Origin of the sequence: Pseudoalteromonas qingdaonensis (assembly GCF_038739665.1) — a bacterium.
GTDB classification, from domain to species: domain Bacteria; phylum Pseudomonadota; class Gammaproteobacteria; order Enterobacterales; family Alteromonadaceae; genus Pseudoalteromonas; species Pseudoalteromonas qingdaonensis.
The window spans coordinates 1-41,609 of record NZ_JBCGCU010000022.1 but is presented as its reverse complement, the minus strand read 5'-3'; the positions used below and the strand labels follow the sequence as shown (position 1 = coordinate 41,609).

The window sequence follows — 41,609 nt, the reverse complement described above, 5'->3', positions numbered from 1 at the left end:
CTGTGACCACGAACAGGTTGCAAAGAAACTGAAAACGGATATCTATTTCGCTAATCCATACTCTTCATGGGAACGTGGATTAAATGAAAACTTTAACGGCTTGCTGCGCCAATACATACGCAAAGGCACTGACTTACGCACGGTAACAGACAAGCAAATTGCAGAGATTGAACGCGCGTTAAATGCCAGACCGAGAAAATGTCTGGGGTATAAACAGCCAGCAGTCGTATTCGAAGAATTACGCAAGGCGGCTTAATTTAGCGAGTGGTGCACTTCGGAGTTGAATTCGCGAGCCGTTTGCTAAAGGTTTTATTCAAATTAATGAATTGGGTGGAAATTTTAACAATGTGATTGAAAAAGGACGCTATCGTTTTGGTGATACAATTACGTTAATAGGTGATAATTTCAGTGCGTTAAACGATCCCGTTGTTGTTGTGTATCAACACAATAATGTATTTAACTTTAAACCTAACTCCGTAAGCGCTAATCAATTAACCTTTAATTTTGATGTGCCAAAAGGCAAGTACGCCTTGTTTATTTACGACGCTGATAGCAAAACAGCCGCCCCGCGTGTATGCGTCCCAGCGAACGAAGTGAGTGCGTTAATTGGCTTGTTAGTTGCTACGCTGATACATCCTAGAGTAACAGCTGAGCTATGCGCACAATGCTCACTCACTTTTGACGAATAACTTTTTGAATAGCTCTTCTGATTTGGCGAGCCCTTCTTCAGTTAGAACAACAGACTTTGATTTGCCAACAGGGTCGTGAATATAACCTTTTTCATAAAGTCGGTCGGTGATACTCCAATCTATTTGCTTCCAAGCCCTACCAAACTTGTCGTGCAGAGTAAGGTAAAACAGAGCAAGTGCCGCTTCATCGATTTTATCTTCATCTATTTCCACTGCTGTCTCCATTTTCATATGGCTACTAACGCCTCAATAACCGGCAGCCGAACCGTAGGTTTGGCTGTCCGGCGCCGACAGGCGCGTAGTTGATTGACTTGTTAAATCTATTTTCAGTAAGAACTTAGATTCTGCTTTGCCTATGCAATTTATAGTTACATCACCGGCCTTCCATTGAGGATCATAGGGAAAACAATAGCTCTCAAACTTTACCGCCTTTTCACTCTTTGATGCGAGCTCAAGTAAATAGAGCTTGCCTTCTTTTGCTTTGTTGTAGAGGGCATAGTCTTTTGCTGGCGAAATATATAGCCCGTCCAACATGCCTAATTCTAAATCTTTGTAAAAGGTAGTTGAATAGTGTGCAATTGCCTCCCAGTGATCCGGTGGGTTTTGCATAGTATATTTTTGCTTGGTAAAACCATCTCCAAGCTCTACTTTAGTGCTATACTCTCTTTCTTCTGCATTTGCGGACAAAGAAAAAATGATTATTAAGAAAGCTATACGCATAGTTCCACTTGAGATTTAACAATTTAATATCGAGCGATTGGGTCGTTTTTCTACCGCAATCTGTCTCGTTTTTGTCCTCTGACCATTGATAGCAAATTTAGGAAGTACTTACCAGCATTGAAGTTACGAGACATTGCCATTAACGTGGACACGACAAAAACGACCCATTGGGTCGTTTTCCTGACTATGGGAGAATCTCAACGATGATGGATGTATACACAGTAATTTCGGTGGAAGGATGAACGTCAGCTTCGCTCTTAGCTGCCTATCAGATTGCGATAACTTAAATTGGAAAGCAGGTGTATCAGCTTAATCCCCTTACATTGCATCCGAAGCGCGATACGAGAAGAGTAATCGCCAGCAGGACGCTGGCGAAAACATGCTCAGGCCAGGGAAGGCCTGTGCATGTTGGTTACGTTCATTTCTCGTAGCGGGGTGAGGAAACAATGCAATGTTGGGGCGCCTTGGGGTTCTTAGGGGGGGTTGGCGTAAACCACCCCTAAGGTGTCGTCGCCACCGCGACAAGATCTCAATAGTTAGAGCAAACAAACCGGCGCGCCCACAACTTACCAAAAACCGGGGCTCCAAGGGGGCTAGTCCCCCTTGGGTGTGATGGTAATCACACCATCCGTCATAAAGAGTTGCTCTTCTCCAACCCTGCATCCGTCAGTAAGTTTCTTAGTTCATCCAGTAATTCCAACAACTCGGGCTCGATATCATTGATGCTGGCCTGCTCCTTCATGGCCGTTTCAATCAGCTCGGCGAGTTTTTTCAGTTTTGGCACGCCGGTGTAGCAGCAGGCGCCGTGGAACTTGTGGATGATAGAAAGTAAGCGTGGATGATCCTTGGCGGTCATGGCTTCTTCTATCAGGCTGGCGGTTTCCGGAATGCTCAGCAACAGCATGTTAAGCATCTCATGAGCCAGGTCTTCCTTGCCTCCGGCGCGTTGCAGCGCAAGTTCCCAGTTAAGGCCATTGCTGGCAAAAGGAGGTGTGCTTGGGGCGCTCTTGTTGGCGTGGCGCTCGCGCAGGCGTTTATGATCGGCGCCGTGCTCCATAAGTACTTCGTGGAGCATGTCCTCGTCCAAAGGCTTGGTGAGGTAGCTGGCGAAGCCAACATCCTTAAGCTGTTCTTTCTCGCCGCTTAAGGCATGTGCGGTCACGGCTATGATCGGTGTGTCTTCGTTGAGAGAGGACTCGCAAATAAGCTTACAGGCGGTAATGCCGTCCATAATCGGCATTTGTATGTCCATAAAGATCAAATCGTATTTATGGCTCTTACAAACCTCTACCGCCTGGGCGCCATTATGGGCTGTGTCCAGTTCTTCGACCTGCTCTTCAAGCAGGGCACAGATCAGTTTTAGGTTGGCGTCGTTGTCGTCCACCACCAAAGCTTTAAGCGGTAAGCGGTTGGCCTTGCGGTCCTGGGTGTGAATAGTGGGATGGTCGAGGCGATAGGGCGCTGCCAGCATTTCACAGAATTTACGGTGATTAATGGGTTTGCTAAGGCAGCCGTCGGCACCACTGCCAACTAAGGCCTCGCGCATATTGTGCGACACAGTATTAAGCAGCAAATAGATATAGTCGCTGTGTGGGCGTACCATGGCAATAAGCTGCTTCATCAGCGCCATGGACTCAACGCCACCGGCATCGCCAAGCACGCAGATATCGAATTTAAAGGAGCCGGTTAAGACTTGCTCTAGCTCTTCCAGGCTGCGACAGCCGCTCACATGCACACCCCAAGCGTGTAAGATGCTGGTGGTGGCCATATAGCTGTGTTCGTTTTGTTCGAAATACAGCACCCGCTTTGTGGCTAGGGAGCTGCAGGGCAGCTCGGTTTGGAAATGATGATCCGGCAGCTTAAACACGGCATTAAAAGTAAAGCAGGTGCCCTTGCCCGGGGCGCTGTTCAAGGTGATACGTCCGCCCATGGCTTCCACCAAATGCTTGGTGATCATAAGCCCCAGGCCGGTGCCGCCAAACTTGCGGGTAATGCTGGAGTCGGCCTGGCAAAAGGGGGTAAACAAGGTGTCTTGCTTATCCATGGCAATACCAACGCCTGTGTCTTTTACCGAGATCAACAAGGAGGTGCGTTCATCGGCCAGCAGGCGACTGCTGATATCTATATTGATCTCCCCCTGCTCGGTAAACTTAATGGCGTTACTCACCAGGTTGGTAAGAATTTGTCGAAAGCGGGTTGGGTCGCCAAACAGTTGCTCGGGCACATTGGGGTTAACATGAATCGACAGCTCCAGGTTTTTCTCGTGAGCGCCGGGGGCGAGCAGGGTCAATACCTCGTTTACCGAATCGCGTAACTGGAATTGAATGCTTTCGAGCTCCATGGCGCCGGCTTCAAGCTTGGAGAAATCGAGAATATCGCTGATGATGCTAAGCAGGCTGTTGGCCGAGGCCTCTATGGTATCCAGGTAATCTTTTTGGTTCTTATTAAGCGGCGTTTTATAAAGCTGGCGGGCAAAGCCAATAACTCCATTGAGCGGGGTGCGCAGCTCGTGACTCATCTTCGCCAGGAAGTCTGACTTAACCTTGTTTGCAGCCAAAGCCTCGCGTTTGGCCATAATTAGCTGAATATTCTGGGTCTCATACTGTTCCAGGGTTTCCTGATAGTCGGCAGTAGCCTGGTCGATATGGCGCTGCATCTCGTCTTTTTCATCGGCCATATATTCGGTAATGCTCACCAGGCCTAAGCGCAATTGCTCCAATTCGCCCTGCATGGCCTGGGTGATATTCTGTGGCTCTTCGCCTCGGGCTACTTCGCCGGTGGCGCGCACGAGACGCGATAAGGGCTGGGTGATCATACGGCTTAGGCGAATGGAAATAATCACGGCAAAGCAGATGGCTAATAAGATCACCGCGGCGCTGATTAAAATGGCTTTTTGTTGCTCTATCACCGCGGCCTGACGGTTAAATTGCACCATAACAGTACCTGCGGTTTGAAACGGCAGATGGCTGGGAGCATTGGGGTTGAGTACGCCCTGATAAAAAATTAAAAATTCATCGTCTTGAATGACCTTGTTCAGGCTTTGATGCACTTCGGGGGGAATATTCGTCAGGCGCTCAAAATTGCGGTGTAGATTGCTGGTTACCACCAGAGAATCGCTGGCATCAAAAATAGCCACGGACTTTACAAGCGGCGAGTGCATATTGTGAGTATGGCGAGCCATGCGCTCCAACGTGGCTTTGTCGTTTTTAATTAAGGGTTGCTCTATGGCAATACTTAATGGCTCGATTATGGTGCTGCCTTGCTCGATGAGAAATTCATCCAACTCCAGGTAGCGATTTATAGTAAAATAGCCGCCGAGCAATAGACCAATCACCACGGTAGGCACCAAGGTCAGGATCAGGACTGAATCCCGAAGGCCTAGTCGGTTCATAAGCAAACAAATAAATGAGACTGTGTTAAGTTTAGGTTATAGCTTACATCGATCTTTAGCAATGTAAATTAGGGCGGGGCATGGCGAACTTTTTTAAGCCAAATAAAAAACAAGTTAAAAATCAAACGCACGAATTGAGCATCCAGAGCATGGATCATCATGGGCGTGGCGTGGCAAAAAATAACGGCAAGGTTGTTTTTGTGAGCGATGCCCTGGCCGGTGAGCGCGTTTTGGCACGTATTAATGCCGATAAGAAAAGCTACGCCGAGGGCCAGTGTATTAAGGTAATCGAACCCAGCGCAGCGCGGGTTAAGCCCATGTGCCAGCATTATCAGCAGTGCGGCGGCTGTAACTTGCAGCATCTTGAGTTGCAGGCGCAGCTGGATGGCAAACAGCAGGCGGTGGGCGCGCTTTTTGCCAAGTTTACCGGCCAAAGCGAACTACCTTGGCAGGCCCCTATCGAAAGTCAGCCCTGGCATTATCGCCGCAGCGCCCGTATCAGTATTTTCCATGATAAGAATCGCGGCTTGCAGGTGGGCTTTCGCCAGCAAGGTTCCAAGCAGATAGTCAATATCGAACATTGCCCGGTGTTGGAGCAGGGCTTTGATGCGGTATTTGCATTTTTCCGTGAGCAGATAGAGCAGCATCCATTGCTGCGTTCAGTATCGCATTTACAGCTGGTGGCCACAGAAGACACCCATTACATAGTGGTTCGTCATACCAAGGCCATTGTCGACAAGGTGCAGCAACTAATACAGGATGCCGCCAGCGAGCATGACTGGACCCTGGTTTGGCAGCACAGTGCTGAGCAGGCGTTACCGGCGGCTAGCTATCAGATTAAACAAGGTGACTTGTCCTTGCAGTTTGGCCTGGATAATTTTATTCAGGTGAATGCCGAGGTGAACGAGCAAATGCTTAGACAAGCCATGCAGTGGTTGGCGTTAGGTGCCGATGAGCAGGTCTTGGATCTGTTTTGCGGTGTTGGTAACTTCTCCTTGCTGGCAGCTCAGCAGGCAAAAAGAGTGGTCGGTGTTGAGGGGGTTGCTTCGGCAGTGGACTATGCTCAATTAAATGCTAAGGCCAACAAGCTGGATAATTGCCAGTTCCATTGTTTCGATTTAACCAAGCCCTTGGCGCAGGCGAGTTGGTTTGATAAAAACCTCGATGTATTGCTGCTTGATCCATCGCGCATGGGTGCCGAGGCCATACTTGCGCAATTACCGCTCAAACAGTTCAAACGCGTCTTGTACGTGTCCTGCGATCCCGTTACTCTGGCCAGAGACAGCAAAACGATACTGGCAGCGGGTTTTTCGCTCAATAAGCTGGGAATTATGAACATGTTCCCGCACACAGGTCATATCGAAACAATGGCATTATTTACACGGGGGTAGAGTCCGCCATGGTGGCAACAAGACAGTCGCATCGCATCGATATCGAAAACTTCGACAGCGCCTTAAAGCAGCTGGCGTTAAGTGACGACAAGTATCAGTTGGTCAAAGCCGCCACCGAATACTGCGGCGAGCACCGCAATGCCGACAATGACCGCTTGGCGCTGGAAATGGTAGAAATTCTGGCGCAGCTGAATCTTGATGCAACCTCCCTGGCCACCGCCTACCTGACGCCCTATTTTATCGCCAATAAAATCGCCATTAGTGATGTTAGCGAGGACTTCAATAAGGATGTCGGCCTGTTGCTGACCGGGGTGGAGCAAATGGCCACCATCAGCACCTTGGCTCATGCCTCGAGCGGCCAGGTGCAGGTGGATAAAATTCGCCGCATGCTGCTGGCCATGGTCGAAGATGTGCGCGCCGTGGTGATCAAGTTGGCGCAGCAGGTGTGTTACCTGCGCGAGGTGAAAGATGCCAGCGAAGAAGAAAGGGTGATTGCCGCCAAGGAAACCAGCAATATTTTTGCCCCTTTGGCGAATCGTTTGGGTATTGGCCAGCTGAAATGGGAGCTCGAAGATCTCGCGTTTCGCTATTTGCATCCGCAAACCTATAAGCGCATTGCCAAGTTATTGGAAGAAAAGCGCCTCGATCGCGAAGAATATATGCGTGATTTGGTCGAGCAGGTACAAACCAAGCTGGATGAAGTCGGCATTAAGGGCGAGGTCTATGGCCGCCCTAAACATATTTACAGCATCTATAAAAAGATGAGCAAAAAGAACTATGAGTTCGACCAGCTCTTCGATATACGCGCCATGCGTATCGTGGTGGATAAAATTCAGGACTGTTACGGCGCCCTTGGCGTGGTGCATACCAGCTGGCGCCATCTGCCTAAAGAATTTGACGATTATGTCGCCACCCCTAAGCCGAACGGTTATCAGTCCATTCATACCGTGGTTTTTGGCCCTGAGGGCAAAACCGTGGAGATTCAAATTCGCACCGCGCAGATGCACGAAGATGCGGAGCTGGGTGTGGCTGCGCACTGGATGTATAAAGAAGGAGTGCTGGGCGGTCGCGACAGCGGTTATGAGCAAAAAATCAGTTGGCTGCAAAAGATTCTGCAATGGCAAGAAGAAGTGGTCGACGGTACAGACCTGGCCGATGAACTGAAAAACCAAGTAGTCGAAGACCGGGTGTATGTGTTTACTCCGCGCGGCGATATTTTCGACTTGCCCTTTGGCGCCACGCCGCTGGACTTTGCCTACTATATTCACTCCAATGTTGGTCATCGCTGCATAGGAGCCAAGGTATTTGGCAAAATTGTGCCCTTTACTTATCAGTTGCAAACCGGCGATCAGGTGGAAATTCTTACCCAAAAAGAGCCGAATCCGAGCCGTGACTGGGTCAATCCATCCCTTGGTTATATTCGCTCATCCAGAGCGCGGGCGAAAATCCATCACTGGTTTAAACAGCTCGACCGGGATAAAAACCTGCAGGCAGGTAAAGACATACTCGATAACGAGTTACAGAAGCTGGATCTCACCTATAAGGATCTTGAGCCGGCCATTAAGCGCTTTAACTTCACTCATTTAGACGATTTGCTGGTGGCCATAGGCGCCGCCGATGTGCGTTTAAACCAGCTGTTGAACTTTGTGCAGAATAAGGGTGAGCCCGAGCCGCAAATTAAGTTTAAACAGCCCAGTCGCAGTACCAAGGCGGATAAAAACGGCATAGTGGTGGAAGGCGTGGGTTCGCTGATGAGCCATATGGCAGGCTGCTGTGAGCCGGTGCCTGGAGATGCCATCTGTGGCTATATTACTCAGGGCCGCGGCATTGCCGTACACCGTAGTGACTGCGAGCAATTTGCCGCTTTGCAGGAGCGTCACCCGGAGCGCATTGTTGAGGTTAGCTGGTCGGCAAAAACCAATAGCGATTTCGCCTTATCTATTAAGGTGGAAGCCAATGACCGCCAAGGGCTTATTCGCGATATCAGTTCGGTGCTGGCCAATGAAAAGGTCAATGTGCTGAGTATGAATGTGAACGCGGTGGACGAAAAACAATTGGCGATTTTTAATATGAAGATCTCTGTGTCGGATTTAAGCAGCACCAACCGCTTACTGACCAAGCTGATGCAAATCGAGGGCGTGTATGATGCCTCTCGTGTGGGAGCAGGTTGATGAGTCACAGTGATATCACCGAACTGCAGGCTATTATGGCCAAGTTGCGCTGCCCTGAGTCCGGCTGCGACTGGGACCTGGCGCAATCCTTTAAAACCATAGTGCCGCACACTCTGGAAGAAGCCTATGAGGTGGCCGACACCATAGAGCGCGGCGCCTATGATGAACTCAAGGCGGAATTAGGTGACTTGTTGTTTCAGGTTATCTTCTACAGCCAGCTGGCCAATGAGCAGCAACTATTTGACTTTAATGCCGTGGTCGCCGGGCTTAATACCAAGCTAAAACAGCGCCACCCTCATATTTTTGTCGATGGCCAAGCTCAGGATAACTGGGAAACCCGCAAGCATCAGGAGCGTCAAGCCAAGGGCCAGCATCATCTGCTCGATGATATTCCCGCCAAGCTGCCGGCGCTTAGTGCCGCTAATAAAATTCAAAAGCGCGTTGCCGCCGTAGGCTTTGACTGGCCCAGTGTCGATGGCGCCTTAGACAAGGTCGCTGAAGAAGTAGAGGAAGTGCGCGAGGCCATAGAGCATGACCCAAATAGCGAGCACTGCGCCGAGGAAATTGGCGACCTGCTATTTGCCACGGTAAACGTTGCCCGCCACCTAGGTCGCGACCCGGAGCAGCTGCTGCGCCAGGCCAACCGCAAATTTAGCCGTCGTTTTAATGGTGTCGAGGAACAACTGGCGGCGCAAGGCCTAAACCTGCAAGATGCCGATCTAGAACAGATGGAAGCGGCCTGGCAGGCGGTAAAAGAGCGCGAATAAGGACGCGCTTCGAGATTAATTTTAGCTGGATTGGGCGAGGGGGCTTTGCTATACTATCGCCCCGTCTTGATTCTATAATTTAATCCATTTCCTGATATCTTAGGGTTCGCATGAGTACAAAATTTATCTTCGTTACAGGCGGGGTGGTTTCCTCGTTGGGTAAAGGTATTGCTGCTGCATCATTGGCAGCGATCTTAGAAGCACGTGGCTTAAATGTCACAATCTTAAAGCTGGATCCTTATATCAACGTTGATCCGGGCACCATGAGCCCAATTCAACACGGTGAAGTGTTCGTTACCGAAGACGGTGCAGAGACGGACCTTGACCTTGGTCACTATGAGCGTTTCATCCGCACCAAGATGACCAGCCGCAACAACTTCACCCAGGGTCGTGTATACGAAGATGTTCTTCGTCGCGAGCGTCGTGGTGAGTACCTGGGTGCAACCATTCAGGTGATCCCGCACATCACTAACGACATTAAACGTCGTGTAGTTGAAGGTGCAGAAGGCCATGATATTGCCATCGTTGAGATCGGCGGTACCGTAGGTGACATCGAGTCACAACCTTTCCTAGAAGCAATCCGTCAGCTTGGTACCGAAATCGGCCGTGAGCGCGCCTTGTTTATGCACCTAACGCTGGTGCCATTCTTAGGCCCAGCCGGTGAAGTGAAAACCAAGCCGACTCAGCATTCTGTAAAAGAGCTACGTTCTATTGGTATTCAGCCAGACATCCTGGTATGTCGTTCGGCCTGTAAACTACCGGGTAACGAGCGTGCCAAGATTGCCCTGTTCACTAACGTTGAAGAAAAAGCGGTTATCTCGCTACAAGACGTAGACAGCATTTATAAGATCCCAGCGTTGCTTAAGTCGCAGGATCTGGACAACATTATTTGTCGTCGTTTCCATTTGGATTGCCCGGAAGCGGATCTATCCGAGTGGGAACAAGTACTTTACCAAGAGTCGAACCCTACTGGTGAAGTGACTATCGGCATGGTGGGTAAATACATCGAGCTACCGGATGCCTATAAGTCGGTTAACGAAGCCCTTAAGCATGCTGGTTTGAAAAACCGTCTAACAGTGAATATTCAGTACGTTGACTCACAAGATATCGAAAGTAAGGGCGTTGACCTGCTTAAAGGTCTTGATGCCATCTTGGTACCTGGCGGCTTCGGCGGTCGTGGTGTTGAAGGCAAGATTATGGCGGCCAAGTATGCCCGTGAGAACAAGGTGCCTTACCTAGGTATCTGTTTAGGTATGCAGGTAGCGCTAATTGAATATGCGCGCAACGTTGCCGGTCTTGAAGGCGCGAACTCAACCGAGTTCGATACTAACTCGCCGCACCCTGTAGTGGGCCTTATCACCGAATGGCTTGATAAAGACGGTAACGTAGAAGTACGTGACGAAGCGTCGGATTTAGGCGGCACCATGCGTCTTGGCGCTCAGCTGTGTCACCTTAAAGATGGTTCAAAGGTACGTGAAGTGTACGGCAATGATCAAATCGTTGAGCGTCACCGTCACCGCTATGAAGTGAATAACAACTATGTTGAGCAGCTTGAGCAAGCGGGCCTAGAGTTCACCGGTCTTTCCGAAGATAAGAAGCTGGTGGAAATTATTGAAAATAAAGATCACCCTTGGTTTATTGCGGCGCAATTCCACCCGGAATTCACCTCAACGCCACGAGATGGTCACCCACTATTTGAAGGTTTCGTGGCAGCTGCACACAGCTTCCAGAAGCAATTTTCGTAATCGATCGTATTAAGCCGTGCCCATGCACGGCTTTTTCGTTTTTATACCCCTTGCCCAGAGCTGCCATGAAGCGGCTCCGGGGGAGGGAGTACTAAACCTGGGACAAGAGGAATCATTCGAGATGTCAGAAATTGTTAAAGTGATTGGCCGTGAAGTTATGGACTCACGCGGTAACCCAACTGTTGAAGCCGAAGTATACCTAGCCAGCGGTGCTTGGGGTCGTGCTTGTGCACCTTCTGGTGCTTCAACTGGTACACGTGAAGCGCTTGAGCTACGCGATGGCGACAAGAGCCGTTACCTGGGCAAGGGTGTATTGAAGGCAGTAGGTTTCGTAAATAACGAAATCGCCACCGCCCTTAAAGGCCAAAATGCCCTTGAGCAGCGTGCAATCGATAACATCATGCTTGAGCTTGATGGCACCGAAAACAAAGAAAAATTAGGCGCAAACGCCATCCTGGCGGTATCGCTGGCAAACGCTAAAGCGGCAGCTCAGGACAAGGGTGTTGAGCTATTCGAACACATCGCCGACATCAATGGTACATCTGGTCAGTATTCAATGCCTGTGCCTATGATGAACATCATCAATGGTGGTGAGCACGCGGATAACAACGTTGATATCCAAGAGTTTATGGTTCAGCCGGTAGGCGCTCCTAGCTTTACCGAAGCGCTACGCATGGGTGCGGAAATCTTCCACAGCCTGAAAAAAGTACTAAGCGCGCGCGGTCTAAATACTGCGGTAGGTGACGAAGGTGGTTTCGCACCTGACCTTAAGTCAAACGAAGAAGCTCTGGAAGTGATCGCCGAAGCGGTTGCTGCTGCCGGTTACGAGCTAAACAAAGACGTAACCCTGGCGCTAGACTGTGCCTCTTCTGAGTTCTATCACGATGGTAAATACGACCTTAAAGGCGAAGGTAAGGTATTCGACTCGGCTGGTTTTGCCGACTTCCTTGCAGACCTGGCGGCACGTTACCCTATCGTTTCAATCGAAGACGGCCTGGACGAGAGCGACTGGGCGGGTTGGAAAATTCTAACCGATAAGATTGGCGACAAGGTACAGCTAGTGGGTGACGATCTATTCGTAACCAACACTAAGATCCTTAAGCGTGGTATCGACGAGAACATTGGTAACTCTATCCTTATCAAGTTCAACCAAATTGGTTCACTGTCTGAGACCCTTGATGCAATCAAGATGGCTAAAGACGCTGGTTTTACTGCGGTTATTTCACACCGTAGTGGCGAAACCGAAGACGCGACTATCGCCGACCTTGCAGTAGGTACAGCGGCTGGCCAGATCAAAACTGGTTCACTATGTCGTTCTGACCGTGTAGCTAAGTACAACCAGCTATTACGTATCGAACAACAACTTGGTGACAAAGCGGTTTATAAAGGCCGTTCTGAAATCAAAGGCCAATAAGCTGAGCTTATTAAGCCAATAAAAAAACCGCGGTCTCACCGCGGTTTTTTTATGCCTGCTTGTAGGTCGGTCTTTAGGCCGGCAAATTGCACATTCATTGGCATATCGTTGTAGGTCGGGGTTCACCCCGACAAAGGAGCCTCATTGTAGGTCGGGGTTCAGCCCGACAAAGGTACCTCATTGTCGGCGCAAAGCACCGACCAGCAAGGCTGAAGCCTCGCCCACTGCACCGACCTACAGATGAATTTAAGGCTGAAACTGTTGGGCTAGGATCTGTCGGGTAAATTGGGTTTTTAAATAAAAGCCCCGTGGCAGGGTTTGAATGCGCTCGCCATTTTTACCTATGGCGGCGGTCAGGGCTTTGCTGTTGGCTGCCTTGGGGCGCAGTTGTAACACCTCACCAAAATGGCCATTGACCTGCTCAATCTGTCCCAGGGCTACCATTTCCGTGAGCTCTTCCCAATCCCGCTTCAGTTGAGCGAATTGCTGCGCATCGGGTTGCCATAAAAAGCCGCTGCCTATCACTCGCTCCACCACGGGGATTTCGCGCTCGGCCAAAATCGGCAGCCATAATACATGAAACAACTTTTTATAGACGGTACTTTGCTCGAAACTCAGCCCGGTCACCTGGGTAAGAGGGGCGACGCTGACAAAGGTGGTTTCCAGCGGCGTGCCCTGATAGGAAATGGGCAGGGTTTTTAACTCCACACCAAGGGCGGGAAAGTCCGGCTCTGGCAAAGAGCCCGCACTGGCACCAAGCACATATTCTAGTAATTGCCCAACCCAGCCCTTTTCTCGCTGCAAATGCTCTGGGGTTTTAAAACCGTATTGCTCGGCAAGATCCCCTAAAGTCATACCAGCAATGGCATCGACGCGCTGGCGTAATTGGGCAAGGTTAGTAGGTGGAGAAATCATAGCTGCTCGATAGGGGCTGTGGAGGCCTGATTGTAACAAAGGCGCGGTGAATTCCTAGTCTTGTTAAATGGGGTGTATCCGGTGCTGTTATTTTGAACAGAAAAAATTGGCTGCTTTTTTACTCACCTTATTGTTTGGGTTTGTTTTATAACATATTGATTATTAATGTTTATTTTTGTTGTTATTAAGTTTTTGGGTGATTGCGATGATGTTTTAATCCACAAAATACATATGTATAAACACATTTATCCACAGAATCTGTGGAGAAATACGGTTTTGAACCTATTAATTGTGGATTTGTTTTATTTTTATCCGTAGTTATCAAAAGTTATGCACAACATGTGAGTAACTTGGTGTTAATTGCGAATATTATTTGCTGTCAATTGGCGATTGTGGAACAATCGATAAAAATCGACTTACAAAAGAGGCACTAAGGTGATTGATGCCGAAGGTTTTCGTGCCAATGTCGGAATCGTAATCTGCAATAACCAAGGACAGGTGTTTTGGGCCCGCCGTTACGGCCAGCATTCATGGCAATTTCCACAGGGCGGGGTAGACGATGGCGAAACGCCAGAGCAAACCATGTACCGCGAACTGCATGAAGAAGTGGGACTGCTTCCTGAAGATGTTGAGGTGATCGCCAGCTCACGTCATTGGTTGCGTTATAAACTACCGAAACGCTTAATACGCCGTGATTCAAGCCCTGTGTGTATTGGCCAAAAGCAGAAATGGTTCTTGCTGAAACTAAAATGCAAAGACGAAGACGTAAACTTGCTGAAAACCCACCATCCGGAGTTTGATGATTGGCGTTGGGTGAGTTACTGGTATCCGGTGCGCCAGGTCGTGGCCTTTAAACGCGACGTTTACCGCCGGGTAATGAAAGAATTTGCTCCTATTGCGATGCCATTTAATCGCAAGGAATCAGCGCCCCAGGGGCAGTGGCGTAACCGCCGTTAAGGAGAGTTTTCAATATGCTTGCCACCATGCGCGCCATCGTCGAGCAAGTTGCTCAGCAGCCGAGCTTGGAAAGCGCGCTCATGGTGTTTGTCAGCCAGGTCAAAAAGGCGATGAAGACCGAGTGCTGTTCAATCTATTTTGCCGATTACAGCCAGGATAACTTTGTCTTGATGGCCACCGATGGCCTTAACCCCGCCGCCGTGGGTAAATTTCGCCTTGGCTTTACCGAAGGCCTGGTGGGCCTGGTGGCTCAGCGTGAAGAGCCGATCAACCTTGCCTATGCCAAGTCACACCCGCACTTTATAACCTCAGATCTTGTTCAAGAAGAGCAATATAACGCCTTTTTATCCGTGCCCGTGGTGCATCAAAAACGGGTGCTAGGGGTTATTGTGGTGCAGCAGGTAGCGGCCCGAGTATTTAGCGAAGACGAAGAGTCCTTTTTGATCACCTTGTCGGCGCAATTGGCGCCACAACTGGCGGTTGCCCAGATACAAACCTTGTTGCAGCAGGACGACCTCAGTCATCGCTCGACCATGCTCAAGGGGATCTCCAGCTCAGGCGGTATCGCCCAGGGGCATGCCTATGTGGTGCTGCCCAAGGTCGACTTTTCGTCCGTGGAGCTGCGCAAGGAAGAGGATAAGCTCAAACAAAAGCAACTCTTCTTACAGGCAGTGGCGGCCACCCGCAAGGAGTTCAGCACTCTGGCGGTGTCCATGCAAGGACATCTGCCGAGCGAGGCGGTAGCGGTTTTTGAAGTCTATTTGCAATTGCTCGATGCTCGCAGTCTGGGTCGCGATGTGGAGCTGGAAATTGCCGATGGCTGGTGTGCCAAAAGTGCCTTAAAGCTGGTTATCGAGCGATTGGTGCAGCAATTTAACGCCATGCAGGACCCTTATATTAAAGAGCGGGCCGTCGATGTAAAAGACATTGGCCTGCGGGTGCTGTTTCATCTGCTCAATACCGAAAAGGCCACCAAGCCTTATCCGGAAAATACCATTTTAGTGGCCCATACCCTGACTCCGGCCATGTTAGCGCAGGTGCCCAAGGAGCGTTTAAAAGGTGTGGTCAGTGTCCATGGCGCCGCTAACTCCCATGCTTCGATTTTGACCCGCGCCCTGAATATCCCTACTGTGTGGGGCATTAACGATATTCCGCTGTTACAGTTCGACAATAAAGAGCTGATCATAGACGCCTATGCCGGACGGGTGTATCTCAGCCCCAGCGAGGCGCTGAAAAAAGAATATGCGCAAATTCAGCACCGCGACGCCAAGTTACACGACCAGTTTGAGTCCGAATACCATCTGCCTTCGACTACGCCCGATGGCAAGGCCATAGACCTGATGCTTAATGCCGGTCTGGATTTACAAACCGAGCTCGACAGCGCCCGTTATTGCGATGGTGTGGGTCTGTATCGCACCGAATCCTGGTTTATGCAAAAGGGCACCTTTCCGTCTCAGCATGAGCAAGAGCAATGGTACCGCCAGGTGCTCAGCAGTTATCATCCGGCTCCGGTCACCATGCGCACCTTGGATATAGGCGGCGATAAGGCGCTTGATTACTTTGATATTCAAGAAGAAAACCCTTTTCTAGGGTGGCGCGGTATTCGCGTGAGCCTGGATCATCCCGAGTTGTTTCTCGATCAGCTTAAGGCCATGATCAAGGCCAATTCCGGCCTGGGTAACCTGCGTATTCTCTTGCCCATGGTGAGTGAAGTAGGGGAGGTGGACGAGTCCTTGGCTTTGCTTGAGCGCGCCTATTACGAATTACAGCAGGACTTCCCCCACGAATTCAGCTATATCGACAAACCCCTGGTTGGGGTGATGATAGAAGTGCCATCGAGCATGTATTTACTACATGAGTTTGCCGCCAAGGTAGACTTTTGCTCCGTCGGCTCCAACGACCTGACTCAATATCTGCTGGCGGTAGACAGAGCCAATTCCCGGGTGGCCAATCTCTTTGATTGTTATCATCCGGCGGTGCTGCGCGCCTTAAATGGCATTGCCGAGCAATGTCAGGCGGCCAACTTTCCCTTTAGTTTGTGTGGTGAACTCGCTGGTGAGCCGGAAGGTGTCATCTTGCTAATGGCCATGGGCTTTGACAGCTTAAGTATGAACTTTAGCGCCCTGCATAAGGTGAAATGGGTGATCCGCCGCGTTGGCCTTAAGGCTTGCCAGCAATTATTGGCGCAATGCTTAAGTGCAGCCAATGCTAAACAGGTGCATCGTTTAGTGCGGGATTTCATGCTTGAACAGGGTTTAGGGCAATTGTTATATCGACAAAAAGACGATGATGCCAAGCAATGAAATCCTCTTTATAACCTGATATATTCATCATATAAGAAAACAGAATAAGTAAAATACATGGCAGATCTTATTTGGCTTTTTATCTTGTGCATGGCGCTGGGAAGTGTAGTGGGTTTTCTCGCTGGTCTGTTAGGCATAGGTGGCGGCCTGCTTATTGTGCCTGCGCTCAGCGCGCTGCTGGTGCATTTTCATGTCACCGATGTTGAACATGTATTGGTAATAGCCATTGCCACCTCTTTGGCCTCGATTTTATTTACCTCAACGTCCTCGGCTTTGGCCCACCATCGCAACCAAAATGTGCCCTGGGAAGTGGCGCCTTCGGTACTCTTCGGTGTGTCTACCGGCGCCCTGATCAGCGGTTTTATGGCCAGCTATATACCTCAGCAGGGACTCAAAGCAATTTTTGCCGTAGCGGTCATATTTATCGCTATGCGAATGATCTATTCCAGCCATAAGGCGACCAGCACCCGACCCATGCCATCAAATCTGGTGGTGGCCGGTTCAACTTCTATTCTCGGTGCCTTGTCCGGCTTAATAGGAATTGGTGGTGGGGCCCTTATCGTTCCCTTGCTGAACTATTTTTCCGTGGATATGAAAAAGGCCATTGGCTGCGCCGCGGTCAGCGGTATTGCCATTGCGCTGTTTGGCTGCTTGGGTTACATTGCCTCCGGGTGGCAGGTGCAGGACATCAGCGATGGTTTTGTTGGCTTTGTTTATGTACCCGCGCTGGCCGGCATAGTTGCTACGTCCTGGTTTACAGCCCCCTTTGGTGCGCGCGCTACGCATTATTTACCCGTTTCACATATTAAAAAAATCTTCGCCTTACTGCTGGTGATCATCGCCTTACGTATGGTGTTTAGCTAGGCAAAAATAAAATTATGGCTTTAGAATTTCCACAAATTGACCCGGTGATTTTCGAAGTAGGGCCGCTGGCCGTGCGCTGGTATGGTTTGATGTACTTAGTTGGCTTTGTGCTGGCCATGTGGCTGGCAAACCGCCAGGCTGCTAAACCCGGCTCGGGGTGGAGCAAAGAAGAAGTCAGCGATCTGTTATTTTACGGCATGCTTGGGGTTATTCTCGGTGGCCGCTTGGGTTATGTATTCTTTTATCAATTCTCTTATTTCCTTGAAAACCCGCTTTATTTATTCCGCATAGATCAAGGTGGTATGTCTTTCCACGGCGGCACGCTTGGGGTAATTGCCGCCATATTCTGGTTTGCTAAATCGCGCGCTAAGTCGTTTTTCGCCGTGGGTGACTTTGTGGCGCCTCTGGTGCCACTCGGCCTGCTGGTGGGGCGCATAGGTAACTTTATTAATGGCGAGTTGTGGGGGCGCACCTCGGATGTACCCTGGGCCATGGTGTTCCCAACCGGCGGGCCGGATGCGCGTCACCCGTCACAATTATATGAAGCATTTTTCGAAGGCCTGGTGCTCTTCCTTATTTTGCAGTGGTTTATTAAAAAGCCGCGCCCAGCGGGCAGTGTTTCAGGGCTATTCTTGCTCGGTTACGGTAGCTTCCGTTTTGCCATTGAGTATTTCCGCGAGCCGGACGCCCACTTAGGCTTATTAGGCGGCATTATGTCTATGGGACAGATTTTATCCCTACCCATGATTATTATCGGTGGTGCGTTTATCTACTGGGCGCACAGCAAAGCGGATAACGCCGCGGTATCGACAGCGAAGAAATAAGGAAGCAAAGATGAAACAGTATTTAGACTTATGTCGTCGCATCGTTGATACCGGCACCTGGGTGGAAAATGAGCGTACCGGGATCCGTTGTTTGACCGTGATTAATGCGGACTTGGAATACAATGTTGCTGCCAACGAATTTCCACTGATCACTACCCGCAAAAGCTTTTTTAAGGCGGCCATTGCCGAGTTGCTTGGCTATTTGCGTGGCTATGACAGCGCCGCTCAGTTTCGCGATATTGGCTGTAATACCTGGAATGCCAATGCCAACGAAAACCAGGCCTGGTTGAATAATCCCAACCGTCGCGGTGAAGACGATATGGGCCGTGTTTATGGCGTGCAGGGCCGCAGCTGGCAAAAGCCGGACGGCACGCATCTGGATCAGTTAAAGAAGGTGGTTGATAACCTCAGTCGTGGTGTCGATGACCGCGGTGAGATCATCACCTTTTATAATCCCGGTGAGTTTGAGCTGGGTTGTTTGCGTCCTTGCATGCATACTCACACCTTCTCGCTGTTGGGTGACACCTTGCACCTGACCAGCTACCAGCGCTCATGCGATGTGCCCTTGGGTCTAAACTTTAACCAGATCCAGGTTTTTACGCTGCTGGCCTTGGTGGCGCAGATCACCGGCCATAAGCCGGGTATGGCGTATCATAAAATTGTTAATGCCCATATTTATGAAAACCAGCTTGAGCTGATGCGTGACGTGCAGCTAAAGCGTGAGCCTTTCCCGTCGCCGCAACTGCACATCAATCCAAAGATCAAATCCCTGGAAGATTTGGAAACCTGGGTGAGCACGGATGACTTTGAGATCTCCGGTTATCAGCATCATGAGGCTATTCGTTATCCGTTTGCGGTGTAACTCAACTCACCCATCTTCTTGCCGCCCCGTCTAAGGGCGGCAAGCATCCGCCGCAAGCAATCAGCAAATCTCACGCCTTAGCCAATTACTTGGCACCTTCAATATTCACCCTTGGGTGCAAGCCTTATCCTGTATGGGTGCTCTGCTGCTTACCCCTTTTTTGTAGTAAATTATACTGGCTGAAGCAGTTTGCGAGACATCTTGGCGCTGATTTTGCTTATAACCCCTTAGAGATAAATTCTACGGGTGAATGATGCGATATCTAATTTTATCGGCAACCTTAGCGTTAACTGCTTGCGCACAATCCGAGTCCAGTATTTTGCACAGTGAGCGCTCTCAAGACGGGCAATTATCAACGCAGGCGATCCATGGGCATACGCAGCGCCTTGCCGAGCAGCTGCTGGCGCGTACGCATGGCAATGAGAAATACCAAGGGGAGTTTGTCCTAACCGGGCGTATTGCCGTCGGCACCTTCTTACCCATTAAACAATTAGCGCATGACTCGCAGCACCCTAAGTTGCATGATCTCGGTCTGCAATTGCAAGATGGCTTTATCACCTTGATGGCTCAGGCTGGTTTTGAGGTGGTCGAGTATAAGCAAAGTGACAGCATCTATATGCAGATGGAGCAGGATAAGATGCTTAGTCGCGATGTGATGCGTTTAACGCAGCGCCATAACCTAGATTATTACCTAACCGGCACCCTGTTGCGCCAACAAGACGGCTATGTGGTGAATGCGCGGCTGATCAAACTCGACACCCAGCAAGTGGTGGCAGCGGCAACGGATTATCTCCCCGCAAATGTGTTCTGGCCCGAGCAAAAAAGCATACTGCGCCACGGCCAGATTTACAGAGAAGAATACTAGGGTCTGTTGACCTTTGTTGTTCGTTTCTGCAGCAGTTTGTAGTGTATTTATACAAGGCGGCACATGTGTGGTGTAGTTATTCTACATGAACATGTAACAACACAGTAGAAATGCGCTACAAGCGCTGCCCTACGGGTTCATCTAAACGCATCCTGCTCTGTGTTACTCGCTATGAACATAGGCGAGCAAGACCGAAGCAATGCTTCGCAGCTTAGCGAGGTGAGCGCATGGATGCGCGATGTAACCAAGCTTCATGGATGAATTTGACCACATAAATCAGTGATTATATTCATCAGAATGCGCTTAGATTGAACATAAAGTAAACCGCAAAGATAAACAGACCCTAGTGAATAGGAGAGAAAAATGAACAAGCTAGCACTTATTTTGGCCTTGGCTGCACTGGCTGGGTGTGCCCAGCAGCATGATGCACCGAACACAGATGAGGCAAGCGCTCAGGTGGAGCTTAAAGGGGGCGAGGTGAACCGCAGGCTCGATGTGGACGATGCCTTTTTTCAGGGTAATCGCGCCTATTACCCGCAGCCACATCTAGTTGTGGGGAACAAAACCATTAACGCTTATATTCAGGGGTTGGCCCATGATCTCGCCGCCAATCTCGAGCAAGTATCGACAACAACGGCGCTGGCTGTTACTACCTTTGCTTATGTTGACAGCGATTTAAATCAGGGCAGCCTGCTGGGTAACCATGTGGCCGAGTCCTTTATGCACGAATTTCACCAACTGCGTGTGCCGGTGATCGACTTTAAGCTGACCCAGCATATTCGCGTCACGCCCCAAGGGGATTTTGCTTTGAGCCGTGATTATCTGGAGCTGGAAAATGCCACGGCAGCGCAATATATACTGACCGGCACCTTGACTCGACACCAAGATGGAGTTTTGGTTAATGCCCGTATTGTGGGTGTGCAAAGCCGTACTGTGGTGGCCAGCGGCCAAACCTTACTGCCCCGAAATCGGGTGTTAGCGTTACTGCAAAGTCAGCAGGAAAATAATGGTACTTTATTGAAAAATTAACTAAAGAAAGCCCAGAGTAGGCCGATAGCACCCAAGCTAAGTATTTATTATTAAGGAAGTTATAGTATGCGAACTTGGGTTTTTCTTGCTGTGTCGGCGCTCTCTCTTTCTACCTTGTCTGGGTGTGCGCACCATCACCATGGTGATGACCATCAAACCCGAGATATTTACGAAGGAAAGCAGGTAACCAGAGTACATCATGGGCATTCTGTGGGTCACTCCAGCAGCCATCGCAGCGCCCGTACCCATCATCATCATGGTTATGAGCTTACTCGCCTTTACACTGAGGGCAATGTAAAAACACATGCCAGTGAGCCAGCTCAATCAAGTCTGCCATGGACACCGCCTTTTTCTGCCTATCGTCCACGCTCAACTCATAAGCTGATCGGTGATTATGCAGAGCAACTTTCCATGCGTCTGATTGAAAACCTTAATGTTAATATCGCTTCAGGGCGTGTTGCCGTGGCCAGCTTTGTGGAGTTGGACTCATCGCTAAAGCGCACCAACTTGCTGGGTAACCAGTTGGCAGAAAGCATGATCACTGAGTTGCAGGAGTTTGGATTACAGGTTGTGGACTTTAAGGCCACCGGTGATATCCGCGTCACTCAGCAGGGGGATCTGGCCTATTCACGTGACTTTGCCGAGTTGGCACAACATCAAGCGGTGGACTATATCCTCTCAGGAACCCTGACCTATACTGACCGAGGTGTCATAGTCAATGCCCGCATCTTTGGCAGCAAGGACAGGGTAGTGATCGCCTCTGGTAAAGGTTTTATTCCACACTTTGTTGTCGAAGGCATGTACCCAGCCAGCTATCGTGACGGTTTAGGTCGTTAATCGATAACAAATGGGCTTGATTATCAAGCACCTAGCCTTATAATCAAGCCCAGTTCTAAACGGCTTCTAGGCCCCTTAGTTAAATGGATATAACAACCCCCTCCTAAGGGGTAGTTGCAGGTTCGATTCCTGCAGGGGCCGCCATCTTATTGTGCTGCGAAATAAGCGGCCAAATCGTCACTGCCACCTATATGCTCGCCACCAATAAAGACTTGCGGCACGGTTTCACGACCTGTGATGGCCTTAAGGCTGGTGAGCGACACGCTGTTACCTAGGGTGATTTCTTCAAACGCCAGGCCTTTCTCTGTCAGCAGATTCTTTGCCTTAGTGCAAAAAGGGCAGCCGGGTTTGCTAAACAGGCTGACCGGTTGAGGTTTTACCTGCTGCGGGTTGATGTACTCCAGCATGGTATCGGCATCGGACACCTCAAAGGGGTCGCCGGGCACATCTGCTTCAATAAACATTTTCTCAATCACGCCATCTTTAACCAGCATGGAATAACGCCAGCTGCGCTTGCCAAAACCAAGGTCGTTTTTATCCACCAACAAGCCCATGCCATCGGTAAATTCGCCGTTGCCGTCGGGTAGCAGGGTGATGTTGCCCGCCTCCTGGTGTTGCGCCCAGGCATTCATAACAAAGGTGTCATTTACCGAAACACAAACTATGTCATCGACACCATTTTGTTTAAACACCGCGGCTAATTCGTTATAGCGGGGCAAATGGGTGGACGAACAGGTTGGCGTAAAGGCGCCGGGCAGGGCGAAAACGATCACGGTTTTGCCAGCAAAAATATCCTCGCTGGTGCGCTTTTGCCATTGCTCATTGTCACGAATGGCGAAGGTAACGTCGGGGACGCGCAGGCCTGTGCTGTTTTTAAATTGGCTCATTGGTTTTAATCCTTATCTAATCAATGAGCCCAGTATGCCAAAATGATTTTAATCATTAAAATGGTTTAATGTGATTAAGTTAATCGCTTTTTTGGATGGTTTGCTCTGTCATTTTTCTGCTTCAATTTATGATCACCAGATCATTGAGCTGAATATTCTGCAGCGGCCTTTTTGAGACATTGCTGGCAACGGCGCTGTGCTGGTATAGCTGAGTGATTTTGACCCGATAAAGGGTGGTGATCTGGCGCGGCAAATGCTTACCCTCATAGGTGATTGCCTGGTTGTGATGGGCCAGGGTGAGCTCTTGTCCCAAGTTCAAGCCGTTGTCTTTGCCAAGATTAATAATGAGCTGTTGATCCTCGATATGTTTAATTTGCCCCTTGCTTGGCAAGCATTGCAGCGCCTGATTAAGGTCATACATAACTTGCTGGCTAAGGGCACTGATACCGCGGCCATACTGGCTTTGCCAAAAGGTGCCGCTGTGCACATCGACCAGAGTGGTTTTATCAAAATCCCAGGGTGCCTGAGTGTGATAGGCCTGCTGCCAGATTTTTTCAAAGCTCAGGGCATCAAACAGTATAAATTCCACGTTAAAAAAGCGCTCAAAGCTGTCATCGGCCCAAAATGCATACTTGCTGTTGAGCTGCTGCCCTAAGGAAACATCCGTGATGTGTGAGAGCAGTACAAACTGGCTATTGCTGGCATTACCTACATAATCGATAAGCTGCTCATCATAGTCGTATTGCTGTGAAAAAAAGGGCGCCACATGCAGGGGGTCTTTAAAATAGGGAGTCGGGTGCACATTCAAATCTGCCTGACTCATTAGTGCAAAGAGCTGCTTGCTAAAGGCTCGTGGAATGTCAAATATTTGACCATAGCGGGCTTGCTGCGGATTGGCAAATCCGGCTTGGGTCAGGGCAAAATGATTGCGCAAGCCGCTTTGCTGGCATTGCTGGATTTCGGCATCTGCTTGTATATCGAGCTGCAAGGTCACGCTCAACATGCCGTTTTGTTGTTGCTCTTCAAGCACATGGATTTGCTGCACCTGGCCATGGCTCTGTATCGTTAAGCTATCTTGCGTTAACACTCCCTGGCTTAGGGTCTGCACGCTCGAAAGCGAAATCCCAGAGTATTGTAATGCCTGAGTAATGGCATCATTAATGGCTTGTTGGCGCGCCTCGGCGCTGCTTTGTCCGGCCAGGGGTGCAACCCCTGTGGTTTGTAGCCATTGAGCCGCTGCATACTGGCTGTAGGCAGAAAATAGCAGGGCGCATAGAAAAGCTGGGTATCGCATAAAAGTCTGTCGTCGGATCTTACTTGGGTTAAAGCCAGCAAAGAACATACCAGGTTAATCTAGCACACGCTTTTTTGGCATTTTTTGTGCATACTTAAGGCAATCATTTTTAGTCGTGGAAGTGGAGAGCAAGATGCTGCGTCAAGTGGGCATAATTCTAGGGTTGGTGATAGGCGCCACAGGTTGTAGCTCAATGTTCGATAAACATGTTGAGTATGGCATCACAAAGCCGGACAGTTACCCTGTGTTACAAGCTGTGGGTTATGCACCCATAGCACCGCAACCGGGTGAAACCGCCGAGCAAAAATCCCTGATGGCGATGAAGGCATCCAAGATAGAGGCCTATCGCGAGCTGGCGGAGCAGGTATATGGTCAGCAGTTAAGCGGACACACCCAGCTTGCTCAAGCGATTGCCACCGATGATCAGCTTGAGGCCAAGGTGCAAGGGGTGATCCGTGGTGCCAAGGTGATGCGCAGTTATGTGGTTGGCGACAGTTATGCTACCGAGCTGGAGCTGGATATGAAGCGGGTTTACGATCTTTATATAAATGAGACCAAGCCGCGCAAGGTTAAAAAGGTCAGCTACTACTAGAGTGGATGGCTGTAGCTCGGGCTTTGCCGCCATCATTGTCGGCCTTTTAGGCCGACAATAGAGCAATGCAGGAGCACATTGCCGATAAGCCCGACAAAAGATAACCCAGTCTCATTGTCGGCGCAGAGCACCGACTTGCAAGGCTAAAGCCTCGCCCACTGCACCGACCTACAAAATTAGGCTTTAAGGTTACGTACTAGTTTATTGTCGCTGCGGTCAATGGCGCCGTCGGCGGCGTAGGTAATGGAGCTGGGCGCGCCTATGAGGATATCTTTTAGCTGCTTAACGCTTAATTGTGCCTGGTGGGCTGCTTGGGCATTGATTTGATTTTGCTTTTGGCACTGGGCAAGGAGTTCCCGAGCCTTGTCGATCAACGCTTGTTCTTGCTCATCTCGTTCACCTTGGTGAGTCAGTAACTGAGCAATATGTTGGTCTTGTTTGTGGATTTGGGTTAGCGCTTGCGCCTTGATTGGGGTGAGGGCTTTTAAGTCGGTGCCGCTGCGCCCAGCAATGGCGGTAAGCTCGTCATTGAGCAAAGCCAGCAGCTCATTTAGGCTGCTTTGCTGTTGTTTTAGAGCCAGGATGAGTGCCGAATCAGCCATACACATCAAACTCGAATGCGGCGATATTCTTCGCCAGCTTTTCGTTGTCGATCTGGTATTTACCTGCGGCGATGGCCTTCTTCAGCTCGGCAACCTTCTGTTCATCGAATCCCGAAGAACGCTCGGCCTTTTCTTGCAATGAACGCATTTGTCTTGCCTGTGGAGTGAGACTCACAGAATCGCTCGCGGCTTTGACATCGGCTTTAGCGGCAGCGCCAGAGGCCTGAGATTGCGCCGATTTTTGCTGCTCGATTTTTTGTTGCGGGCTATTATACACCGCGCCTTGCTGGCTCTTATTTACTTGATTAACCATGTCTTATACCTGAGCTAAACTGACCTTTGGATATTTATCGGCCATTTACGCCATTACTTTAGCATATAATTTAGATATTCACTGCAACGGTTTCAACCGCTGTGACTTGAGCGCTGAGCAGGCGTCCTGATTTGCGGTTGCGAACCCGGATATTCTCGCCCAAGCCACCATCCTCTAGGGCTTCGCCCACGGTTTTAATGGTTAAGCCATTGATTTTTGCGATGATAGTTACGCTATCGCCCTTACACACCATGCACAGCTGACTGAGGTTAATAGGCAAGCCTTGGCGTATGGTGCGTTTACTGCGACTGCCTATCACTAACTCCGGCGCTTCCACATAGCGGGCGCGAACAAAATGCTGAGGTCTTAGCTCGGTGCTGACATCCGTGGCCGTGATGATCTGACCACGGGCAATATGACTGTTGGCCACCACTATGGGGGAGAGTTTGTCGATGCGCACATGCACGTATTGGGTCCACAGTGCTGGTGCCGGACATTTTAGCTGCACCGTCACCTGACGGTTGAAAGGAGGCTCGCTGGCGGTGGAGAGTTCTGGTGGCTGAGCGCAGTAGCGCTCGCCGATACGTGCATCCAGGTCTATGGCCTGTACTTGCAGCTCTTGCTGCGGCTTAATCTGTGCCAAGGCGATAATATGTTGCTCTGCTATGGTTTGTAAGCGCTCACGACTATAGTCATCGCCAAGGGGCGTTTTTGCCTCGGAAAAAGGACTTGAAAATAGAGCGTTCAGCAGCCATAAGCCATGAATAAAGATGATTTTTTTGAACATGCTAAGGGCCTTTCGACTATGCTTATTGCACAAAACAGGGTATAAATACAGGGCGTCAAATAGCAGACGCGCTAACGTAATTATGCTGATATGACCTATTCGAAGCAAAAAGCGTTCCTATCTAGCGCATACAGGCGCAAATCTGTCATTTTAAGTCAAAGCTAGGAGAACCCCGATGGCTGGTATTTTAGACTCTGTCAATCAACGCACCCAGCTGGTGGGGCAAAATCGCCTCGAACTTTTGTTATTCAAACTTAAAGGGCGTCAGCGCTTCGGTATTAATGTGTTTAAGGTGCGTGAAGTACTGCAATGTCCTGCGTTGACTAAAATGCCCAAGAGTAACCCTTATATTCGCGGTGTTGCCCATATTCGCGGGCAAACCATTTCCGTGATTGATCTGTCGATGGCCGTGGGTGGCCCGGCGATCACAGATACCCAGGATAGCTTTGTTATTATCACAGAGTACAACCGTTCGGTGCAGGGATTTTTGGTCGGGGGTGTCGAGCGCATCGTTAATATGAATTGGGAAAAAATCATGCCGCCGCCTTCGGGGGCTGGTCGCTATTCCTATTTGACCGCCGTTACCGAGATAGAGCAGGAGCTGGTGGAGATCCTTGATGTTGAAAAGATCCTGGCCGAGATAAACCCGGTCAATACCGAAGTCAGTCAGGGCATTGCCGAAGATGGCGAAATGCAACGGGATATTGGCGATCGCATCATCTTTATCGCCGATGATTCGGCGGTAGCACGCAACCAGGTAAAGAGAGCGCTGGAACCGCTAGGGGTGCAAACCGAGCTGGCTAAAAACGGTAAGGAAGCCTTGATACGCTTAAAGGAAATAGCCGAACTTGAGTGTCAAAACCATATAACCGAGCGAGTGGCGCTGTTGATCTCCGATGTGGAAATGCCGGAAATGGATGGCTACACTTTAACTGCTGAGATAAAAGCGGATCCTAAGCTCGCGCCCATGCACGTGGTTTTACACACCTCGCTTAGCGGGGTGTTCAATCAAGCCATGATTGAGAAGGTGGGAGCCGATGACTTTATCGCTAAATTTAATCCGGACGAGTTGGCGAGTGCGGTGAAAAAATGGGTGCATAACGGCTAAGGCTTGTGTCACTTATACTAATTAATCACCACTAAGTGAGTCGTAGATTGGAAAATAAGCATTTACAGCTTAACGAATATAATCAGTTTCGCGCCTTTTTAGAGCAGCAATGCGGCATAGTGCTTGGCGACAACAAGCAGTATTTGGTTAAAAGCCGATTAGCACCCTTGATGGCGCGTTTTGGTGTCGATACCCTGTCGCAACTGGTGCAAAAAACCTTAAATGTGCATGAGCGGCAACTTCGTGCCGCCGTGGTCGATGCCATGACCACCAACGAAACCTTGTGGTTTCGCGATCAATACCCGTTTGAGTTACTGAAAAATCGGTTATTACCCGAGTTTTCAGGCTTAGGGCGACCACTTAAGATCTGGTCCGCCGCCAGCTCTTCCGGTCAGGAACCTTATTCTATCGCCATGACTTTGGCTGAATACCAGCAAAGCCGCCCCGGTGCGCTAAGAGGTAATGTACAAATTGTTGGCACCGATATCTCTAACAGTATGCTGGAGGTGTGTAAAAAAGGTGAATATGACGCCCTGGCCTTAGCTCGAGGGCTGAGCGCTGAGCGCCGCCGTAAGTTTTTTACCGAAAGCGATAACGGCATGGCCCGGGTTAACGACAATATCAAGCGCATGGTCAACTTTCGCCATCTTAATCTGCTTGATTCTTATGCCTTACTGGGCAAGTTCGACATTATCTTTTGCCGCAATGTGCTGATTTACTTCGCTCCCGAGATCAAGGCAAAAATCATTGCCCAATTTTCCCAGGCACTGAATCCCGGCGGCTACCTCCTGCTCGGCGCCAGCGAGTCCATGACAGGACTGAGCAACGACTTCACCATGGTGCGTTGTAACCCCGGTATCATCTACCAAAAAAACGTTTAAAAACAATCAGTTAAAATCTCTGGTATAAGAATTGCTGTAGCCTTTTCCACAGTCAAAAATTTGGAGAGGCTATGGCTATCAGTTTTGATAAAGCGTTTGGGGTGCATCCCCAGGCTATGCTTATACGTTCGCAGCGCGCCGAACTCCTGGCGTCAAATATTGCCAATGCAGATACCCCAGGATACAAGGCCAAAGACATAGACTTTGCCAGCGCCCTAAAAGCGGCAAAAAGTGGGCAGCTAAGCGGCAACCGACTCACTACCACACACCCGGAACACCTCCACGCAAGCACACAAATGAATTTGGGTGTAGCTAAATATCGTGTTCAAAATCAATCAGATACAGGTGATGGTAACTCTGTTGATGTGCAAGTGGAACGGAACTTGTATACACAGAACGCCATAGAGTATCAGGCCAGCCTAAGTTTTATGACCAGCAAGATTTTAGGTCTTAAGAAAGCGCTAGGCGGTCAAGGAGCATAACCATGAGTTTATTTAACGTTTTTGATGTTGCCGGCTCGGCGATGAGTGCACAGAACGTGCGCCTCAATACCACCGCCAGTAACCTTGCGAATGCCAACTCGGTGAGCTCCTCAGTGGAACAAACCTACCGTGCTCGCCAACCTGTGTTTGCTGCCCAGTTGCAGCAAGCTCTGGGTAAAGAGCATGGAGAGTCTGTAGGCGTGAAGGTCTTGGGTGTAGTGCAAAGCGATAAGCCATTGCAGGTCGAATACAATCCCAATCACCCCATGGCGGATGCCAAAGGCTATATCTACAAACCCAATGTCAATGTGGTGGAAGAGATGGCCAATATGATTTCTGCCTCGCGTTCCTATCAGACCAATGTGCAAATCGCCGATTCGGCCAAGCAAATGCTTACTAAAACATTACAGCTTGGTCGCGGGTAAAGTGAGGATAGAGCATGAGTAATGATGTGCAATCAACCTCGGGTTTAGGGTCGCTATATTGGAACGGCAACCAGCCCAAAACAGAGGAAAAAAATGATGAGTTAACGCAAGCGGACTTTTTCAGCTTGCTGACTCAGCAATTGTCTTATCAGGACCCGAGTAAACCGGCGGATAACGACCAGATGATTGCGCAAATGACCAGCTTCACCATGGCTGAGGGGATCTCCAAACTCAATGAAAACTTTGAGTCCTTAGCGGCATCCATGACCTCGAACTCTGCCTTGCAGGCTTCTACCTTGGTTGGCAAGAAGGCGCTGCTGGAGTCAGACAGCATAGAGCTTAACAGTGGTGAAGTCAGTAAGGGTACGGTATTGGCACCTGAGGCGGTGGATAATCTGACCCTGACTATCAAAGATAGCAGCGGACAAATTATCGATACCGTGGATTTAGGTGCGCAAAGTGCCGGTGCTATCCGCTTTGAGTGGGACGGTCTTGACGCCGATGGTCAACCCTTCCCGCCGGGTGAGTATCAAATTGTCGCCGAGGGCAGCATTAATGGCGAGTACAGCGCCTTGTCCCTGGCAACCTTTAAGAATATTGAGAGCGTCAATATCAATGGCGCAAATGGAATTATCGTCAATACCAAAGAAGGCGCGGTGCGACTGTCTGAGGTAGCGGAAATTTCTGTGTAACAGCTGCGCCGTTAGGCACTAACCGAAGAGGTGAAACATGAGTTTCAATATCGCATTAACCGGGCTTGCTGCAGCCCAGAAAGACTTGGACGTTACCGCGAACAACATTGCTAACGTTAACACCACGGGCTTTAAAGAGTCCCGCGCCGAATTTGCCGATGTGTATGCGGCTTCGGTATTCAGTGCCGGTAAAACCAAAAGTGGCGACGGTGTGCAAACCACCATGGTGGCACAGCAATTCCACCAGGGCTCACTTAAATTTACCAATAATGCCCTGGACTTGGCGATCACAGGCGATGGTTACTTTGCCATGACCGACAGTTTGGCGTCGCAAGATATGACCTACACCCGCGCCGGTGCCTTTAAGCTTAACGACGATAACTTTATGGTCGATGCCAAGGGTAACTTCTTGCAAAGTTTCCCGGTTGACCCCAGCTCAGGCGACACCTCATCGGTGAGCCTAAGCACCGCCAATCCGATTCAGATCCCCGATGCCTCGGGTTCGCCGCGCGCCACCCAAAACGTGTACTCGTCTTTTAACCTGGATGCCACCGCGGATGCACCAGGATTGGCTTTTGAGCCAACCGAACGAGCCACCTATAACTCATCGACCTCAACCACGGTTTATGATTCACTGGGTGAGCCGCATATTTTGCAGTATTTCTTCGTGAAAAAAGACCCAGCTACCAATCCAAACGAGTGGGAAGTCTATGGCACCTTGGATGGCAAGGTGATCAACCCAGGCACAGGCGAAGAGCAGACAGCACCTTTTTCTCCCTTGGTGGAGTTTGGCTTTGATGCCAGCGGCTTGCCGGCGACCACCAATGGCAACACAAACGTAACGCCCAGCACCTTTGATGAAATTACTTTACCAGGGGGGCCGGGAGCAGGCTTGTCGACCTTGTTAGACAATGGCGCTACCTTCCCAGACTCGGGTGTTGAGCTTAACTGGCGTGACGAAGGCAACACCGCCAACAAGGTGCCGACCCAGTATGCCAGTCGCTTCGAGGTGAAAGCCCTGGAACAAGACGGCTCTACGGTAGGTCGCTTGGCGGGCATCGACATTGGCTCCGATGGTAAGATAGTAGCCTCGTACAGCAATGGCGATTCTACCTTCCTGGGTCAGGTAGCCATGGTACGCTTCCCTAACTCGCAAGGCTTGCAGCAGGTAGGTAACACAGGCTGGAAACAGAGCATCGAATCTGGTGAGCCCATTGCCGGTGAGCCGGGTACAGGTACCCTTGGAACCATTAACTCCTCGGCGCTGGAGCAATCGAACACCAACCTGACCAACGAGCTGGTGGACTTGATCACCGCCCAGCGTAACTTCCAGGCCAACTCGCGAGCACTGGAAGTGAACTCAACACTGCAACAGAATATCCTGCAGATCCGCTAAGGACTTCTAAGGCCACTTTTAAGTGGCCTTTTTTATCTCTGCTGCTGTCGACCTTTGCCGCCCGACGAATTATGTGCATTCGTTGATATGTCGTTGTAGGTCGGCATTAGCACCGACCTGTAAATGACAAATATGCACATTCATTGTAGGTCAGACTTAAGTCTGACAATTGGCCTTTGCAAGGCTAAAGCCTCGCCCACAACACCGAGCTGTTATTTTCTTGCCTTGCCAAATTTGACGAATGAAATAAACGTATTGGTATCAATCTTGCTTTTCCTACCCTAGTTAGAATTGTGGGAGCAAGCCAATGGATAAAATGCTGTATATAGCAACTTCCGGAGCCAAGCAAAGCCTGTTGGGCATGGCGGTTAAAAGTAATAACCTGGCCAATGCCAACACCACGGGGTTTAAAGCCGATATTGCTCAGGCACGGTCGATGCAGGCCTTTGGTGAGGGTCTGCCGACCCGAGTTTTCGCCTTGCAGGAGCGAGCCGGAACCAACACCAGTGCCGGCGGCATTTCCGCGACTGGGCGTGATCTCGATATCGCCATGAGCGAGCAAGGTTGGCTTAGTGTCCTTGATGACACCGGTAATGAAGCCTATACCAAGGCCGGTTCGCTAAGCATCACCCAGGAAGGCCTGCTGGTGGACCGTGAAGGTCGACAGGTGGTCGGCGAGGGTGGTCCGGTTATTCTGCCCCTGCCCATAGAAAAGGTCAGTTTTAGTAAGGATGGCACTATACAGGTTCGCCCACAAGGCGCGCCTGCCAACTTCTTAGAAGAGGTGGACAGGCTGAAAATAGTGCAGGCCACGGGTCGCCAAGTGGAAAAAGGTAATGACGGCTTGTTTCGTGCCCGCGAGGGTCAAAACATTGACGTTTCCACTGAGGTCTCCATTATTCCCGGCGCGCTGGAGACATCCAACGTCAATCCAGTGCATGAAATGGTGGACATGATCAGCCATCAGCGCCAATTCGAATTACAAGTCAAGCTAATGAAAACCGCCGAAGAAAATGATCAGCGTGCCGAAGCATTGCTGCGCATCGTTTAGCCTTAGCGAGGAGTTAATAATATGAACCCAGCATTGTGGATCAGTAAGACCGGGCTCGATGCCCAACAAACCGATATTTCGGTGATTTCCAACAACCTCGCCAACGCGAGCACGGTGGGCTACAAAAAAAGCCGCGCTATTTTTGAAGACTTACTTTATCAAAATATTAACCAGCCGGGTGGACGTACATCTGCAGATACTGAAAGCCCATCAGGCTTGATGTTAGGCGCCGGCGCTAAAGTGGTTGCCAACCAAAAGAACTTCTCGCAGGGCAATATGCTCAGCACAGAAAACTCTTTGGATTGGATGATCCAGGGCCAGGGCTTTTTTGAGGTGTTATTGCCCGATGGCAATATTGCCTATAGCCGTAACGGCCAGTTCACCACGGATGAAGATGGCCGCGTTGTTACCAGTGGTGCCGGTTTCCCGGTGCAGCCGGAAATGAATGTGCCTGACGACGCTCAGTCATTGACCATTTCCCAAGATGGCGAGGTTTCTGTACGCATCGCCGGTCAGGCGGATAACGTGGTGATCGGCCAGTTGGTGATCAGCGACTTTATCAATCCATCGGGTTTGGAGCCCATGGGTCAAAACCTCTACACCGAAACCGCGGTTAGTGGCGCGCCGGTGCAAGGTAACCCTGGCGTCGATGGTCTTGGCATTATCGTCCAGGGAGCACTGGAAACCTCGAACGTGAATGTCACCGAGGAGCTGGTGAACCTGATCGAAACTCAGCGTATATACGAGATGAACTCCAAGGTGATCTCATCCGTGGATCAGATGTTGAGCTACATTAATCAGCAACTCTAAGGCGGCATTATGATGACTAGGTCTTTATGGGGGGCGGTTGGCTTGTCGGCGACCCTGGCACTAAGCGGGTGTGAATCGACGCAAAACGCCACAGTGGTGGCGGACGACCCTTATTACGCCCCCATGTATCCGCAGCAGACACCACAAAACATCAATAATAACGGTGGCTTGTTTAACCCCATGCTGGCCAATGACCTGTACGCAGATCAAAAGGCTCTGCGTACCGGCGACATTATTACCGTGGTGCTGCGCGAGTCGACCCAGGCATCAAAAACGGCGAAAACGGAAACCGATAAGGAAACCGAAGTCGGGCTGGACCCTGTGATTGGCCTTGGCGGCAACCCGGTCAATATCGGCGGCGACAGCATAGAGCTGGGAGTGAAGTCCAACACCGCCTTTACCGGCGATGCCAAGTCGAATCAGTCAAACAGCCTGGCGGGCAATATTTCCGTTAACGTGATGCAGGTATTGCCCAACGGTAACCTGGTGATCCGCGGGGAAAAATGGCTCACTCTTAATACCGGTCAGGAATTTATTCGCCTTGAAGGCATAGTGCGCCCGACCGATGTCAGCGCACAAAACACGGTAGAAAGCAGCCGCATTGCCAACGCCCGTATTCAATACTCGGGTAAGGGTGATATGCAGGAAGCGCAAAGTGCCGGTTGGCTGTCGCGCTTCTTTATGGGCAGCTTGTTTCCGTTTTAAGGAGTATGTATATGCAGTGGCTTAGCGTTATTATCGCCGTCTTTTTGACCCTGACAACCCTGCCGGCTCAGGCCGAGCGCATCAAGGATGTGGCCATGGTTGAGGGCGTGCGTAGCAACCAGTTGGTGGGCTATGGTTTGGTGGTGGGCTTGCCCGGTACCGGCGAAAAAGACAGATACACGCAGCAAAGCTTTAAGGCCATGCTCAATAGCTTCGGCATAACCTTGCCGGCTAATTTGCAGCCGAAGATCAAAAACGTTGCCGCCGTTGCCGTTCATGCTGAGATGCCGGCTTTTATTAAGCCGGGGCAAACCATGGATGTCACCGTGTCTTCCATCGGCAGCGCCAAAAGCCTGCGTGGTGGTACCTTGCTGCAAACCTTTTTAAAGGGTATCGACGGCAATGTCTACGCCCTGGCTCAGGGCAGCTTGGTCGTCGGTGGTCTCGGTGCCGAGGGTCTTGATGGCAGCCAAGTAATGATCAACACCCCAACTGTGGGGCGTATCGCCAATGGTGCCACGGTAGAGCGAGCCATTCCCAGCCCCTTTACCCAGGGTGACTTTATTACCTTTAACCTTAATCGTCCTGATTTCACTACCGCCAAACGCCTGTCCGATACCATCAATAACCTGCTTGGTGGTGGCACCGCTACGGCCATGGATGCCGCTTCGGTACGGGTGTTGGCACCGCGTGATATGGGGCAGCGGGTCGCCTATTTGTCGACCTTAGAGAACCTTGAGTTTGAACCGGCCGACAATGCCGCGAAAATCATAGTTAATTCGCGCACCGGCACCATAGTAATTGGCAAAAACGTTAAGTTGCAGCCAGCGGCCATTACCCATGGCGGCCTCACGGTAACCATTGCCGAGAATGCCCAGGTGTCGCAGCCTAACGCCCTAGCCGGTGGCGATACCGTGGTCACCAATCAAAGTATTATCGATGTGCGCCAGGACGACTCCCGTGCCTTTGTATTCGACCCAGGCGTGAGTTTGGACGACCTGGTTCGCGCCATCAATGAGGTGGGCGCCGCCCCAGGTGATCTTATGGCGATACTGGAAGCGCTTAAAGAAGCCGGTGCCATTAATGGCCAGCTAGTGGTGATCTAGGCGAACTCAACCTTTGCCGCCAGGGATGGCGGTAGTAGAGCAATGCTGGAGCATGCCGATAAGCCCGACGAATTATGTGCATTCGTTGATATGTCGTTGTAGGTCAGACTTAAGTCTGGCAATTGGCCTTCGCAAGGCTGAAGCCTCGCCTACAGATAACTGTATGTATTGTCGTGTAGTCGGGCTTTGCCGCCAAGGATGGCGGTAGTAGAGCAATGCAGGAGCAATTGCCGATAAGCCCGCCGAATTATGTGCATTCGTTGATATGTCGTTGTAGGTCAGACTTCAGTCTGACAATTGGCCTTTGCAAGGCTGAAGCCTCGCCCACAAAACCGACCTACAAGACTCTTGGTATACAAATTGCTTTGCTTACAGCATTAATTGCTCACATGGTTTAAATCTCGTCAGCACTATGGATGCCAATCAACTACAAACACAAAGTGTATTTGACCTAACCAGCTTGGACAGGTTGCGTCAGGACGCTCTCAAGCAGCCCAAGGGCAGTGAAGGTGAGCGCGCGGCACTGAAGCAGGCGGCGCAGCAATTCGAGTCAATTTTCACGCAGATGCTGCTTAAAAGCATGCGCCAAGCTAATGCCGCTTTCGAGGATGAAAACAGCCCTTTTAACGCCAGCAGCGTCAAATATTTTCAGGACATGCACGACCAGCAGTTATCCAGCGAGCTATCGCAAAACGGCTCCTTAGGATTGGCGGATATCATAGTGCAGCAACTCTCGCCAGAGCAGGGCAAATATATTCCGGCGGAGGTCTTGCGTCTGCCGCAGGTGGCAAATACTCGCTCAGCTCGCTCAGTTAAAGGCGAAGAAAAGGGCGAAGAAAAGAGCAGCAACACCCAAATGCAAGTCGAGTCAGCCAATGTGAAAGCTGCCACAGAGGCTAAGACCGAAACACAGCCCAAGGTCGAAACGCCCAGTTTCCAAAGTGCCCAGGACTTTATTGAGGGCGTGTGGCAATTTGCCCGCCAGGCAGCGGCAAAAATTGGCGTCCATCCTGGCGTTATGGTGGCTCAGGCGGCGCTTGAAACCGGCTGGGGGAAACATATTATTCAATCTGCCAACGGCGACAGTTCTAATAACCTCTTTAACATCAAGGCCCATCGTGATTGGCAAGGAGCCAGCACCTCTAAAACCACGGTGGAGTATGAGCAGGGTGTGGCGGTAAAGCGCAATGAGCCGTTTCGCATGTATGACTCCTTGCAACAAAGCTTTGACGACTTTGTCTCGTTTTTACAAAGCAATCCCAGATATCAACAGGCGCTGGCGGTGGCCGATAAGCCCGCTGCCTTTATCGATGCCATCAGTGCGGCTGGTTATGCCACCGACCCCAACTATGCCAATAAAGTGAAGCGCGTTCTTGCTCAACCCGAATTTAAGGCCCTGGTAGGTACGCTACCAGGCATTGGAGACTAAGGTATGTCTTTTAATTTACTCAATATTGCCAGTAACGGCATCCGTGCCAGCTCCGAGCTGCTTAATACCACCAGTAAGAACATAACGAATGTGAACACCGCCGGTTATGTGCGCGAGCGCACCGAGCACGGCGGCACCATAGACAATCAAATTGGCCGCAGTGAAACCTATCGCCTGCTTAATGAGTTTGCCCAGCAGCAGCTTAATCGCGATACCTCAAACCGGGCTTTTTTCGAGCGTTTTACCGCCGATGCGGGACGTGTTGATACTATGTTCTCCGAGGAATCGACCAGCTTATCAACGCAAATTAATAACGTTTTTAATAACCTGCAAGAAGCATTAAACCAGCCGGCGAACAGCACTACCCGGTCCTTGTTCTTCAGCAATGCTCAGGGCTTTGTTGATCAGCTCCATACCTTGTCGGGGACGCTGAGCGAGCAACAGCAGACGGTCAATGACCAGCTCTACAGCTTAAGCCAGGAAGCAAACGGCTTGATTGGCAAAATCAGCGAGCTTAACAGTAAGATCGCCGCCGTACATGGCAGAGATTCACAAGCCAGCGCCAGCAATCTTTACAATGAACGCGACCTGGCGATTAAGGAGCTATCCGAGCTGGTTAATATCGAAACCACAGATGGCCCTCATGGCGAGAAGCTGGTGTTTATGAGCTCGGGTGAGTCCCTGGTGATGGAAAACGGCACCTTTAATATGTTCTCCCTGCAAGGAGACCCGGATCCCAGCAAGATGGAGCTCAAGCTCGATTTGCAAGATGGCAAAGCCATCGCCATCGATATCGACCCTAATACCCTGAAGGGGGAAATTGGTGGGGTGCTGGCCTATCGTGATGAGATCCTTATTCCGGCGCAAACCCAGCTTGGGCAAATGGCCTTGTCTTTTGCCGATGCCTTTAACCAGCAAAATAGACTGGGTATGGCGGGCAATGGCGAGTTAGGTGGTGATCTCTTTACCTTGCCGAGCGTTGTCGGTCTGGCCCATGGCAACAGCAATGCCGAACTCAGTGCTACCTTAGCGCCGGGGCAGGGCAGTAATATTCCCGCCAGTGATTTTCGTCTTGAGTTTACCGGCCCAAGTGCCAACGATGTTCTGGTGCAACCCATAGATGCTTCCGGCAAGGCCATAGGCACAGCATCGGCGGCCACCATAGCCGTCAATGGCGATGTGGACTTTGGTGGCAATGACTCTTTCGGCCTGCAAATTAATGTCAGTACCCTGGGTGCCATCGGCGATAAGGTGGATATCAAGCTCAATAGTGCTGCTGCCAGCCAGCTGACCCTGGCCACGGATCAGGGCGAACACCTGGCTCTGGCCTCGCCCATCCGCACCGAAACGAATATTAATAATAACTCCGAGGCCAGCATTAGCGCCGGCTCGGTAACCAGTATTGGCGCTGGCTTCCTACCCGGGCCGCCACCGAGCCTGGCCAATGGTGAGTTGACCCTCACCAAGGTTGCAGAGCCGGATCAATACACCCTGTCCGACAGTGCAAATTCGGTGACCTTCACCATGAGCGATCCCAAAGACAATATCCTCGCCCAGGCCGGCGCGCCCTTTGATAACTATGGTTTTGATTTTGATATTAAAGGCACGTCCGAGGTAGGGGACAGCTTTAGCGTCGAATTTAATGACCAGGGTTTTGATGATAACCGTAATGGTCAGGCCCTGGCGGGTTTGCAAAACCAGAATCTGGTGCGTCAAAGCGTGAATGCCCAAAATGATGGCAGCAATGGCAAAACCTTCAATCAGGCCTATGCCGGGACGGTGAGTGATATCGGTATGGTGACGGCGCAGGCACAAACCAGCTTTGGCGCCTTTAGCGCTTTAGAAGCCCAGTCAAATGCCTGGTATGAGTCGCTCTCTGGGGTCAACCTCGATGAAGAAGCCGCCAATTTATTGCGTTTTCAACAAAGTTATTCGGCGTCGGCCCGTATTCTGCAAACTGCCCAAACCGTTTTCGACACCCTGCTTAGCTCTGCGAGGTAACTGCTATGCGTTTATCAAATAATATGTTTTATCAAAATAGCCTGAACCAGTTACTGCGTAAGCAATCGGATGTATTACAGGCGCAAAACCAAGTGGACACCGGCGTGAAATACACTAGTGCCTCACAGGCTCCCAGCGACTATGCCCAGGCCATGTTGTTGGGTGACAAAATACAGATCAATGAGCAACACGAGAAAAACATCAATCTGCTCAGTAACCGCTTAAACATCCAGGAAAGTGTGCTGCAAAATATCAATACCACAATTCAGTATACCGAGGAGCTGGCGGTGCGTGCCGGTAACGGCGCCTTAAACGAGCAGGATAAAAAAGCCCTGGCCAGCGAGCTTAAAGAGCTGCAACAAACTCTGTATGACTTGATGAATACGCAAACGGAAGACGGCAAATTCCTGTTTTCCGGTTATCAAGATGCTAGTCAGGCCTATCAGTTTGACAGTGTCACTGGCGAGTATGAGTATCAGGGCGATCAGGGCCAGCATCAAATCACCATTGCCAATAACGTAAAAATCAACTCCAGCGATAATGGTTTTACCACCTTTGAACAGGTGGCGGCGCGACTTAATATTGCCAATACTGATTTGGGCACAGGCATAGCCGTTATTGCCGATCAGGGCGCGTTTGACGCCTTTCATCAGGCCAATTATGACGCTGCCAACCCAGCCAATAATACCTTTACTATTAATGTTCTTCCTCCAACTCCCCCGGCCACAGGGGATCAATATGAAGTAGTCGATAGTACGGGCACTGTGCTGCAAAGTGGCAACTACAGCGGTGAAGCGATTGAGTTTAATGGCATGAGCATAAGGGTGAGTGAGGGGGAAACCACGGCCACCGTGACCTTGGAAGCACCGCAAAAGCAAAACCTGTTAAATACCCTGGGTGATTTGATCAATACCCTCGAAGACGGCTCACTGACCAATGAGCAATACCACCATAACCTCGCCAATGCCAATGTGGGCTTGCGCAACGCGTCGGAAAAAGTGGTCTATACCCAGGCCACCTTGGGCGCACGCATGATAGCCCTGGAGCGAGTACAAGACAGTAACAGCGCCCGCGAGATCAACAATCAGGCGGCGCGCTCTAACTTGGTGGAAGTGGATATGGCCGCGGCCATCAGTGAATTGACGCAACATGAAACCGCCTTGCAAGCCTCTCAGGCCACCTTTGGCCGCTTGGCTAAGTTATCGCTGTTTGATTATATCGGATAACACAGTGTTGATTTTGCCGCCATGGTGGTACGTCGTTGTAGGTCGGGCTTTGCCGCCATGGTTGTAGGTCTGGCTTCCAGCCCGACAAAGATGCAGATCATTGGCCCATTGTCGGCGCAGAGCACCGACCTACAACCCGACAAAAGATAACCCCTGCCTCATTGTCGTTGTAGGTCAGACTTAAGTCTGATAATTGGCCTTTGCAAGGCTAAAGCCTCGCCCACAGTACCGACTTACAACCCGACAAAAGGTGGCTCTTTACTGCCGCGTTTGAGCTTGGTATTTGCCAGGCTGCAAAACAAGCGGCAATAAGCTGACGATGTGGGCAGGAAAAATGTTCGTCACTTATTTAAGTTGTTGATATTTAATGTTAAATAAATATTGGCACATTGTGTGAATATAACCAATAGAAAATAAAAATTCCAAGTGGTTCGCCTGATAGCAGGAACCACGGTTAACCTCTTAGGAGATGATTATGGCACTTACAGTCAATACCAATGTATCCTCGATCAACGCGCAGCGTAACCTGACAAAGTCCGGTGAAGGGCTCGCCACTTCCATGGAGCGTTTGGCGTCTGGTATGCGTATCAATAGTGCGAAAGATGACGCAGCCGGCTTGCAAATTTCAAACAGATTAACATCACAAATAAATGGTTTAGCAGTGGCACAACGTAACGCGAATGATGGTATCTCAATGGCGCAAACCGCTGAAGGTGCTCTTGCTGAATCGACCAATATATTACAGCGTATGCGTGAGCTTGCGCTGCAATCTGCGAATGGTTCAAATTCAGCAGAAGATCGTGCAGCATTGCAAAAAGAAGTGTCGCAATTACAAACAGAATTAACCCGTATCGCAGATACTACTTCATTCGGTGGTCAGAAACTTTTAGATGGTAACTTCGGCACAAAGTCTTTTCAAGTTGGTTCTAATGCTAATGAAACAATTGAAATGACTTTAAAAAGTATGAAAGCAAGTGATTTAGGTGTTGTGAAAGGTAAAACTGCTACAGTAGCAGGTTTTGATGCTACTAATATAGGTGCTGCAGCCGAAACTATAACGTTTGCAGTAACTGATGCAGATGGAACTAAATCAGTCAGTTTTGAAGTTGCTGCTGGTGCGGGCACCGATGATATGATTGATGCCATAAATGATAATGTAGGTTCTTTGGGTGTGCGTGCAATTTCAGACGGGGCGGGTTCTATTACTTTTTCAACAACGAATGAAGTAACCGCCTTTACTGCGGGCAGCTCTGTAGCAACTGGTGGAACTTTTGCTGCTGTTGCATCCCCTGGTGCAGCTACATTAGGCGTTGCTGATAGCGCTACCGGTGGTACCGCTGTTGGTTCAATTGACATCAGTGGGGCAGATGGAGCAGGGGCACAAGCAGCGCTTGAATCAATTGATGCAGCAATTAAACAGATTGATGACCAAAGGGCTGATTTAGGTGCTATCCAAAACCGCTTTAGTCACACTATTAGCAATTTAGCTAACATTCAAGAAAATGTTTCTGCTTCACGAAGCCGTATTCAAGATACTGACTTTGCAACAGAAACGGCTCAAATGACTAAAAACCAAATCTTACAACAAGCGGGTACATCAATCTTGTCGCAAGCAAACCAGATACCACAAGCGGCTATTAGCTTGTTAGGTGGTTAATTAAAGTTGTAACTTTATTTACGAAAAGCGCACAGGCTGCGCTTTTTTTATTGCATAACAATAAAATACCTAAGGTGTGTTGATCTTTCGTGACTAGTTTTTGAGCGGCATGGTAAAGAGTTATAATTTGCTTCGCCAAAAGTAAAAAAACAACTCAATACCATGCCGAGACTAATGCTAACTGATAAGCGGTGGCAAAAGCTACTTCAACTAATGAAGAGTACAGGCCGCATTTACAATAAACCAGAACACAGAATGACGTTTGAAGGGATACTCTTCCGGCTGAGAACAGGTATTCCGTGGCGTGATTTACCCACAGAATTTGGCAGTTGGAGCGCCGTTTATCGCCGCTTCAATTTGTGGTCGAAGAAAGGTTTATTGAATATGTTATTCAATGAGTTAGCCAAACTATCTGATTACG

Annotated in this window: 40 protein-coding genes and 1 tRNA gene; 32 read left to right on the top strand and 9 right to left on the bottom strand. The window is 50.0% G+C overall.

From position 1 onward, the window contains the following. Nucleotides 1-256 (top strand): IS30 family transposase (locus tag WCN91_RS14555; protein WP_342678662.1); only part of this gene is annotated, 256 nt, incomplete at its 5' end. Between the two features lie 91 nt (nucleotides 257-347). Further along, a complete protein-coding gene (locus WCN91_RS14550; protein ID WP_342680094.1) occupies nucleotides 348-689 on the top strand; it encodes a hypothetical protein in 342 nt (113 codons plus the stop codon). Here WCN91_RS14550 and WCN91_RS14545 read toward each other — a convergent pair. From WCN91_RS14545 to barA, 3 genes are all read right to left on the bottom strand, one after another. Further along, a complete protein-coding gene (locus tag WCN91_RS14545; protein ID WP_044056436.1) occupies nucleotides 669-902 on the bottom strand; it encodes a DUF6429 family protein in 234 nt (77 codons plus the stop codon). The genes WCN91_RS14550 and WCN91_RS14545 overlap by 21 nt on opposite strands. 33 nt (nucleotides 903-935) lie before the next feature. After that, nucleotides 936-1,409 carry a hypothetical protein gene (locus WCN91_RS14540; protein WP_342680093.1) on the bottom strand — a complete coding sequence of 158 codons (474 nt, stop codon included), beginning with the start codon at nucleotides 1,407-1,409 and terminating at the stop codon, nucleotides 936-938. A gap of 631 nt (nucleotides 1,410-2,040) precedes the next feature. Beyond that, complete coding sequence (gene barA / locus WCN91_RS14535; protein WP_342680092.1) at nucleotides 2,041-4,800, bottom strand: two-component sensor histidine kinase BarA; 2,760 nt, start codon at nucleotides 4,798-4,800, stop codon at nucleotides 2,041-2,043. An 80-nt stretch (nucleotides 4,801-4,880) separates the two neighbouring features. On the opposite strand from barA, the gene rlmD reads away from it, so the two are divergent. The 5 genes from rlmD to eno all read left to right on the top strand — a co-directional run bounded on the left by rlmD (nucleotide 4,881) and on the right by eno (nucleotide 12,288). Beyond that, nucleotides 4,881-6,191, top strand: a complete 1,311-nt coding sequence (rlmD, locus tag WCN91_RS14530; protein ID WP_342680091.1) for a 23S rRNA (uracil(1939)-C(5))-methyltransferase RlmD — start codon at nucleotides 4,881-4,883, stop codon at nucleotides 6,189-6,191. A gap of 8 nt (nucleotides 6,192-6,199) precedes the next feature. Continuing rightward, nucleotides 6,200-8,362: a GTP diphosphokinase gene (gene relA, locus WCN91_RS14525; RefSeq protein ID WP_342680090.1), complete on the top strand. Its 2,163-nt coding sequence runs from the start codon at nucleotides 6,200-6,202 to the stop codon at nucleotides 8,360-8,362. After that, nucleotides 8,359-9,129: a nucleoside triphosphate pyrophosphohydrolase gene (gene mazG / locus WCN91_RS14520; RefSeq protein WP_342680089.1), complete on the top strand. Its 771-nt coding sequence runs from the start codon at nucleotides 8,359-8,361 to the stop codon at nucleotides 9,127-9,129. The genes relA and mazG overlap by 4 nt, the downstream gene beginning before the upstream one ends. Before the next feature lie 110 nt (nucleotides 9,130-9,239). Continuing rightward, nucleotides 9,240-10,874: a CTP synthase gene (locus tag WCN91_RS14515; RefSeq protein ID WP_342680088.1), complete on the top strand. Its 1,635-nt coding sequence runs from the start codon at nucleotides 9,240-9,242 to the stop codon at nucleotides 10,872-10,874. 121 nt (nucleotides 10,875-10,995) lie between these two features. Further along, nucleotides 10,996-12,288, top strand: coding sequence for a phosphopyruvate hydratase (gene eno / locus WCN91_RS14510; protein WP_342680087.1), 1,293 nt, complete (start codon nucleotides 10,996-10,998; stop codon nucleotides 12,286-12,288). A 246-nt stretch (nucleotides 12,289-12,534) separates the two neighbouring features. Here eno and mutH read toward each other — a convergent pair whose 3' ends face one another. Beyond that, nucleotides 12,535-13,203 (bottom strand): DNA mismatch repair endonuclease MutH, encoded by a 669-nt coding sequence (gene mutH, locus WCN91_RS14505; protein ID WP_342680086.1) that lies wholly within the window; start codon nucleotides 13,201-13,203, stop codon nucleotides 12,535-12,537. A 435-nt stretch (nucleotides 13,204-13,638) separates the two neighbouring features. Between mutH and rppH the strand changes: the two genes are divergently transcribed. The 9 genes from rppH to WCN91_RS14460 all read left to right on the top strand — a co-directional run bounded on the left by rppH (nucleotide 13,639) and on the right by WCN91_RS14460 (nucleotide 21,888). Beyond that, on the top strand, nucleotides 13,639-14,160 hold the full coding sequence (rppH, locus tag WCN91_RS14500) for an RNA pyrophosphohydrolase (protein ID WP_105213697.1): 522 nt from the start codon (nucleotides 13,639-13,641) through the stop codon (nucleotides 14,158-14,160). Nucleotides 14,161-14,174: 14 nt separating this feature from the next. After that, a complete protein-coding gene (gene ptsP, locus WCN91_RS14495) occupies nucleotides 14,175-16,463 on the top strand; it encodes a phosphoenolpyruvate--protein phosphotransferase (RefSeq protein ID WP_342680085.1) in 2,289 nt (762 codons plus the stop codon). 57 nt (nucleotides 16,464-16,520) lie between these two features. Next, nucleotides 16,521-17,327: a sulfite exporter TauE/SafE family protein gene (locus WCN91_RS14490; RefSeq protein WP_342680084.1), complete on the top strand. Its 807-nt coding sequence runs from the start codon at nucleotides 16,521-16,523 to the stop codon at nucleotides 17,325-17,327. Between the two features lie 14 nt (nucleotides 17,328-17,341). Next, nucleotides 17,342-18,151 (top strand): prolipoprotein diacylglyceryl transferase, encoded by an 810-nt coding sequence (gene lgt / locus WCN91_RS14485; protein WP_342680083.1) that lies wholly within the window; start codon nucleotides 17,342-17,344, stop codon nucleotides 18,149-18,151. 10 nt (nucleotides 18,152-18,161) lie between these two features. Then, a complete protein-coding gene (locus WCN91_RS14480; RefSeq protein ID WP_105258544.1) occupies nucleotides 18,162-19,013 on the top strand; it encodes a thymidylate synthase in 852 nt (283 codons plus the stop codon). Nucleotides 19,014-19,263: 250 nt separating this feature from the next. Then, a complete protein-coding gene (locus WCN91_RS14475) occupies nucleotides 19,264-19,878 on the top strand; it encodes a FlgO family outer membrane protein (RefSeq protein ID WP_342680082.1) in 615 nt (204 codons plus the stop codon). 363 nt (nucleotides 19,879-20,241) lie between these two features. Beyond that, nucleotides 20,242-20,907, top strand: a complete 666-nt coding sequence (locus WCN91_RS14470) for a FlgO family outer membrane protein (RefSeq protein ID WP_342680081.1) — start codon at nucleotides 20,242-20,244, stop codon at nucleotides 20,905-20,907. Between the two features lie 66 nt (nucleotides 20,908-20,973). Beyond that, the gene (locus WCN91_RS14465; RefSeq protein ID WP_342680080.1) at nucleotides 20,974-21,744 is read left to right on the top strand and encodes a FlgO family outer membrane protein; all 771 of its coding nucleotides are present in this window, start codon (nucleotides 20,974-20,976) and stop codon (nucleotides 21,742-21,744) included. Nucleotides 21,745-21,813: 69 nt separating this feature from the next. Further along, nucleotides 21,814-21,888: transfer RNA gene (locus WCN91_RS14460), tRNA-Arg, on the top strand. A gap of 2 nt (nucleotides 21,889-21,890) precedes the next feature. Here the strand turns inward: WCN91_RS14460 and WCN91_RS14455 are convergent. Then, nucleotides 21,891-22,631, bottom strand: a complete 741-nt coding sequence (locus WCN91_RS14455; protein WP_342680079.1) for a glutathione peroxidase — start codon at nucleotides 22,629-22,631, stop codon at nucleotides 21,891-21,893. 121 nt (nucleotides 22,632-22,752) lie between these two features. Further along, nucleotides 22,753-23,925 (bottom strand): flagellar assembly protein T N-terminal domain-containing protein, encoded by a 1,173-nt coding sequence (locus tag WCN91_RS14450; protein WP_342680078.1) that lies wholly within the window; start codon nucleotides 23,923-23,925, stop codon nucleotides 22,753-22,755. 133 nt (nucleotides 23,926-24,058) lie between these two features. Between WCN91_RS14450 and WCN91_RS14445 the strand changes: the two genes are divergently transcribed. After that, nucleotides 24,059-24,517 (top strand): LPP20 family lipoprotein, encoded by a 459-nt coding sequence (locus WCN91_RS14445; RefSeq protein WP_342680077.1) that lies wholly within the window; start codon nucleotides 24,059-24,061, stop codon nucleotides 24,515-24,517. A 176-nt stretch (nucleotides 24,518-24,693) separates the two neighbouring features. Here WCN91_RS14445 and flgN read toward each other — a convergent pair whose 3' ends face one another. From flgN to flgA, 3 genes are all read right to left on the bottom strand, one after another. Beyond that, a complete protein-coding gene (gene flgN / locus WCN91_RS14440) occupies nucleotides 24,694-25,119 on the bottom strand; it encodes a flagellar export chaperone FlgN (protein ID WP_342680076.1) in 426 nt (141 codons plus the stop codon). Continuing rightward, a complete protein-coding gene (gene flgM / locus WCN91_RS14435) occupies nucleotides 25,112-25,432 on the bottom strand; it encodes a flagellar biosynthesis anti-sigma factor FlgM (protein ID WP_342680075.1) in 321 nt (106 codons plus the stop codon). The genes flgN and flgM overlap by 8 nt, the downstream gene beginning before the upstream one ends. Before the next feature lie 70 nt (nucleotides 25,433-25,502). Beyond that, the gene (gene flgA / locus WCN91_RS14430) at nucleotides 25,503-26,219 is read right to left on the bottom strand and encodes a flagellar basal body P-ring formation chaperone FlgA (protein ID WP_342680074.1); all 717 of its coding nucleotides are present in this window, start codon (nucleotides 26,217-26,219) and stop codon (nucleotides 25,503-25,505) included. A 175-nt stretch (nucleotides 26,220-26,394) separates the two neighbouring features. On the opposite strand from flgA, the gene WCN91_RS14425 reads away from it, so the two are divergent. The 15 genes from WCN91_RS14425 to WCN91_RS14355 all read left to right on the top strand — a co-directional run. Then, a complete protein-coding gene (locus WCN91_RS14425; protein ID WP_342680073.1) occupies nucleotides 26,395-27,327 on the top strand; it encodes a chemotaxis protein in 933 nt (310 codons plus the stop codon). A 47-nt stretch (nucleotides 27,328-27,374) separates the two neighbouring features. Then, nucleotides 27,375-28,208 carry a CheR family methyltransferase gene (locus WCN91_RS14420; RefSeq protein ID WP_342680096.1) on the top strand — a complete coding sequence of 278 codons (834 nt, stop codon included), beginning with the start codon at nucleotides 27,375-27,377 and terminating at the stop codon, nucleotides 28,206-28,208. 71 nt (nucleotides 28,209-28,279) lie between these two features. Beyond that, entirely contained in the window at nucleotides 28,280-28,690 is a 411-nt protein-coding gene (gene flgB, locus WCN91_RS14415) for a flagellar basal body rod protein FlgB (RefSeq protein WP_342680072.1), read from the top strand. Nucleotides 28,691-28,692: 2 nt separating this feature from the next. Continuing rightward, nucleotides 28,693-29,115 (top strand): flagellar basal body rod protein FlgC, encoded by a 423-nt coding sequence (gene flgC / locus WCN91_RS14410; RefSeq protein WP_105254924.1) that lies wholly within the window; start codon nucleotides 28,693-28,695, stop codon nucleotides 29,113-29,115. A gap of 14 nt (nucleotides 29,116-29,129) precedes the next feature. Further along, entirely contained in the window at nucleotides 29,130-29,807 is a 678-nt protein-coding gene (locus WCN91_RS14405) for a flagellar hook assembly protein FlgD (protein WP_342680071.1), read from the top strand. Between the two features lie 37 nt (nucleotides 29,808-29,844). Beyond that, complete coding sequence (flgE, locus tag WCN91_RS14400) at nucleotides 29,845-31,203, top strand: flagellar hook protein FlgE (RefSeq protein WP_342680070.1); 1,359 nt, start codon at nucleotides 29,845-29,847, stop codon at nucleotides 31,201-31,203. Nucleotides 31,204-31,510: 307 nt separating this feature from the next. Further along, nucleotides 31,511-32,254, top strand: a complete 744-nt coding sequence (locus WCN91_RS14395) for a flagellar basal body rod protein FlgF (protein ID WP_342680069.1) — start codon at nucleotides 31,511-31,513, stop codon at nucleotides 32,252-32,254. A 21-nt stretch (nucleotides 32,255-32,275) separates the two neighbouring features. Beyond that, nucleotides 32,276-33,064 (top strand): flagellar basal-body rod protein FlgG, encoded by a 789-nt coding sequence (flgG, locus tag WCN91_RS14390; RefSeq protein WP_342680068.1) that lies wholly within the window; start codon nucleotides 32,276-32,278, stop codon nucleotides 33,062-33,064. Nucleotides 33,065-33,076: 12 nt separating this feature from the next. Then, the gene (flgH, locus tag WCN91_RS14385) at nucleotides 33,077-33,769 is read left to right on the top strand and encodes a flagellar basal body L-ring protein FlgH (RefSeq protein WP_342680095.1); all 693 of its coding nucleotides are present in this window, start codon (nucleotides 33,077-33,079) and stop codon (nucleotides 33,767-33,769) included. Nucleotides 33,770-33,780: 11 nt separating this feature from the next. Continuing rightward, entirely contained in the window at nucleotides 33,781-34,875 is a 1,095-nt protein-coding gene (locus WCN91_RS14380) for a flagellar basal body P-ring protein FlgI (protein WP_342680067.1), read from the top strand. 412 nt (nucleotides 34,876-35,287) lie between these two features. Then, nucleotides 35,288-36,304, top strand: coding sequence for a flagellar assembly peptidoglycan hydrolase FlgJ (gene flgJ / locus WCN91_RS14375; RefSeq protein ID WP_342680066.1), 1,017 nt, complete (start codon nucleotides 35,288-35,290; stop codon nucleotides 36,302-36,304). Nucleotides 36,305-36,307: 3 nt separating this feature from the next. Further along, complete coding sequence (gene flgK / locus WCN91_RS14370; RefSeq protein WP_342680065.1) at nucleotides 36,308-38,305, top strand: flagellar hook-associated protein FlgK; 1,998 nt, start codon at nucleotides 36,308-36,310, stop codon at nucleotides 38,303-38,305. A gap of 5 nt (nucleotides 38,306-38,310) precedes the next feature. Further along, on the top strand, nucleotides 38,311-39,531 hold the full coding sequence (gene flgL / locus WCN91_RS14365) for a flagellar hook-associated protein FlgL (protein WP_342680064.1): 1,221 nt from the start codon (nucleotides 38,311-38,313) through the stop codon (nucleotides 39,529-39,531). 475 nt (nucleotides 39,532-40,006) lie between these two features. Beyond that, nucleotides 40,007-41,188 carry a flagellin gene (locus WCN91_RS14360; protein ID WP_342680063.1) on the top strand — a complete coding sequence of 394 codons (1,182 nt, stop codon included), beginning with the start codon at nucleotides 40,007-40,009 and terminating at the stop codon, nucleotides 41,186-41,188. A 162-nt stretch (nucleotides 41,189-41,350) separates the two neighbouring features. Beyond that, nucleotides 41,351-41,609, top strand: a 259-nt coding sequence (locus tag WCN91_RS14355; protein WP_342680062.1) for a transposase, incomplete at its 3' end; no start/stop codon positions are given.

Coding starts and splice junctions, on each gene's coding strand:
- WCN91_RS14490 (WP_342680084.1), top strand. CDS start 16,521: ATGGCAGATCTTATTTGGCTTTTTATCTTGTGCATGGCGCTGGGAAGT.
- mutH (WP_342680086.1), bottom strand. CDS start 13,203: ATGATTTCTCCACCTACTAACCTTGCCCAATTACGCCAGCGCGTCGAT.
- WCN91_RS14380 (WP_342680067.1), top strand. CDS start 33,781: ATGCAGTGGCTTAGCGTTATTATCGCCGTCTTTTTGACCCTGACAACC.
- WCN91_RS14445 (WP_342680077.1), top strand. CDS start 24,059: ATGCTGCGTCAAGTGGGCATAATTCTAGGGTTGGTGATAGGCGCCACA.
- ptsP (WP_342680085.1), top strand. CDS start 14,175: ATGCTTGCCACCATGCGCGCCATCGTCGAGCAAGTTGCTCAGCAGCCG.
- flgB (WP_342680072.1), top strand. CDS start 28,280: ATGGCTATCAGTTTTGATAAAGCGTTTGGGGTGCATCCCCAGGCTATG.
- WCN91_RS14455 (WP_342680079.1), bottom strand. CDS start 22,631: ATGAGCCAATTTAAAAACAGCACAGGCCTGCGCGTCCCCGACGTTACC.
- flgL (WP_342680064.1), top strand. CDS start 38,311: ATGCGTTTATCAAATAATATGTTTTATCAAAATAGCCTGAACCAGTTA.
- flgE (WP_342680070.1), top strand. CDS start 29,845: ATGAGTTTCAATATCGCATTAACCGGGCTTGCTGCAGCCCAGAAAGAC.
- lgt (WP_342680083.1), top strand. CDS start 17,342: ATGGCTTTAGAATTTCCACAAATTGACCCGGTGATTTTCGAAGTAGGG.
- flgJ (WP_342680066.1), top strand. CDS start 35,288: ATGGATGCCAATCAACTACAAACACAAAGTGTATTTGACCTAACCAGC.
- WCN91_RS14475 (WP_342680082.1), top strand. CDS start 19,264: ATGATGCGATATCTAATTTTATCGGCAACCTTAGCGTTAACTGCTTGC.
- WCN91_RS14395 (WP_342680069.1), top strand. CDS start 31,511: ATGGATAAAATGCTGTATATAGCAACTTCCGGAGCCAAGCAAAGCCTG.
- eno (WP_342680087.1), top strand. CDS start 10,996: ATGTCAGAAATTGTTAAAGTGATTGGCCGTGAAGTTATGGACTCACGC.
- WCN91_RS14465 (WP_342680080.1), top strand. CDS start 20,974: ATGCGAACTTGGGTTTTTCTTGCTGTGTCGGCGCTCTCTCTTTCTACC.
- barA (WP_342680092.1), bottom strand. CDS start 4,800: ATGAACCGACTAGGCCTTCGGGATTCAGTCCTGATCCTGACCTTGGTG.
- WCN91_RS14480 (WP_105258544.1), top strand. CDS start 18,162: ATGAAACAGTATTTAGACTTATGTCGTCGCATCGTTGATACCGGCACC.
- flgH (WP_342680095.1), top strand. CDS start 33,077: ATGACTAGGTCTTTATGGGGGGCGGTTGGCTTGTCGGCGACCCTGGCA.
- rlmD (WP_342680091.1), top strand. CDS start 4,881: ATGGCGAACTTTTTTAAGCCAAATAAAAAACAAGTTAAAAATCAAACG.
- relA (WP_342680090.1), top strand. CDS start 6,200: ATGGTGGCAACAAGACAGTCGCATCGCATCGATATCGAAAACTTCGAC.
- flgM (WP_342680075.1), bottom strand. CDS start 25,432: ATGGTTAATCAAGTAAATAAGAGCCAGCAAGGCGCGGTGTATAATAGC.
- WCN91_RS14360 (WP_342680063.1), top strand. CDS start 40,007: ATGGCACTTACAGTCAATACCAATGTATCCTCGATCAACGCGCAGCGT.
- flgA (WP_342680074.1), bottom strand. CDS start 26,219: ATGTTCAAAAAAATCATCTTTATTCATGGCTTATGGCTGCTGAACGCT.
- flgG (WP_342680068.1), top strand. CDS start 32,276: ATGAACCCAGCATTGTGGATCAGTAAGACCGGGCTCGATGCCCAACAA.
- WCN91_RS14450 (WP_342680078.1), bottom strand. CDS start 23,925: ATGCGATACCCAGCTTTTCTATGCGCCCTGCTATTTTCTGCCTACAGC.
- WCN91_RS14425 (WP_342680073.1), top strand. CDS start 26,395: ATGGCTGGTATTTTAGACTCTGTCAATCAACGCACCCAGCTGGTGGGG.
- WCN91_RS14470 (WP_342680081.1), top strand. CDS start 20,242: ATGAACAAGCTAGCACTTATTTTGGCCTTGGCTGCACTGGCTGGGTGT.
- WCN91_RS14515 (WP_342680088.1), top strand. CDS start 9,240: ATGAGTACAAAATTTATCTTCGTTACAGGCGGGGTGGTTTCCTCGTTG.
- WCN91_RS14405 (WP_342680071.1), top strand. CDS start 29,130: ATGAGTAATGATGTGCAATCAACCTCGGGTTTAGGGTCGCTATATTGG.
- flgK (WP_342680065.1), top strand. CDS start 36,308: ATGTCTTTTAATTTACTCAATATTGCCAGTAACGGCATCCGTGCCAGC.
- flgC (WP_105254924.1), top strand. CDS start 28,693: ATGAGTTTATTTAACGTTTTTGATGTTGCCGGCTCGGCGATGAGTGCA.
- WCN91_RS14540 (WP_342680093.1), bottom strand. CDS start 1,409: ATGCGTATAGCTTTCTTAATAATCATTTTTTCTTTGTCCGCAAATGCA.
- flgN (WP_342680076.1), bottom strand. CDS start 25,119: ATGGCTGATTCGGCACTCATCCTGGCTCTAAAACAACAGCAAAGCAGC.